The 57,671-nt window shown below is 42.5% G+C and carries 50 protein-coding genes (2 of these 50 running past the window's edge); 32 read left to right on the forward strand and 18 right to left on the reverse strand.

Annotation, left to right across the window (positions count from 1 at the left end):
- Nucleotides 1-1,107, reverse strand: partial view of a YifB family Mg chelatase-like AAA ATPase gene (locus QQK00_RS11630; protein WP_284217749.1) — the 5' portion only. Its footprint begins 429 nt before the window's first position; the window shows 1,107 of its 1,536 coding nt (coding positions 1-1,107); the start codon lies at nt 1,105-1,107; the stop codon falls past the left edge of the window.
- Nucleotides 1,108-1,507: 400 nt separating this feature from the next.
- Between QQK00_RS11630 and ilvD the strand changes: the two genes are divergently transcribed.
- The 3 genes from ilvD to QQK00_RS11645 all read left to right on the forward strand — a co-directional run bounded on the left by ilvD (nt 1,508) and on the right by QQK00_RS11645 (nt 6,307).
- Entirely contained in the window at nt 1,508-3,355 is a 1,848-nt protein-coding gene (gene ilvD, locus QQK00_RS11635; protein WP_284217750.1) for a dihydroxy-acid dehydratase, read from the forward strand.
- Nucleotides 3,355-4,893: a threonine ammonia-lyase, biosynthetic gene (ilvA, locus tag QQK00_RS11640; RefSeq protein WP_284217751.1), complete on the forward strand. Its 1,539-nt coding sequence runs from the start codon at nt 3,355-3,357 to the stop codon at nt 4,891-4,893. The genes ilvD and ilvA overlap by 1 nt, the downstream gene beginning before the upstream one ends.
- 280 nt (nt 4,894-5,173) lie before the next feature.
- Nucleotides 5,174-6,307 (forward strand): hypothetical protein, encoded by a 1,134-nt coding sequence (locus QQK00_RS11645; RefSeq protein WP_284217752.1) that lies wholly within the window; start codon nt 5,174-5,176, stop codon nt 6,305-6,307.
- A gap of 15 nt (nt 6,308-6,322) precedes the next feature.
- On the opposite strand, the gene plsB is transcribed toward QQK00_RS11645, so the two are convergent.
- Nucleotides 6,323-8,761: a glycerol-3-phosphate 1-O-acyltransferase PlsB gene (plsB, locus tag QQK00_RS11650; protein ID WP_284217753.1), complete on the reverse strand. Its 2,439-nt coding sequence runs from the start codon at nt 8,759-8,761 to the stop codon at nt 6,323-6,325.
- Between the two features lie 161 nt (nt 8,762-8,922).
- Between plsB and lexA the strand changes: the two genes are divergently transcribed.
- From lexA to QQK00_RS11675, 5 genes are all read left to right on the forward strand, one after another.
- On the forward strand, nt 8,923-9,543 hold the full coding sequence (gene lexA, locus QQK00_RS11655; RefSeq protein ID WP_284217754.1) for a transcriptional repressor LexA: 621 nt from the start codon (nt 8,923-8,925) through the stop codon (nt 9,541-9,543).
- 281 nt (nt 9,544-9,824) lie between these two features.
- A complete protein-coding gene (gene coxB / locus QQK00_RS11660) occupies nt 9,825-10,961 on the forward strand; it encodes a cytochrome c oxidase subunit II (protein WP_431307738.1) in 1,137 nt (378 codons plus the stop codon).
- Between the two features lie 10 nt (nt 10,962-10,971).
- Nucleotides 10,972-12,615, forward strand: a complete 1,644-nt coding sequence (gene ctaD, locus QQK00_RS11665) for a cytochrome c oxidase subunit I (protein WP_284217756.1) — start codon at nt 10,972-10,974, stop codon at nt 12,613-12,615.
- Nucleotides 12,616-12,651: 36 nt separating this feature from the next.
- Nucleotides 12,652-13,269 (forward strand): cytochrome c oxidase assembly protein, encoded by a 618-nt coding sequence (locus QQK00_RS11670; RefSeq protein WP_284218307.1) that lies wholly within the window; start codon nt 12,652-12,654, stop codon nt 13,267-13,269.
- Nucleotides 13,270-13,271: 2 nt separating this feature from the next.
- Nucleotides 13,272-14,153 (forward strand): cytochrome c oxidase subunit 3, encoded by an 882-nt coding sequence (locus tag QQK00_RS11675; protein ID WP_284217757.1) that lies wholly within the window; start codon nt 13,272-13,274, stop codon nt 14,151-14,153.
- Nucleotides 14,154-14,195: 42 nt separating this feature from the next.
- On the opposite strand, the gene QQK00_RS11680 is transcribed toward QQK00_RS11675, so the two are convergent.
- Nucleotides 14,196-14,405, reverse strand: a complete 210-nt coding sequence (locus tag QQK00_RS11680) for a DUF2909 domain-containing protein (RefSeq protein ID WP_431307735.1) — start codon at nt 14,403-14,405, stop codon at nt 14,196-14,198.
- 26 nt (nt 14,406-14,431) lie between these two features.
- Here QQK00_RS11680 and QQK00_RS11685 point away from each other — a divergent pair, with 26 nt between their 5' ends.
- From QQK00_RS11685 to QQK00_RS11710, 6 genes are read left to right on the forward strand one after another with little or no spacing between them, the layout of a single operon-like run.
- A complete protein-coding gene (locus tag QQK00_RS11685) occupies nt 14,432-15,154 on the forward strand; it encodes an SURF1 family protein (RefSeq protein ID WP_284217758.1) in 723 nt (240 codons plus the stop codon).
- Nucleotides 15,155-15,183: 29 nt separating this feature from the next.
- Nucleotides 15,184-15,741, forward strand: a complete 558-nt coding sequence (locus QQK00_RS11690) for a hypothetical protein (RefSeq protein WP_284217759.1) — start codon at nt 15,184-15,186, stop codon at nt 15,739-15,741.
- Nucleotides 15,742-15,762: 21 nt separating this feature from the next.
- Nucleotides 15,763-16,746, forward strand: a complete 984-nt coding sequence (locus QQK00_RS11695) for a COX15/CtaA family protein (protein WP_284217760.1) — start codon at nt 15,763-15,765, stop codon at nt 16,744-16,746.
- A gap of 56 nt (nt 16,747-16,802) precedes the next feature.
- The gene (gene cyoE / locus QQK00_RS11700; protein WP_284217761.1) at nt 16,803-17,699 is read left to right on the forward strand and encodes a heme o synthase; all 897 of its coding nucleotides are present in this window, start codon (nt 16,803-16,805) and stop codon (nt 17,697-17,699) included.
- Nucleotides 17,700-17,740: 41 nt separating this feature from the next.
- Complete coding sequence (locus QQK00_RS11705) at nt 17,741-18,409, forward strand: SCO family protein (RefSeq protein ID WP_284217762.1); 669 nt, start codon at nt 17,741-17,743, stop codon at nt 18,407-18,409.
- 28 nt (nt 18,410-18,437) lie between these two features.
- Nucleotides 18,438-19,034: a GNAT family N-acetyltransferase gene (locus tag QQK00_RS11710; protein ID WP_284217763.1), complete on the forward strand. Its 597-nt coding sequence runs from the start codon at nt 18,438-18,440 to the stop codon at nt 19,032-19,034.
- A gap of 62 nt (nt 19,035-19,096) precedes the next feature.
- On the opposite strand, the gene QQK00_RS11715 is transcribed toward QQK00_RS11710, so the two are convergent.
- Nucleotides 19,097-20,218 (reverse strand): polysaccharide deacetylase family protein, encoded by a 1,122-nt coding sequence (locus tag QQK00_RS11715; protein ID WP_284217764.1) that lies wholly within the window; start codon nt 20,216-20,218, stop codon nt 19,097-19,099.
- 114 nt (nt 20,219-20,332) lie between these two features.
- On the opposite strand from QQK00_RS11715, the gene QQK00_RS11720 reads away from it, so the two are divergent.
- Nucleotides 20,333-21,571 (forward strand): MATE family efflux transporter, encoded by a 1,239-nt coding sequence (locus tag QQK00_RS11720; RefSeq protein ID WP_431307736.1) that lies wholly within the window; start codon nt 20,333-20,335, stop codon nt 21,569-21,571.
- A 22-nt stretch (nt 21,572-21,593) separates the two neighbouring features.
- Here QQK00_RS11720 and nfuA read toward each other — a convergent pair whose 3' ends face one another.
- Nucleotides 21,594-22,172, reverse strand: coding sequence for a Fe-S biogenesis protein NfuA (gene nfuA / locus QQK00_RS11725; protein WP_284217765.1), 579 nt, complete (start codon nt 22,170-22,172; stop codon nt 21,594-21,596).
- A 225-nt stretch (nt 22,173-22,397) separates the two neighbouring features.
- Here nfuA and QQK00_RS11730 point away from each other — a divergent pair, with 225 nt between their 5' ends.
- Nucleotides 22,398-24,989 (forward strand): M14 metallopeptidase family protein, encoded by a 2,592-nt coding sequence (locus QQK00_RS11730; protein ID WP_284217766.1) that lies wholly within the window; start codon nt 22,398-22,400, stop codon nt 24,987-24,989.
- 25 nt (nt 24,990-25,014) lie between these two features.
- Here the strand turns inward: QQK00_RS11730 and QQK00_RS11735 are convergent, their stop codons facing one another.
- On the reverse strand, nt 25,015-25,731 hold the full coding sequence (locus QQK00_RS11735) for a ComF family protein (RefSeq protein WP_284217767.1): 717 nt from the start codon (nt 25,729-25,731) through the stop codon (nt 25,015-25,017).
- Between the two features lie 162 nt (nt 25,732-25,893).
- Between QQK00_RS11735 and QQK00_RS11740 the strand changes: the two genes are divergently transcribed.
- From QQK00_RS11740 to QQK00_RS11770, 7 genes are all read left to right on the forward strand, one after another.
- Nucleotides 25,894-26,715 (forward strand): alpha/beta fold hydrolase, encoded by an 822-nt coding sequence (locus tag QQK00_RS11740; protein WP_284217768.1) that lies wholly within the window; start codon nt 25,894-25,896, stop codon nt 26,713-26,715.
- 147 nt (nt 26,716-26,862) lie between these two features.
- Nucleotides 26,863-27,519 (forward strand): class I SAM-dependent methyltransferase, encoded by a 657-nt coding sequence (locus QQK00_RS11745; RefSeq protein ID WP_284217769.1) that lies wholly within the window; start codon nt 26,863-26,865, stop codon nt 27,517-27,519.
- A gap of 131 nt (nt 27,520-27,650) precedes the next feature.
- A complete protein-coding gene (locus QQK00_RS11750; protein WP_284217770.1) occupies nt 27,651-28,013 on the forward strand; it encodes a GntR family transcriptional regulator in 363 nt (120 codons plus the stop codon).
- Complete coding sequence (locus tag QQK00_RS11755) at nt 28,010-28,870, forward strand: ABC transporter ATP-binding protein (protein ID WP_284217771.1); 861 nt, start codon at nt 28,010-28,012, stop codon at nt 28,868-28,870. The genes QQK00_RS11750 and QQK00_RS11755 overlap by 4 nt, the downstream gene beginning before the upstream one ends.
- A complete protein-coding gene (locus QQK00_RS11760) occupies nt 28,867-29,787 on the forward strand; it encodes a hypothetical protein (RefSeq protein ID WP_284217772.1) in 921 nt (306 codons plus the stop codon). The genes QQK00_RS11755 and QQK00_RS11760 overlap by 4 nt, the downstream gene beginning before the upstream one ends.
- Before the next feature lie 163 nt (nt 29,788-29,950).
- The gene (locus QQK00_RS11765; protein ID WP_284217774.1) at nt 29,951-30,196 is read left to right on the forward strand and encodes a hypothetical protein; all 246 of its coding nucleotides are present in this window, start codon (nt 29,951-29,953) and stop codon (nt 30,194-30,196) included.
- A 25-nt stretch (nt 30,197-30,221) separates the two neighbouring features.
- Nucleotides 30,222-30,959 (forward strand): putative metalloprotease CJM1_0395 family protein, encoded by a 738-nt coding sequence (locus tag QQK00_RS11770; RefSeq protein WP_284217775.1) that lies wholly within the window; start codon nt 30,222-30,224, stop codon nt 30,957-30,959.
- Here QQK00_RS11770 and QQK00_RS11775 read toward each other — a convergent pair.
- The 7 genes from QQK00_RS11775 to greB all read right to left on the reverse strand — a co-directional run bounded on the left by QQK00_RS11775 (nt 30,934) and on the right by greB (nt 42,178).
- A complete protein-coding gene (locus QQK00_RS11775) occupies nt 30,934-32,073 on the reverse strand; it encodes a DUF418 domain-containing protein (RefSeq protein ID WP_284217776.1) in 1,140 nt (379 codons plus the stop codon). The genes QQK00_RS11770 and QQK00_RS11775 overlap by 26 nt on opposite strands.
- Before the next feature lie 32 nt (nt 32,074-32,105).
- The gene (locus QQK00_RS11780; RefSeq protein ID WP_284217777.1) at nt 32,106-33,587 is read right to left on the reverse strand and encodes a tryptophan halogenase family protein; all 1,482 of its coding nucleotides are present in this window, start codon (nt 33,585-33,587) and stop codon (nt 32,106-32,108) included.
- Between the two features lie 11 nt (nt 33,588-33,598).
- Nucleotides 33,599-34,654 carry a cupin-like domain-containing protein gene (locus QQK00_RS11785; RefSeq protein ID WP_284217778.1) on the reverse strand — a complete coding sequence of 352 codons (1,056 nt, stop codon included), beginning with the start codon at nt 34,652-34,654 and terminating at the stop codon, nt 33,599-33,601.
- Nucleotides 34,655-34,659: 5 nt separating this feature from the next.
- Nucleotides 34,660-35,403: a SapC family protein gene (locus QQK00_RS11790; protein ID WP_284217779.1), complete on the reverse strand. Its 744-nt coding sequence runs from the start codon at nt 35,401-35,403 to the stop codon at nt 34,660-34,662.
- Nucleotides 35,404-35,588: 185 nt separating this feature from the next.
- Nucleotides 35,589-38,690, reverse strand: coding sequence for a TonB-dependent receptor (locus QQK00_RS11795; RefSeq protein ID WP_284217780.1), 3,102 nt, complete (start codon nt 38,688-38,690; stop codon nt 35,589-35,591).
- Between the two features lie 532 nt (nt 38,691-39,222).
- A complete protein-coding gene (locus QQK00_RS11800) occupies nt 39,223-41,547 on the reverse strand; it encodes a Tex family protein (RefSeq protein WP_284217781.1) in 2,325 nt (774 codons plus the stop codon).
- A 148-nt stretch (nt 41,548-41,695) separates the two neighbouring features.
- Nucleotides 41,696-42,178 (reverse strand): transcription elongation factor GreB, encoded by a 483-nt coding sequence (gene greB, locus QQK00_RS11805; RefSeq protein WP_284217782.1) that lies wholly within the window; start codon nt 42,176-42,178, stop codon nt 41,696-41,698.
- 116 nt (nt 42,179-42,294) lie between these two features.
- Here greB and QQK00_RS11810 point away from each other — a divergent pair, with 116 nt between their 5' ends.
- On the forward strand, nt 42,295-42,537 hold the full coding sequence (locus QQK00_RS11810) for a hypothetical protein (protein ID WP_284217783.1): 243 nt from the start codon (nt 42,295-42,297) through the stop codon (nt 42,535-42,537).
- A gap of 66 nt (nt 42,538-42,603) precedes the next feature.
- Here the strand turns inward: QQK00_RS11810 and fkpA are convergent, their stop codons facing one another.
- Nucleotides 42,604-43,368, reverse strand: coding sequence for an FKBP-type peptidyl-prolyl cis-trans isomerase (gene fkpA / locus QQK00_RS11815; protein ID WP_284217784.1), 765 nt, complete (start codon nt 43,366-43,368; stop codon nt 42,604-42,606).
- A gap of 96 nt (nt 43,369-43,464) precedes the next feature.
- On the opposite strand from fkpA, the gene QQK00_RS11820 reads away from it, so the two are divergent.
- Nucleotides 43,465-44,445: a WD40 repeat domain-containing protein gene (locus QQK00_RS11820; RefSeq protein ID WP_284217785.1), complete on the forward strand. Its 981-nt coding sequence runs from the start codon at nt 43,465-43,467 to the stop codon at nt 44,443-44,445.
- Nucleotides 44,442-44,672: a SlyX family protein gene (locus QQK00_RS11825; RefSeq protein WP_284217786.1), complete on the forward strand. Its 231-nt coding sequence runs from the start codon at nt 44,442-44,444 to the stop codon at nt 44,670-44,672. Before QQK00_RS11820 ends, QQK00_RS11825 begins: the two co-directional genes overlap by 4 nt.
- Nucleotides 44,673-44,764: 92 nt before the next feature.
- On the opposite strand, the gene QQK00_RS11830 is transcribed toward QQK00_RS11825, so the two are convergent.
- From QQK00_RS11830 to QQK00_RS11840, 3 genes are all read right to left on the reverse strand, one after another.
- A complete protein-coding gene (locus tag QQK00_RS11830; protein ID WP_284217787.1) occupies nt 44,765-46,186 on the reverse strand; it encodes a 5-methyltetrahydrofolate--homocysteine methyltransferase in 1,422 nt (473 codons plus the stop codon).
- A gap of 22 nt (nt 46,187-46,208) precedes the next feature.
- Complete coding sequence (locus QQK00_RS11835; RefSeq protein ID WP_284217788.1) at nt 46,209-48,722, reverse strand: TonB-dependent receptor; 2,514 nt, start codon at nt 48,720-48,722, stop codon at nt 46,209-46,211.
- A gap of 303 nt (nt 48,723-49,025) precedes the next feature.
- Nucleotides 49,026-50,609, reverse strand: a complete 1,584-nt coding sequence (locus QQK00_RS11840) for an ABC-F family ATPase (protein ID WP_284217789.1) — start codon at nt 50,607-50,609, stop codon at nt 49,026-49,028.
- A gap of 256 nt (nt 50,610-50,865) precedes the next feature.
- Between QQK00_RS11840 and QQK00_RS11845 the strand changes: the two genes are divergently transcribed.
- Nucleotides 50,866-52,206 carry a glycerophosphodiester phosphodiesterase family protein gene (locus QQK00_RS11845; RefSeq protein ID WP_284217790.1) on the forward strand — a complete coding sequence of 447 codons (1,341 nt, stop codon included), beginning with the start codon at nt 50,866-50,868 and terminating at the stop codon, nt 52,204-52,206.
- A 40-nt stretch (nt 52,207-52,246) separates the two neighbouring features.
- On the opposite strand, the gene QQK00_RS11850 is transcribed toward QQK00_RS11845, so the two are convergent.
- Nucleotides 52,247-52,453, reverse strand: coding sequence for a YheV family putative zinc ribbon protein (locus tag QQK00_RS11850; RefSeq protein WP_284217791.1), 207 nt, complete (start codon nt 52,451-52,453; stop codon nt 52,247-52,249).
- Between the two features lie 204 nt (nt 52,454-52,657).
- Between QQK00_RS11850 and abc-f the strand changes: the two genes are divergently transcribed.
- The 5 genes in view from abc-f to QQK00_RS11875 are tightly spaced (at most 12 nt apart) and all read left to right on the forward strand, a layout consistent with a single transcriptional unit that may run on beyond the window.
- Complete coding sequence (abc-f, locus tag QQK00_RS11855) at nt 52,658-54,577, forward strand: ribosomal protection-like ABC-F family protein (protein ID WP_284217792.1); 1,920 nt, start codon at nt 52,658-52,660, stop codon at nt 54,575-54,577.
- A 9-nt stretch (nt 54,578-54,586) separates the two neighbouring features.
- The gene (locus QQK00_RS11860; RefSeq protein ID WP_284217793.1) at nt 54,587-55,054 is read left to right on the forward strand and encodes a TIGR02444 family protein; all 468 of its coding nucleotides are present in this window, start codon (nt 54,587-54,589) and stop codon (nt 55,052-55,054) included.
- Nucleotides 55,054-56,049: a hydrolase gene (locus QQK00_RS11865; RefSeq protein ID WP_284217794.1), complete on the forward strand. Its 996-nt coding sequence runs from the start codon at nt 55,054-55,056 to the stop codon at nt 56,047-56,049. Before QQK00_RS11860 ends, QQK00_RS11865 begins: the two co-directional genes overlap by 1 nt.
- Nucleotides 56,046-56,264 (forward strand): YheU family protein, encoded by a 219-nt coding sequence (locus tag QQK00_RS11870; protein ID WP_284217795.1) that lies wholly within the window; start codon nt 56,046-56,048, stop codon nt 56,262-56,264. Before QQK00_RS11865 ends, QQK00_RS11870 begins: the two co-directional genes overlap by 4 nt.
- A gap of 12 nt (nt 56,265-56,276) precedes the next feature.
- Nucleotides 56,277-57,671, forward strand: the 5' portion of a protein-coding gene (locus QQK00_RS11875; protein ID WP_284217796.1) for a Kelch repeat-containing protein. It continues 1,437 nt past the right edge of the window; 1,395 of the gene's 2,832 nt are visible here — the first part of the coding sequence; its start codon is at nt 56,277-56,279; the stop codon falls past the right edge of the window.

The raw sequence follows: 57,671 nt of genomic DNA on the forward strand, positions 1-57,671 counted from the left end.
GTAGCGAAGCACTTGATCAGCGTTTGCGCGTTTGTCGGTATGGTCACCCGTCGGGCTCGGATTCATTGCGGCAATCAGTTGAAAGTCTGCTGGATAAGTCACCTTATGCTTAGCCCTCGACAGGTGGATTTCCCCTGTTTCTAGCGGCTCTCGCAATACGTCGAGGACGTGGCGTCCAAATTCTGGTAGTTCATCTAAAAATAGCACGCCTTTATGAGCCAAGGTGATTTCGCCAGGCATGGGGTAACTGCCTCCTCCAACAATGGCAGTGGCTGAGCTAGAGTGATGGGGTTGACGAAAATTAGGCTGTAGCCAGTTATTGGCACTAACTTGTTCACCGACCACCGATTTGATACTTGCTACGGTGAGCGCGTCTTCTTCAGGCAGTGTCGGTAATATAGTAACTAAACGACTTGCGAGCATGCTTTTTCCTGTACCGGGAGGACCAAACAATAACATGTTATGCCCGCCCGCTGCCGCAAGTATCAGTGCACGTTTTGCGGCTTGTTGCTCGACAATATCCGCCAAGTCCATGTCTGCATTTTCGTCAGACTGAGCGTCATCGACGCTATTTAGCTGTGCCATTGGTAAGGCTTGCTTGTCGGTTAAATGAAGGTACACATCCCACAAAGACTTTGCTGCGAGCACCTTAGTGTTAGATACGAGCGACGCTTCACTGGCGTTACTTTCCGGTAGAATTAAACAACGCTTGCTCTTTTTTACTGCGCAGGCCATAGGTAAAGCCCCTTGAATACTGCGTAGTGCTCCTGAGAGTGCAAGTTCGCCAACAAACTCAAACTCACTCAAGTCCTTGACCGGAATTTGCTCGCTGGCGGTAAGAATGCCAATCGCAATGGCTAAATCAAACCGCCCACCCCCTTTTGGCAAATCCGCCGGTGCCATATTCACCGTTATACGATGACTTGGGAATTCAAACCCTGAATTAATAATGGCACTGCGCACTCTGTCTCTACTTTCTTTTACCGTTGTTTCAGGAAGACCGACCAAATGAAATCCGGGTAAGCCAGTAGACAGGTGAACTTCAATGGTAACGAGCGGCGCATCGATACCCAAATTTGCGCGGGTACGAACAACAGACAACGACATAAATACTTACTTCCTACAAGCGTCAATGTGACTATTTGAATAAAGGCTAAACTTTATATTGTTAGCCGAATCAAACAACTGAGCATGAGGCCAGTTTGATTCGAACTATCCGAGCGATATAGCTTGAATTTTCAAGTGATTTAAGGCACATTGCGCGTGTGACGACATTTTAATGATTTTTTGAGCATCCTTTACAGGGTCAGTAGAGTAAGCTGGCCGTTGCAGGGTGTTTGTAAGTGAATACAAAACCCTCCAAAATGGAGGGTTTTTTGTCGGTATCTATAGGTCAGATAATTCTATCTCCCATGGTTGCAGCAACCGATTCAAAAATAACTCAACTTACTTGCATATTACTAAGCCGTATTAAACAAATTTAAAGCAGTATACCTAGGAGTTAGCAATGCCAAAATTACGTTCAGCGACGACCACTCACGGTCGAAATATGGCCGGTGCGCGCGCACTATGGCGTGCAACAGGAATGAAAGACAATGACTTTGGCAAGCCAATCATTGCCATCGCCAACTCGTTCACTCAATTTGTCCCGGGCCACGTGCATTTAAAAGACTTGGGTCAACTCGTTGCCAAAAGCATTGAAGAAGCCGGCGCAGTAGCAAAAGAATTCAATACTATTGCGGTAGATGACGGTATTGCCATGGGCCACAGCGGAATGCTATACAGCTTGCCTTCGCGTGAAGTCATTGCCGATGCAGTAGAATACATGGTGAATGCACACTGCGCAGATGCCATCGTGTGTATTTCTAACTGTGACAAAATCACCCCAGGCATGTTAATGGCGGCTATGCGTCTTAATGTACCGGTCATTTTTGTGTCAGGTGGCCCGATGGAAGCGGGTAAAACTACGCTTTCTGACCAAGTCATCAAATTGGATTTAGTTGATGCCATGGTTGCCGCTGCAGATCCAAACGTGAGTGATGAAGATTCTGAGGCAATTGAACGCTCTGCATGCCCTACCTGTGGTTCTTGCTCGGGCATGTTTACTGCAAATTCAATGAACTGTTTAACCGAGGCACTTGGTTTGTCACTGCCGGGCAACGGCTCTACCTTGGCAACCCACACCGAAAGAGAACAACTGTTCATTAATGCCGGCAAGGTCATTGTTGATTTATGTAAGCGCTGGTATGGCGACGACGACGCCACTGCGCTGCCCCGTAACATCGCAAACTTTAAGGCCTTCGAAAATGCGATGAGTCTCGATATCGCTATGGGCGGCTCGACTAATACTATTTTGCATTTACTTGCTGCAGCGATTGAGGGTGAAATTGAGTTTACGATGGACGATATTGACCGTTTATCGCGCAAAGTACCGCATTTATGTAAAGTAGCGCCAGCTACACCGCAATATCACATGGAAGATGTGCATCGTGCGGGTGGCGTGCTTGGTATATTGAACGAATTAAATAAAGCAGGTTTATTACATGGCGACAATAGCCATGTATTAGGCAAGACAGTTGCTGAAGTGATCGCTGATTGGGATGTTACCAATCCAAGCAATGACAAAGCCATCGAATTTTACAAAGCAGGCCCTGCGGGTATACGCACAACTAAAGCGTTTAGTCAAAGCTGCCGCTGGCCAACGGTTGATGACGATCGCAAAGCCGGTTGTATCCGTGACCTAGAAAATGCCTACAGCTTAGAGGGTGGCTTGGCTGTGTTGTTTGGTAATTTGGCTGAAGACGGATGTATCGTGAAAACTGCTGGTGTCGATGAATCTATTCACAAATTTACAGGTCCTGCACGCGTATACGAAAGCCAAGATGATGCAGTTGCAGGCATTCTAAATGACGATGTTAAATCGGGTGAAGTAGTTGTTATTCGTTATGAAGGGCCAAAAGGTGGACCAGGTATGCAAGAAATGTTGTACCCCACCTCTTATCTGAAATCTAAAGGTTTAGGTAAGGCGTGCGCGCTTATCACCGACGGCAGATTTTCGGGTGGCACTAGTGGTTTGTCTATTGGTCACTGTTCTCCAGAGGCGGCGAGTGGTGGTGGTATTGCGTTTGTTGAAAATGGCGACCCTATTGAAATTGATATTCCAAATCGTACATTGAATTTGGCAATTTCTGATGAAGAATTTGCCGCGCGTAAAGCAAAAATGGATGCGAGCGACAAACCTTATCAACCAAAAGACCGAGTGCGTGAAGTATCTACAGCATTGAAAGTATTTGCCATGATGGCAACCAGTGCAGACAAGGGCGCGGTGAGAGATCCTTCTAAGATAAAGTACTAATGACTTATACTAAATCAGATTACCTAGTTAAGATATTGCAGGCGCCTATTTATGAGGCGGCTGTTATGTCTGACCTTGTGAATATGCCGCGTTTATCTGGTGAATTGCAAAATCAGATATTTTTAAAGCGAGAAGACCAGCAACCGGTAAAATCATTTAAGTTGCGCGGCGCTTACAATTGTATCGCTCAATTGAGTGACGTTGAAAAACAAGCGGGTGTTATTACTGCATCTGCCGGCAATCATGCTCAGGGAGTTGCTTATGCCGCAAAATCGCTGGGGATTAACGCAACGATCGTTATGCCAGAAACAACGCCAGATATAAAGGTCGACGCAGTAAGGCGTTTTGGTGGCGAGTTTGCGACAGTAGTGCAATTTGGTACTAGTTTTGACCAAGCAAGTGAGCATGCAAAAACCTTGTGTGAAGAACATCGCTTAACGATGATCCCGCCGTTCGATCACCCCAATGTCATTGCCGGGCAAGGGACGATTGGAAAAGAGATGTTGTCTCAGCAAAGTGATTTAGATGTCTTGTTTATTGCCGTCGGAGGCGGTGGATTGGCCGCGGGCATTGCGGTGTATGTGAAGCAAATCAATCCGAATATCAAAATTGTCGCGGTTGAGTCAGAAGAGTCGGCTTGTCTTCAGGCGGCTATGGCAAATGGGAAACCAGTTACCTTGCCCGAAGTGGGCATTTTTGCTGACGGTGTTGCAGTCAAAACGATTGGTGCTGAGCCGTTCCGATTATGTGAAAAGTACATTGACGAAGTCATGACGGTGACCAATGACGAATTGTGTACTGCCATCAAAGACATTTTTGATGATACACGCGTTATTGCAGAGCCTGCAGGTGCCTTATCGGTCGCCGCTATGCGTAAATACGTGCGAGAAAGCGGCGTGTCTGGACAAAAATTTGGTGGCATCTTATGCGGTGCAAACATTAATTTTCATACGCTACGGTATGTATCAGAACGTTGTGAATTAGGCGAGCAGAAAGAAGCCGTTTTTGCAGTTAAAATTCCTGAAGAAAAAGGGGCATTCAAGGCCTTTTGTGCAGCCCTTGGTGGCATTGTAATCACCGAATTTAACTACCGGTTGGCACATAACAGCAGCGCACATATCTTTGTCGGCGTTAAATTAAAACATGGCCGTGAAGAGTATGTAGAATTACTCGATAAACTAAATAATAGTGGCTATGATTGCTTTGATTTATCTAGCAACGAGCTAGCGAAGTTGCACGTGCGTCACATGGTAGGTGGTAGGCCATCTCAGCGCACAGAGGAAGTCGCGTATTCTTTTTCTTTCCCTGAATATCCAGGGGCTTTAATGCACTTCTTGAACGCCCTCGGACATAAATGGAACATTACACTTTTTCACTACCGAAATCATGGCGCTGCGAGCGGACTTGTGCTTATTGGTTTTGAGGTAGAAGAATATCAAAAATCAGAATTTCAAATGCATATCGATTCGCTTGGCTTTAATGCACAGCCACATACTAACGACCCCGCTTATGAGTTTTTCCTAGCGAGTGGACGCTAAATTCTATATACCGCGGAGATTCTGGCAGTCATCTGGCCGTGAACTTCGCGTCTCTTTTCTTATTACTAATTAACCTGAACTATTTCTTATCCACAGTTCAGGTTAATTAACGTAACGAAAGTACCAATCGACTGTTCGTAATCGTACACGCTGTGTACTCATTTTGTACACTTTCAAGCGGATACGAATCCTTACTTCTCTGTTTTTTCTATGTTTTTTCGTTGGCGTAAGGTTTGCTTGAGTCTTACAAGCAAGTTGCTTGTATTCAAGGGAGCTTAATGTGAAAAAAGAGATACTAAAGTACTTAACCCGCCTACATTTTATAGGTTTATCTGCATATTGCTACGCCGACGTAGTTAATGCTAACGAAAAAATATTTACGTGGCGTATTGTCAACGAACAGGAAAATATAATCAGTACTCCTATAAAAGTCCTCGACAGTTTAGGAATTAAATTGGCTCATGGAGAAAGGGCTGAATGGTTGGGGGATTTGCCAGAAAATTTTCACTTGTCATTGGAAATAAAAGCCAAGGTTATGGCGGGTATCGGATTTTATAGCAAAGGCCGACATGAATTCGAGTACCTATTTTTTAGAACAAGCAATGATAGTCCGAGTAGAGCCATACAATATCTGCCTGTATACAATGGGGCTTTTGCGTGGCATTTGTATTCTGACTATCAATACCCTGCTGCAATAAATTCAAATGATTTTTTTGGCGTGGAATTGACTTGCAGCACAGATGCATGTGAAGTCGTCGTCAACGCAGCAGACCAAGCCAAGTTCAACCTTTCCAGAAACGAATTTAACACTGGCTTATTCTTTAGAGCCTTTCAAGGAGATGCTGTGATCAGGAACGTAGAAGTTTCGCCTACACCAAGGCGAATTGTTAACGAGCCAGTACAAGCGAAGGCCGGGATGATTCAGTATTGGGAATTATCGCAACAGGTGGACCTTCCGTCTAACGTAAATATAGGGAAAATATGGCGTTCTTTGTCAAACGTGAACGACAAGCCATGGAAAAAGGTCCGGCCTGACAAGGCAGGGATAGTCAATATTTCCAAATACTTCGAACACCCTAAAGGCGCCGTATTTGCTAAAACGTGCCTTCAGGCTACTCAGGATGGTAGTGTCACATTGAAATTTGACTACAGCCACGTGTTAACTGTGCTATTAAATGGACAAATAATATTCAGTGGAAGAGAGTTAGATACTCATAACTTTTTTCGGATTTCACATGATGAGGAAAGTATCGAATTGCCTGTAACGAAAGGACAGAATGAATTGTCCTTTTTAATTCATGGTTATGATTTAAGCCATTTACCTCCTATATTTGACAGAACTCAATATGCCAACTGGGGGTATGTTGCGAGGACAGACGGAGCCATTGCCGTAAGTCCATGCAATCAAGGTTGAGAAGATAGATACTATCTATCTCTCAATCTGTTCTAAATGTTGAACAATTTCAGGCCATATTAGCGGCGTAATAGCATTTTTTAACAACAAACTCTTGTCTGAAAACGCCAAGCTACCATCTGGTTGGCTAGTTAATAAATCATTGTCCTTTAGCGCATTTACAAAGGTACTCAGTACGTTTTTGTCATAAAATTCTGGAGAATGGAGACCAAACAACGCGGACAGTCTTTCGGCTACCGTCACGCTTTGACGTTCTAGTTGCGCTCGTCCGATGATTTTTTCGGTTTCAAGAATTTTTAATACTACCGCGTAGCGTTGCCAAGTTTCTTGCATGGTCCGGCTAAGCAACCAGGCTGAATGAAATTTAGGGCTTGTAACCGCGGGTGAGGCGAGCATGTCATTATCTTCATTTAGGTAGCCTTCTTGTATGAAGTATGAGACTAAGTTGTCAGCATGTTCACACGCTTGCTCAATGTTTTGATGCATGAAAAATTCACGCTTTAACAATGGAAACAAGGTTCCTACCAAATCAATAATTTGCTGTTTAGTTTTGTGTTGACCACTAAACACAGCTGCCAGTACTAAACTCGGTATACTGAACATATGGATAATGTTATTGCGATAAAAGGTCAGTAAAACCGCGTTGTCATTCTTAGGCGATACCATCGTACCATATTTATCTTCAGATTGACTAAACCGGTTAAGCGCCAATGTGCGGTCAACTAATTCAGATGCCGTTTCATTAGGTAATGTAGAATCGCTACTATAAGGCACGGATTTGAACATCGTTAAGTAATCGTCAGTGGACTGAACCAACTCTTTCTTGCTCATTACATGTGTTTTTGAGCTAAGTAAACTCAACGCCAACATCGCGGTGCCATTTATTGCCGAGGCGCGGTTTATTCGGGTCATCACTGTGTCAGCCAATTTGTTGACCACTGGCGTTAGCCATTTGGGCTTTTTATCATTTTCAGGCTGTTGGTCGCGCCAATCTGGCGCAGAGTCATCTAAAAACTGATTGACATGAATGGGCTCGCCAAAATTCACAAACCCATGGCCGTAATTTTTCAACTTGCGTATTGCTGAGAAGACTTGCGTTGGTGATTCTTTCTTTTTACTTTTTCCGCGCAATTCCTTCATGTAACTTTTTACTTCCATCACATGCTCATAGCCAATATAAACAGGTACTATTGATACTGGCCGATTGATACCTTTGGCAAGCGCTTGCAGTGTCATTGCCAACATCCCGGTTTTTGGCGGCAGTAAGCGCCCTGTGCGGCTTCTGCCACCTTCAGGAAAATACTTGACCGAATAGCCTTTGTTAAAAAGCAATTCTAAGTATTCTTTAAATACCGCGGTGTATAGTTTGTTTCCGCCAAAACTGCGACGTAGGAAGAATGCCCCTCCACGTCTAAAAATCGGCCCAGCAGGCCAAAAATTTAAATTTATCCCCGCGGCTATATGCGGTGTTACAAGACCTTCATGATAGATAACGTAAGTTAACAACAAATAGTCCATATGGCTGCGGTGACAGGGAACATAGATAATTTCATGGCCGTTTTGTGCTAATTCTCTTACACGTTCTGCATGACTAACGTCAATACCGTCATAGATTTTGTTCCAGATTCGAGTGAGTACTCTATCACCCATACGGATTAGACCTTCACGGTAGTCCGCTGCAATTTCGTCTACGTAGGATATTGCGTTCTTTTTCGCTTTGTTATTGCTAACACCTTTTTGCTTAACTTCTTCAATTAGGGCGGCTTTAACCATGTCAGAGCCTAAAATCGAATTATGCAAAGTTTGTCTTTCTAGTAGTGTAGGTCCGCTAATGGTTTGGCGTTTACGTTGAAAGTGCGTGCGCGCAACACGTACTAATTTTTGAGCAATTTGTTTGTCACTACCATGTAAATCCGCTAATTGACGAGTAGATACTGCAGGTGAGTAGCTGACAAAGTTGTCACGCCCAAAGAACAACACGATTAACGCTTTGCGAAGCCAGTTAGGCGACGCTTTACTGGCAAATAGCTGAGCAAATCCCGATTTTTCTTTGCCGGCGGAGCGTCCCCATGTAATGAACACTGGTACCACTTGGAGGTCAAGCTCAGGGTTTTCGCGATGAATGTGAAACAGTTTTGTAAACACATCTTCAATGGCGGTCTTTTCAACCTTTCGCGTCAAAATGCTTTGGGGACGTTCGAGAAAATAACGTCTTTTTTGTTGAGTCCCCGCGACATTGACCATGTCATGCGGGCTTGGTAAACCAAGCGCCTTAGCGGACTTTTCTAACGCAAGCTGATCGGTGAAAGACTCAGTTTGTAGTAAGAATAGAATGGCTTTGTCAGTATTAATGCCAAGTTCGGCCTCTACATCAGCTGGTACACTTTTTACAGAGACTAACCAAGTAATTGCTTTAGAGAAAATCCATCGGGCTGCTGTTCTGATCGAACTCATTGTTGCGTTTAACCTTAAAATAATTAAGTGCAGACTTCAGTTATGATAGAGGGGAATAATATCATGAACTCAAATACTTACCCTATAAAAACAGATAAAGTTGCGTTTTTTACTACCGTGCGTATACTTCTCGTATAACTGTATAGAAAAACAGGCTGTTTATGCGTCCATTAACACAAAGACAACAGGAAGTCCTCGATCTCATTAAGAACACGATGATCGACACCGGCATGCCGCCAACTAGAGCTGAAATTGCGCGCCAATTAGGTTTCCGTTCTGCAAATGCAGCAGAAGAGCATTTGAAAGCGTTGGCAAAAAAAGGTGTGATTGAAATACTGCCGGGTACCTCACGTGGTATCAAGCTGAATTGCGCATTGGACGATGAAATAGAAGATGGCCTACCGCTGATTGGCAAAGTGGCTGCAGGAGAGCCGATACTTGCGCAGGAGCACGTTGAATCGCACTATAAAGTAGATCCTGCGATGTTTCATCCTGGCGCAGATTTTTTACTTCGTGTGAGCGGCATGAGCATGAAGAAAATTGGCATTATGGATGGTGATTTACTTGCTGTACACAAAACACAAGACGTCCGAAATGGTCAGGTAGTCGTCGCACGCGTCGATGAGGACGTTACTGTAAAACGTCTTGAGCAGCGAGGGGCACAAATTATATTACATGCTGAAAACGACGATTTCGATCCCATCAAAGTAGATTTGGCATCTCAGTTTTTTACCATTGAAGGATTAGCGGTAGGAATTATTCGAGATTCTGTTGATTTCTAGATAGTTTACAAAAACTTAACAAAGGCTGCCCTTAAGGTGGCCTTTTTTGTTTGCATCTGTTTAAAAAACAAACTATTAATAAGTAAATACGATCATAATGTTCATTTTTTATAAAAAATGACTAGACGCCACACAAAAACTGATTAATGATTGCACAGTGATTCACAATTGGATAACAAAAAATACACCTTGATTTTGTTGCTTAGCCGTTAATCTCGGCTTGCCAAAAAATAAAGTGACATGTAATCAGTCAATCTTAAGGGAGAAGTAGTGTGAAGTCGCTGAAATGCTTAGTAAGCACGTTTGTACTATTAGTGTCTTGGTTTAGTTCTGCTCAAAGTGCTGCAGAACGTTCAGATCTTAACTTGCGTACTGGTGTCACCGACATAAGTCAACAAGTCTATAGTCTGCATATGTTGATGTTTTGGATATGCGTGGTTATCGCTGTATTGGTCTTTGGTGCCATGTTTTACGCGATGTTTAAACATAGAAAGTCAGCAGGTCATGAAGCCGCAAACTTCCATGAAAATATAAAGGTAGAGATTGCTTGGACTGTTGTTCCTTTTGTCATTCTCATTGGCATGGCTATCCCTGCTGCTAGCACTCTTGATGACATGGAAGATGCATCGAAGCCTGATATGACGGTGCTTGTCACTGGTTCTCAGTGGAAATGGCACTACAAATACATGGAAAACGAGGTCGAATACTTTTCGGTACTAGCGACGCAACGTGAGCAAATCGAAAATAAATTCAATAAAGGCGAAAATTACTTACTCGAAGTCGACCGCCCATTAGTTATCCCCACAGGTCAAAAAGTTCGTTTCTTAATTACGTCAGACGACGTTATTCATAGCTGGTGGGTACCCGACTTTGCCGTTAAAAAAGATGCGAATCCGGGTTTCATTAATGAAGCTTGGGCACGCGTAAATGAACCCGGCATCTATCGCGGACAATGTGCAGAATTATGCGGAAAAGACCACGGCTTTATGCCAGTGGTCGTCATTGCAAAAGAACCAGCTGAGTATGCGCAATGGATAAATGAGCAAGAGCAAATAGCCGTCGCACGGAAAGAAGAGGAACAGCGCTTACTCGCGATGAATATGAGTATGGATGAGTTAATGAAGCAAGGGCAACAAACCTACAACGCAGTATGTGCTGCATGTCATCAACCAAACGGTGAAGGCTTGCCTGGCGTATTCCCTTCTTTGAAAGGTTCGGCGTTAATATTAAATGATCAGCAGGCGCATATCGATATCGTCGTGAATGGGCGCGCAGGCACAGCCATGCAATCCTTCTCAAAACAATTAACAATGTCAGAAATTGCAGCGGTCGTTACTTACACAAGAAATGCTTGGAACAATAACACCGGTGATTTAGTGCAAGCCAAAGACGTCAACGCTCTGATGCAAGGAGAGTAGGGGAATTACTATGACAACATTAACTGACGACGTAAAAGACCCAGCAACAGATGACGCTTCTCATGATGGCCATGCGCATGATGATCATTCTCATGACGATCACCATCATCATATACCTAAAGGCATCTCTCGCTGGCTGTTAACCACCAACCACAAAGATATCGGTACGCTTTATCTTTGGTTCGCGTTCATCATGTTTTTGGTGGGCGGTGCTATGGCGATGGTAATCCGCGCAGAACTTTTTCAACCTGGGCTACAAATTGTTGAGCCAAATTTCTTCAATCAAATGACGACGGTGCATGGTCTAATTATGGTGTTTGGTGCGGTCATGCCTGCATTCACAGGACTAGCTAACTGGCTGGTACCGATGATGATTGGCGCGCCTGATATGGCACTGCCAAGAATGAATAATTGGTCTTTTTGGATCTTGCCTTTTGCTTTCTTAATTCTATTGTCTTCCTTGTTCATGGAAGGTGGTGGTCCCTCATTTGGGTGGACGTTTTATGCGCCACTTTCCACAACGTATAGCGGTGACAGTACGGCGTTGTTTGTGTTCTCGGTGCATATAATGGGTATTAGCTCAATCATGGGGGCAATAAACGTGATTGTGACTATTTTCAACATGCGAGCGCCAGGCATGACCTTAATGAAAATGCCAATGTTTGTATGGACATGGTTGATTACTGCATTTCTACTAATAGCCGTAATGCCAGTGTTAGCTGGCGTGGTAACGATGGTCCTTACCGATAAATATTTTGGGACTAGCTTCTTTGATGCGGCGGGTGGTGGTGACCCGGTATTGTTTCAGCACATATTCTGGTTCTTTGGTCATCCAGAAGTGTATATTATGATTTTGCCTGCGTTTGGCATCATCTCTCAAATTGTCCCGACCTTCTCTCGTAAAAAACTCTTTGGTTATGCTTCTATGGTGTATGCCACAGCTTCTATCGCACTGCTGTCTTTTGTGGTTTGGGCGCACCATATGTTTACCACAGGTATGCCAGTGGAATGGGAGAAGTTCTTTATGTTTGCAACCATGCTGATATCGGTGCCGACAGGTGTAAAAGTATTTAACTGGGTCGCGACTATGTGGCGAGGTTCTCTTACTTTTGAAATCCCAATGCTATTTGCAATCGCGTTTATCGTATTATTTACGATTGGTGGTTTGTCTGGCTTAATGTTGGCAATAACGCCTGTGGATTTTCAATATCATGATACCTACTTTGTAGTGGCACATTTCCACTATGTGCTTGTCACCGGCGCGGTCTTCTCAATTATGGCTGCCGTTTATTATTGGTTACCTAAATGGACCGGCCGCATGTTTGATATAACGCTGGCCAAATGGCATTTTTGGTGCTCATTAATTTCTGTGAACGTGCTGTTCTTCCCCATGCATTTTGTTGGTTTGGCCGGTATGCCTCGTAGGATCCCTGACTATGCGCTTCAATTTGCTGACTTTAACAAATGGATTAGCGTTGGCGGTTTTGCTTTCGGTTTATCGCAACTCATATTTTTAGCTTTACTAGTCAAAGCCTGTAGAAAGCGTGGTGAACCAGTCTCTGACCAAGTATGGGATGGTGCAGAAGGTTTAGAGTGGGAAATACCATCACCAGCACCGTATCATACCTTTGATACACCGCCGCAAATTAAATAACTGAACGGCAGCATTGATACAGTGAAAAATCATGGTATGGAGCAAAACGTTAAGCCAAAAACGTCAATAGATGAGGGGTCTTTGCGAGCTGCGCCAAATAATGCAAAGACGGTGACAAAGCTTGTCTTTGTCGTTATTGGTATGTTTGGTTTTGGTTTTGCACTAGTGCCTTTGTACGATGTGTTCTGTGATATTGCTGGTATCAATGGCAAAACAGCGACTACGGCAGCAGTGTACGAACCTACATTAATTGATGAGTCTCGCAGTATTACTGTCGACTTTATTACACGCACAAATACCGGTATGCCTTGGGAGTTTTCAGTACAAACTAAAAGTATTGATGTGCATCCTGGTAAATTGGCGAAAGTAGATTTTTATGTCAGGAATCCCGCCTCTAGAGACATTATTGCACAGGCGATACCGTCGATTTCACCTGGCAAGGCGGCGTTGTACATGAACAAGACTGAGTGTTTCTGCTTTAATCATCAACCGCTAAAAGCAGGTGAAGAAGCGATAATGCCAATGACATTTTTTATTGACCCGCAGCTACCTGATGAGATTACCTACTTTACGCTGCAATACACTCTTTACGATATTACCGAGCGCGTTGATGAGCCTGTCAGCGTTGCTATGAACAAAAGCCAAGGGAGATAACAATGGCCCAGCAAGAATATCAAAAGTATTACGTCCCCGATCAAAGTATTTGGCCCATTGTCGGTGCGGTTGCCTTGTTCCTAATCGCTGTGGGCGCGGGTAATTATGTGGTTGAAGTCTCGAAAGGGAAAGAAGGCATTGGCGGTTATATATTAGTTCTCGGCTTGATTACTTTGTTAGTCATGGTGACTGGTTGGTTCAAAAATCAGATAGATGAGTCTATGAGTGGTTTGTATAGTGCTCAGTTAGGACGTTCTTATCGGCAAGGAATGGCTTGGTTTATATTTTCCGAAGTCATGTTTTTTGCTGCATTTTTTGGTGCTCTTTTTTATGCCAGAATGATTGCGGTGCCTTGGTTGGGCGGCGCGTCGAATAATGCGATGACAAATGAAGTATTGTGGCCAACGTTTGAAGCGATGTGGCCGTTAACTGGCACGCCTGATGGCACACAAACGACGGCAATGGCAGCTACGGGGCTACCATTGATTAACACCGCGATTTTATTAGTATCCTCTGTAACGTTGCATTATGCCCATGTTGGCTTAGAGCAGAACAAACGTAAGCAGTTGACGGCTTTATTGGGTGTGACAATTCTTTTGGGCGCGGTGTTTTTAGTGTTACAGGTGTGGGAGTACATTCACGCATATAGAGATTTGGGCTTAACGCTCCAGTCTGGCGTCTATGGGAATACCTTCTTTATGCTCACAGGGTTTCACGGTTTGCATGTCACGCTCGGTACGATAATTTTGATTGTATTATTTTTTAGAGTGATAAAAGGTCACTTTACACCAAAAGAACATTTTGCTTTTCAGGCGGGTAGTTGGTATTGGCATTTTGTAGACGTTGTTTGGGTAATGTTGTTTTTCTTTGTTTACGTGTTGTAGCTAGTGCTTCAACTACATTAAAAGAGTATTACATAACCGTACTTAGTAGGGCCGTGGGTTTGGAGTAATAATGCCGGTGGCAATCGCTAGTAAAAGTAAAATTACAATGGCCGCAGACGCTAAGACTCGGCGGCCAATATATTTACTCATTGGTTCTTCAGACTCGCCTTTTAACATAACAATCATGGCTTTAAATAAATTGAAAATCATGAAGATGAGCAATGCGCCAACTGTGATTTTTACCGCCAACATATTCAATGCTCCTTTGGTGATAGATCATGCTTTTGCATAAAGCTGGTTTTTTATCGTCTTTGGTTACCATAGTCGCAATTATCTGCATTGTCATTATGTTCTTGCTTGGTTTTTGGCAGCTAGACCGAAAACAACAAAAAGAAGTGCGTTTGGCACAAATTGAGAAAGGCAGTCAGGTTTCTCCGGTTGAATTGATTGATGTAGCCAATACGCCAGAAAAATACATAGATTACAAAGCTGAAGTATTGGGCATCGCGACGCCTTCACTATTTTATGTTGATAACAAGATCCATGAAGGCAAGGCGGGATATCACGTGCTGCAAGCTGTGAATACTGATTTAGGCTACGTTATTGTAAACCTCGGCTGGGTAAATGGTGTGAGTGAGCAAAGAGCATTACCTGTGGTAGCACCTTTGACAGGGAATGTTGTGCTAACAGGTATGATTGCAGTGCCGCAATTGAATGTATTTATCTCTGAAACTAATGACCGTTTTGGTGAATTTCCGGCCCGCATACAACAGCTTGACTTAGCAATTATTTCGCAGCATTTAAGAGAACCTGTGTTGCCTTTTGTATTGCTAGCGGATACAAAAAGTCAATCGTCGTTTATTCGAGAGTGGCAGCCTGTTGTGATGTCACCAGACAAACATTTAGGCTATGCCATACAGTGGTTTGGTTTGGGAGTAGCTGGACTGACAGTCTTTTTAGTTTCCGCGATTAAGCAAAAAAACAAACCCATGGTTGAATAGACCTTATTTATACTCAAGGAATTAAGGCAATGAAAATTAAGAAGCATAAATTAAGTATTATCATGTTGGTGGTTGTTTTTGTGTTGCCCGTTGTATTGGCTAAAGTCGCACTGGATAACAGTTGGTTTAATGAGGCTTCGACAAATAGGGGGCGGCTGCTACAACCAACTATCGACGCAGCGCCTATTTTAAAAGATACAGAAAAGAAGTGGCACTTTGTGTATGTGTTGCCCGAAAGTTGTGAGCAAGACTGTGAAAACGCCATTTATGCTATTGGACAAGTAAAAGCAGCCGTTGGGCGTGAAGGAGAGCGGGTGGATGCAGTATTTTTGGCAACTGAATCCAGCGATCCTAACACTGTTGCCTTACTAAATAGCAGCTCGCAACTGGAGTTGTTGCATAAAGATATCTCAACCGTTAATAAAGTGTTTAAAGATGTTGACGTTAATGCTATTTTCATTGCTGATACTTTAAACAATATTGTGCTTTCCTATCCAAGTAGAAGCGATAAAGAGCAGGCGATCATGGATAGTCGAGATATGTTGGCAGATTTACGTAAGCTGTTAAAACTATCTCGCATTGGTTAGTGCACTAAGGGCAAAACAGTAATGAGAAAACTCGCGTTGTTCAGTATTTTTTTAGCACTTGTCGTGATTGTGCTAGGTGCATATACGCGTTTAACGGATGCGGGTTTAGGCTGCCCTGACTGGCCTGGGTGTTATGGTGAATTACTAGTGCCACAAGCTGCTGCCAGTATCGATGCAGCGAATGCCGCTTTTCCCGAAAGACCCCTAGAGGCCGAAAAAGCATGGAATGAAATGATTCATCGTTACTTTGCTGCAGCACTGGGTTTTTTCATTTTACTGATTTTTGTGGGTGCACTTATTAAGCGTTTACGAGGAAAGCCTGCGCCTTTTTTCTTGCCCTTCTTATTATTGATAATGGTATGTTTTCAAGGTCTATTGGGAATGTGGACAGTGACCTTAAATTTGTTGCCAGTTGTGGTGATGGGACATTTACTAGGCGGCTTTACTGTCTTAACGTTGCTGTTCTTACTATATATCCGTCTAACGCCATTTCGTATTCCTGGTGGCGACTCACAAATACGTTATCTAGCAAAATTTGGTTCTCTTGGTATTTTGTTATTGGTAATACAGATTGGGCTTGGCGGTTGGACCTCGGCAAATTACGCATCGTTGGCTTGTACCGAGTTACCGATATGTGAGGGTAACTGGATGAGCAAACTAGATTTTGCTGGCGCTTTTAGCGTACCAGAGGCAGAAAACTACGAATACGGCGTGCACCCTTACGAAGATAGAATGACTATGCATGTGATGCATCGCTTTGGCGCGATTATTGTGTTTATTTATCTTTGCTGGTTGGCTGTCACATTGTGGCGTAAGGCGGATTCCGGCTTAGTTAAGCGATTGTGTAATCTTTTGGTGATTGTACTCGGTGTTCAAATTGTGTTGGGTGTAAGTAATGTTGTGTATTCCTTGCCGCTCACCGTGGCCGTGATGCACAACGCCGTAGCGGCATGTCTATTGTTGGTATTGGTACTCATTACTTACACAATGTACCGAAAATATTGACGTATTTACGATGAAATTATGAAGGTATTCTTAAATCGGAACCTTAGGAGCAAGTGATGGCAAAGCAAGCCTTGTTAAGCAAAAACATTTCGCAGTCTGCCAGTTGGCGAGATTACTATGAGTTGACGAAACCACGAGTCGTAATGTTGCTTTTGCTTACTGCGTTAGTGGGGATGTGTTTGGCAACGCCTACTTGGGTTGAGCCGACAATTTTAGTCGCAGGTATGTTGGGTATTGGGATGTTATCGTCTGCTGCGGCTGTGATTAATCATGTGGTTGATCACAAAATTGATAGCGTGATGGCACGTACATTCAATCGGCCTGTCGCCAGGGGTAAAGTATCTCCGCAACGCGCATTAATATTCGCTTTTGTATTAGCAACACTTGGTTTTGTGCTATTAGTTGCCTATGTCAATATGCTGACCGCTTGGTTAACCTTGGCAAGCCTTGTAGGTTATGCATTTATTTATACCATGTATCTAAAACGTGCTACGCCACAAAATATCGTCATTGGTGGTTTAGCTGGCGCCGCGCCTCCATTATTAGGCTGGACGGCCGTTACCGGTGAAATTCATGCATATGGTTTACTCCTTGTTTTGATTATTTTTACTTGGACACCACCACATTTTTGGGCATTGGCGATTCATCGCGAAAAAGACTATGCGAAGGCCGAGATCCCAATGCTACCTAATACACATGGTATTGAATTTACTAAAACATGTATCTTGTTGTATACCGTATTGCTTTGCTTAGTATGTGCGCTGCCATATTTAATTGGTATGACAGGGATGATTTACCTTATTGGTTCAACAGTGCTTAATGCGTGGTTCATGTATATGGCGTGGAAGCTAAAATTTAAGCCGCAGCCGTCGACTGCGATGGATACGTTCAAATTTTCTATTTTGCATTTAATGCTTCTCTTTGTTGTGCTTTTACTTGATCATTACGTATAGTATTTGGTTGGTGAGAAGCTCATCCTTGAGAAGGAATTTACATGCAAAATAAGTGGTTAGTCCCTGTTGGTGTCTTGGCGTTAGTTATCGGTGTTTACTTAGCCTCAACCCTTGGGCAAGGCGGCAGTTTAGAGGGCAATAATTCTTCTTCATTGCAGTCCCAAACTAAATTTCTGCATTGGTATCCAGAACCACGCAAGCTTGCTGATTTTGAAATTACTCAACATAACCAAATGCCAATGAACAATCAGACATTGGCAGGCAAGTGGACCTTAGCTTTTGTTGGTTACACATTTTGTCCGGATATTTGCCCGGTTACCTTGGCAGAAATCAATAAAGTCTATCCTGACTTAAAACAAGTAGCGGCTGAAAGCCCTTTGCAAGTTTGGTTTCTTTCTGTTGATCCAAAGCGAGACACACTTGAAAGACTAAATGAATACGTGAGTTATTTTAATCCAGAATTTATTGCTAGCACGGGTGAACATGCGCAATTATTTCCTTTGGTAAGAAGCATGGGGATGATGTATTCAATTGCAGGCGCGACAGACGATCCAAATTACCTTGTTGATCACAGTGCATCGATCGTGGTTATCAACCCTAACGGTCACGTGATTGGTCGCTTTAAGCCGGTGCATAAGCCGGGTCAACTAGCCACTAGCGACATGCAACAATTGTTACATGACTTGCCTTTATTGCTAACATCAAGTTAAGTCTTTACTTATAAAAAGGCGTAATCTTATGCTAGAAATTAAGCAAGGTACTATACAATACACGGACGGTATTGTGCCTCTCATTCTTGCCTCAGCCCCTGAACTACTTGCCTATATTTTTGGTTCGACGGAAAAAGCTGCGTCATTTTTAGCGCATGCGGTTAAGCAAAATGATGGTCAATTTAGCGCTGTTCGTCATAAAATCGCCATCATGGACAATAAACTTGTAGGGTGTGTGAGCATTTGGCATACCGATATGCCCCCAAACTTTCATGATGCTACACTAAAGAGTATTGCCACCTTTTTAAGTCCTGAACAGATGGCGCATGTAATTGCTATCAACCCGCTACTAGTTACTTTGTTTCCGCCGCCAACATTGGATGAATTGTGTTTTGGCCATTTGTCGGTTAGACCTGATTATCAGGGAGTCGGTGTGGCAAGTAAGCTATTGAGCTATATTGTTAGACAAGCTAAATATTTGAAAAAAAATACGATTGTTTTAGATGTAGACGAGTGCAACCAAGATGCTTTAGCCTTTTACGAAAAGTGGCAATTTAAAACAATTGAGCGGGCATTGTTTGAGCCTACGCGACAACATTTTTTGCGTCTCAACTTGAAGGTTTAGCAATTAACGTTGCCCATGTGCAATCAACGGCCATTTTACGTTTTTACGCTTAATTTGACTCCTTATTCTAAAAACTTCCCTTTTTCGGTGGGTACAAAGAAAGGTTGGCTATACCAATAATAACGTCCCTTTAAACTTTTACTTGGTGCCGTGCAGTTGACCCGAATACGCCCAGGCCCAAACGTATGGGCAAGGGTAACGTTCATCTCTATATCCGTTGTATTATTTTGCGTCACCACTGGAATGGATTCTCCTTTAAAGTAACACGCAATACTATCAAATTTCATATCAGATGCGGAAAGGTTAGCGCTCCAATGCTTCAGTGGCAGTGTTTTTACTGTAAAGCTGTGCAAGGCTTCGCCAACAGACATCACAGGGTCGTGTATTGACGTTTCGGCAATGGGCATAGGTAAACTTTTCATTTTTACTTTAAGGGTATCGAGGTTTGCGTAGATACCCGCCGCTGGAAAGCGTGGCAGCGCACCAAAATCTGAATCAATATTCACTGCGCCCGAATGTTGCGCAAAACCTACGTAACCTAATTTTAGTAGCGCATTTTTTAGCTGGGCATTAAACTCGCCATAAGGGTATGCAAGCCACTTTTTACTGTATCCAAGTTGGGATTCTATTTTTTTCTCAGCAGATTGAATGTTTTGAATGATGCGCGTTAGCCACATTTCGTCAGTTTCATTCGCGATTTTTTCAACCAAATGAATGTGATCTAAGGTGTGATTTGCAAAGGTGGCTAAAGGCTTCATTTCCTTTATTTGTTGCCAATTTAATTGTAGGTGACTTCTGCCAATTTCGTCTGGGTTAATAAATACGGTGTAGGGCATATTGTATTTTTTTAACAGTGTATGCGCGTTTTCAAAAATACTGAGATAACCATCATCAAATGTAATTACCACAGAATTAGATGGCATTGGAAAATCATTTTTTACAGCATCAAGTGCATTTTCAAGTGTAATGACTTTATGCTTTTCATTGATGTACTTAAGATGTTCTTCAAATATTTCCGGTAAGGTTGACGTAATACTCGGCGTTCTATCGCTGATATGGTGGTATTGCAAGATAGTAAAAGATGAATGAGGTTTTAACTGACCCATCATGTTCTTTACTTGGGCGTCGGAAAATAAACTGTGTCCGAACAGTACGATGAGGATAAGAGCTTGGTATAATTTCATTTCAACTGTCCCTGACTGGAAAAACATATTAACACGGTAGAACGACATAAACGGCTTTTAAGCATAGCCTTTCCCCTTATAGTAGCAAATATTACGACGCCATTGTTGGGTCTTGTGGATACAGCAATTTTAGGACGAATGGGTGGGCTTCATTATTTAGCGGGTGCTGCAATAGGGAGCTTGATTATCACACAGCTCTATTGGGTTTGTGGCTTTCTAAAAATGTCGATCACGGGCCTGAGCGCCCAAGCCGATCGGTCTTCAGGGCAGGCAAGAGCAGATGTTTTGGTACAAGGTGCAGTAGCCAGTATATTAATAGCATTCATCATCATACTGGTCAGTCCGCTTATTTTGGATGCTGGGCTTTGGTTTGTTGGCGACCAACAACAAACCAATCAAAGTACGGTTGACTATTTTGAGATACGAATATGGGGAGCACCCGCGGCGCTGCTTAACTTGGTATGCATAGGGTGGTTAGTTGGCCAACAGCGTACTACCTTAGTTTTGGCAATCCAAGTGGTGACTAACATCATCAATATTGTCGCAAGTTTGATATTCGTTTATGAATTGGATTTTGGTGTACAGGGCGTCGCTGCAGGTACCTTAGTGGCGGAATATTCAAGTACAGGGATGTGTTTGCTGCTGGTAGTAAGGGTCCTTGCCAGTCAAGATTATTTTTTAGGAATGCCAAAGCTTAGCGCGTTAGTGTCGTTGGCAAATTTAAATGCAAATATTTTCGTTCGTAATTTGGCGTTGCAATTTACACTTGCGTTTATTACGTTGATTGGGGTGACTTTTGGGACTGAGGCCGCGGCAATCAATGCGATTTTAATGCAGTTTTTCTCACTCATTGCGTTAGGCCTAGACGGTATTGCTAATGCGGTGGAGTCCCTTGTTGGCCGAGCCAAAGGCGAGAAAGCGTTTTCATCTCTCAAACGTGAGGTTAATGCGGGCTTATTTTGGTCAAGTATAATTGCACTTGTATATGCAATGCTATTTTGGATATTTGGGCAAAATATTTTGACTTTGTTGTCTGACAATCTGGCCTTACATAAGGTTTTTGATGAATATCATTGGGTGGTAGTTACATTGCCGTTAGTGAGCCACTGGTGCTTTTTATTCGATGGTGTTTACGTTGGGTTGACTGCGGGAAGGACGATGAGAAATACAATGTTAGCGAGTACCCTGTTTGTATTCTTACCCACATTCTACGTAGTTGATAAATTTACTCATCACGGGAATATGGCATTGTGGATAGCCATGTTGGCTTTTTTAGGCAGCAGAGGTGTTTTGTTGTGGGGGGATTATCTCAAACATGTAGGCCGCCACCCAAAGACAGCATTATTTGGATAGCGGTGTGAGGAGTTACCATCACTTAGTAATATGAGTGTTCACCTGCTTGATGCTCTGTTTCGTCTTTAACAGACGTAATTTCACCGGCAAATTGCTCTAGCATTTGTTTTTCGATGCCTTCTTTAAGCGTAACGTCGACCATCGAACAGCCATTACAACCACCGCCAAATTGTAGTACTGCTGCACCCTCTTTCGTTACTTCTACTAACATTACTTGCCCACCATGATTGGCAAGTTGAGGGTTGATTTCTGTTTCAATCATGTAGTTGATTCGATCAATTAAGGGGGCATCATCTGCAATTTTTCGCGCTTTTGCGTTCGGCGCTTTCAGTGTAAGTTGCGATCCCATTTGGTCGGTAACGAAGTCGATTTCGGCATCTTCTAAATAAGGCGCGCTTTCTTCATCAACAACTGCATCAAAACCATTGAAAGGTAAGCGTATATCTGTCTCTTCAACAGCCTCAGGAGGGCAATATGACACGCCACACTCTGCTTTTGCTGTACCGGGATTAACTACAAACACACGAATATTTGTACCGTCTTGTTGTTGTGAAAGCAACTTTCCAAAATGGGCTTGTGCTTGTTCTGAAATATTAACCATAGCAACCTCATATATCTAATTGGGGCGAGTATATCAAAATTACTTGAGTAAAACACTCAAGTACTAACTAGTTTTGTTCAATTCAGGAAAAATTGCGTATTATACGTTTCAGCATTCGTATTGCTCATAAAACAATTCATATATTTCATTGAAAGTCACTTTGTGACTATATGAATTAGTTTATTGAGGGAAGAGATAAAAATAAAAACGAGAAGGACAGAATTTATGCTGCGTTTTATAAGCAGTTTTGCCATGATATTTTTTATATCAACCAGCTTGCAAGCCGCAAGTGTTTTATCAAACAGCCATTCGCACACCAATATAAAAAAAGCGGATATCGAATATTTACCTGCTGGTGAATATGATCCAAATATACCAACACCTGCAGAAGTCTTAGGTTACACGGTGGGTACTTGGCATGTTCGTCATGACCAACTAGTCAACTACATGACGGTACTCGCAGAGCGGTCTGATCGCGTTTCCTTTGACGTTATTGGATATACACACGAACAACGACCATTAATGTTGCTTACGATTACCAATGACGAAAACCGAGGTAACTTAGACAAGATTAGAGCTGAGCATATACAACGTTTGTCTGATGGAGCGGCGGCAAATGAAGACGATCCACTAATTTTTTACATGGGGTATTCGGTCCACGGTAATGAACCGTCTGGCAGCAATGCCGCGCTATTGGTCGCATATTATTTAGCTGCTTCGCAAAGCGAAGAGGTAAAGGCATTATTGGCTGAGTCTGTAGTATTACTCGATCCCTCAATGAACCCAGATGGATTGTCTCGTTTTGCGCAATGGGCAAATATGCATAAGGGCTATAATTTGGTTTCGGACAAACAGCACCGGGAACACCGAGAACATTGGCCGTCTGGCAGAACCAACCACTATTGGTTTGATTTGAATCGAGATTGGTTGCTGTTAACGCATCCGGAATCTCAAGCAAGGATAACGCAATTTCATAAGTGGCGGCCGCATATATTAACTGACTTCCATGAAATGGGCACTGATAGTACCTACTTCTTCCAACCCGGCGTCCCCAGCCGCAAAAATCCGCTAACACCGGATACTAATGTCACCTTGACGACAGCGTTAGCTAAGTATCATGCAAACGCATTGGACAACGATAAGCAACCCTATTTTTCTCAAGAAAGATTTGATGATTTTTACTATGGTAAGGGGTCTACATATCCAGATGCCCACGGCAGTATTGGTATTTTGTTTGAGCAAGCTAGTAGCCGCGGGCACAAACAAGCATCTATTAATGGTGACGTAGATTTTCCAAGAACCATTCAAAATCAAGTTACGACGTCGTTGTCGACGTTTAAAGGTTCATTGGCTAATAAAAAAGCGATACTGGCGTACCAGCAACAATTTTACCGCGATACACAAAAGTTAATAAAAGACGATGATGTGCATGGTTACCTTGTGCAACAAGGCAAAGATAACACGCGTTTTAAGCGCATGTTATCTATCCTTGAAGCGCACAGAATATCTTGGCGCGGGATTTCAAAAGATATCTCGTTTGATGAATTAGAATTTGATAGTGCACAGAGTATTTATGTGCCGCTTAACCAGCCGCAATATCGTTTGATTCGTTCTTTATTTAGTGAGCGAACACAGTTTCCAGATAATACATTTTATGATGTGTCCAATTGGAATATTGCGCTAGCCTTCAATTTGCAATACGCCGCGATAAAAGGGTCGGACAAACGCAAGGTGAAAGTCAGTGAGTATGCTGGTCGCAGTGAAAACATGCTATCTCATTTGAGTCAGGACGCGGTTGCCTTTGCGTACAATTGGTATGACTATAATGCGCCTAAGCTCACACAATATTTATTAGAGGCAGGTATCAAGTTACGCGTGTCTGGTAAGCCTTTTTCATCTAAAGAAAAGAATGCCACACTTCATTTTTCCGCCGGTGCAATAACGGTCCCGGCAGCCGACAATGACCTGATATCTGTGATTGACCTTCTTCAAGCATTCAAGAATGTTAACGGCATGATACCCATTCAAAATATAAGTAGCGGCTTTACCGTCGACGGCATAGATATGGGCAGTCCCTCTATCTTACCTTTGAAAGCACCATCAGTATTGCTGGTGGGAGGTAAAGGCACTTCTCAATATGAAATAGGAGAAATTTGGCATTATTTGGATACTCGTGTTGGGTTAGCCGCCAGTCTAATTGACTTAAGTGACTTAGCTAATGTGGATATTGCTGAGTATTCTCACCTTGTCTTCGCTTCTGGAAACTACGCGTCAGTCTCTAGCACCACTAAGGATAAGCTACAAAAGTGGATTAGTAATGGCGGGGTGCTTATTGGTCAGCGTACAGCAGTCAAATGGTTTGCTAAAAATACTTGGCTTAAAAACAAAGTGTTGTCGGATGACACAATAGACAGTGCGTTTGATACGTCCAAGCTTGCCTTTGAAGATAAAGCCGCCCTGCAAGCAAATAAGTTAGTTGCTGGCGCTGTTTTTGAAACGATAATTGATCGTAGTCATCCGTTGTTTTTCGGCATTGAACGTGACAAATTGCCTGTATTTAAAACCAATAATTTTATCTTGGATGTTAACGATGACCCATTTACTGATATCGGTATATATACCGAATCACCGTTAATGGGTGGTTTTGCGGCGCCACAAATGCAAGATTTAATTGAAAAAAGTGTGTCTATGAACGTCACGCCGAGAGGTCGAGGTGTCGTGATTAGCTTTGTCGACAACATTCATTTTAGAGGCTATTGGGATGGCACAAATAAGCTCATGGCAAATGCTATTTATATGTCAGAGTTAATGAAGTAGGTTTGTGTGGTAATTAACTTGGCTACTAGTCAACGCTTGCTACCGCCATGCACCATACAGAAATTTTTATGTTTGGTGCATGGTCTAAAATACATTCACAAAGGTTATTTAGGGTCGCGCCGGTCGTTACTACATCTTCAACAATACAGATGTGTTTATATTGAATATCTTTCACCAACTTAAAGGCATTCATCGTATTCGCTAATCGTGCGTGCCTATCTAAACGACTTTGTTGTTTGGTATGTCGATGACGAATAATCGCATGTTCGATTGGAATACCATACTTTTGATTGATAGCCTTTGCGAGCAGCCATGTTTGGTTATATTGACGCTGTGTAAAACGTAAACGAGAAATTGGCATCGGGATTAATGCATCTGGTAAGGTTTCAAGTTGCGACAGGCGCGCCAATACATAGGTGTTAAAAAATTCTATCAATATTGGCGCTACGATTGATTTGTTACTGAACTTAAGTTGATTTATTAGGGCCGCAATAATGCCATCGTGATGACATATCGCCCTCAAATTATCATACCTTGGCGTAAGTAGGTGCTTGCTTATGCTCTCGAGTTCTAGTAAGTCTATTCCCGGTACTGGAAAATGAGATATGGGCGTACTTTTAAGGCAATATTCGCACACCAACTCTCTAGAATATTGATCGCATATATAGCATTGACGATTACCGATAGCGCTTTTCACATCTAAATTGAATTGTTGGTAAATGTGCTTGAGTTTATTTACCATACGCGGGTTTTTAATCGGTGGAATAGCAATGACCTTATGTTTGAATACCGAAACTCTTAATGTGGGATAAGCATAGAATGCAGCGTTTGAAAATACCGCTGGACAATGGTACAGAATTTTTGAATGTTGTCCGAATTTTAGAATATAGGCCTTTTAAAATATATGTCGCAGCAACCTTGTAACGATTCGCAAACATACACCTTAGTCTTTGTGCATGGGTGGGGCATGAACAGGGGAGTATGGGAAGCGATTGAACCCTCATTGTTTACCCTTGTCGACTCGCTTGAAGGTGCAGATATTCAATGTAAGCTTAAGTTTGTTGATTTGCTTGGTTATGGTGAACGAGCAACAAAAGAAAGCGATATCGATAGCCAAAACCTTAAGTACGATCTCGCCACGTTAGCTGATGACTTAAATGCGCAAATACCCAAAAACAGTGTACTCATCGCATGGTCTTTGGGGGGCCTAGTGGCAAGTATTGTGGCCGAACGGCGCTTAGATATTAAAGGTCTAATTACTGTGGCGTCATCACCAAAATTTGCTGGATCTAATGAGTGGTCAGGGATTGATGTTGATGTATTGATGAAATTTAAACAACAATTAATCGAGCAACAGCAGGCAACAATTAAGCGTTTCATCGCCATTCAGAACATGGGGGTAGATAATCAGCGTTATCAAAACAAGCTGATTCAGGAAAGTATTTTTCAATATCCCTTGGCATCAACACAAGCACTTTCAGACGGTCTAGATATTTTACTTAACGATGATATACGACTTGTTTTGCGTGATATTACTTGCCCTCACTTAGCAATGTTTGGGCGTTTGGATAGCTTGGTGCCCTATGCCGTCATTCCCCAAATCTTAGAATATTCGCCTAATACTCAAGTTAAAATTTTTCAAAATGCCGCACATGCGCCCTTTTTGTCTCACACTGATGACTTTATTAGTACGCTAGAGAACTACCTTAAACTTGCGTTAGCATAAGTATTTTTGAATTGTTGCGTGTATCTTGTGAAACATATATGCTTAATTATTGTACACTTTGATTCAAATAACCTGACCTGCTGGTTGTTTGACTCGGGTGGCAACTAGTCGAGTGCCTGAACGGAGTCTAGAGGAGTCAAAGTCACTATGCAGGATATGAATTTAAATGAATCATATATTGGTGACCGGCCAGATATACTTAAATTGGTGTCTGGTGATCCTAACACTGTGCTTGATGTTGGTTGCAGTGTAGGCAGTCTAAGTCGGTCTTTAAAAAATAAAACGAATGCGTGTGTTACTGGTATCGAGCTTTCATCCGAGATGGCGGGAGAAGCCGAAAAATATTTAGATAAAGTTTATACAGGGGATGCAGCCGAAATTATTCAGAGTGGCGCCCTAGAAGGCCAGCGCTATGACCTCATTATTTTTGCTGACTTACTTGAACATCTAATTGATCCTTGGTCAGTATTGAAGGCGTCTACACGATTGTTAAATAAAGACGGCTATGTGATTACTTCTATTCCGAATATTCGACATTTAAGCACGATTTACTCATTGGTAGTAAAAGGTGACTGGCCGCATCGCGATCGCGGTATTCATGATCGGACTCATTTAAGGTTTTTTACTAAAAAGACAATATTTGAGTTGTTCGAACAAGCAGGGTTATCTATCGAAATTGTTCACACAAACTATCGTATTTTTGAACGGCCGTGCGGTATCAATTCTTTTGCTAAGTTGCTTGGTATTCCACTACTGAAAAACTATTTTGCATTTCAGTACTTAATAAAAGCGAAAACGAAATAAAGTATACCGAGTACAATAATAGTTAATGCTAGTTCTTTAGCACAATCTAATGTTGAATAGAGAGTTTATTTGCAATGAGTGTGTTGGTGGTGTATAACACTACATAATGTGAACGCATAGGAGCATTTAAGGTGAAACATTGGCAAACAGATACGCCAATTTATATTCAGCTCTATCAACAAGTAATACAACGGATTTTGGATGGCCACGTAAAGGAAGGCGAGGCCTTACCATCGGTTAGGCGAGTTGCTGCAGAATATGAAGTAAACCCAATTACAATTTCGAAGGCTTACCAAATGTTACAAGATGAAATGATTGTGGAGAAACAACGAGGCAAAGGATTGTTTGTACTGCCCGGTGTGCAAGAAAAAATCTTAGTAAGAGAGAGGCAAATGTTTTTAGCCGACGAATGGCCTAGCATTGTCCAAAAAATTACGCGTTTAGGTTTATCTAAAGACGATTTATTGTTGGCATTAGCTCAGGAGGGTCTATGACATCATTAGTCTATGTGGAAGGCGTAAGTAAATCTTATCGTAAAAAGCCAATACTGAATGACGTGTCCCTAGCGGTGGAGCCAGGGCAAATTCTTGGTTTAGTGGGGCCAAATGGCGCTGGCAAGACAACATGCTTGCAAGCTATCTTAGGATTGACCGCTTATGAAGGTAACATTCATGTGTTAGGGCATGAACCCAAAAATGGTCGTCATAAAATGTTGAATGATGTTGCATATGTGTCAGATGTTGCGGTACTTCCTAAGTGGCTAAAAGTGTCACAAGCCTTATCGTATATGCAAGATGTTCATCCAAAATTTGATGACAGAAAAGCCCGAGAATTTTTAGCGAAGACTAAAATTCCACCGCATGCAAAGGTGAAGCACTTATCTAAAGGTATGGTAACGCAGCTGCATCTAGCGTTGATCTTGGCGATTGACGCAAAAGTACTTATTTTGGATGAGCCGACGCTGGGACTAGATATTGTATCGCGCCGACAGTTTTACAAACACTTACTTGAAGACTTCTATTCTGAAGAGAAAGCCATCATCGTAACAACTCACCAGATTGAAGAAATTGAAAACATCCTTACCCATATCGCGTTTATTAACAACGGTGAAATACTGTTAAGTGAAAGTGCGGACTACATAAGAGATAAGTATAAATTAGTGTCAGTAACGAATGACAAATTTGAGTTGGCTAAAACACGAAAGCCACTATTTACTGCCAGTATGATGGGTATGCACTCTATGTTGTTTGATAGCGCTGAGAGCCATAATCTTTCTGAGCTGGGTAATATTGTAACACCGACATTGGCGGATGTGTTTGTTGGCCTTGTTGGTCAGGAGGCAGGGGCATGAACAGTACGATGATTTACGCAAATATTAAACGCGAGATTTGGGAGTATAAAAAGACGCTTATATGGGTGCCAACGACGATTACATTGCTCATTTTAGCATTTTCTTTACTCGCCGTATTTAAAATGGATGCATATCAACTTGAGCGTATTGAGGAAGTGCTATTGCATGCAAACTCCGCAAATTATAAAGGCTTTGAGCAGATGACTCTCGTGTTTCTGTTGCCACTCTATATGCCATTTATCGTTATACTTTTTTTCGTCCAATTTAGTTATTTTACTAGTTGTTTATTTGACGAAAGAAGAGATTTATCTGTGTTGTTTTGGCGCTCGCTGCCGGTATCTGATGCAGTTGCAATTGGCAATAAACTCTTTGTCGGAGCCATTGTTCTGCCCTTAATTTTTTTGCTGTCTGCAAGTGTATTAGTACTAGTGTGTAGTTTACTTGCAGGTGTGGGTACAGCGCTATTTTTACACTCAGATATTCCAGTATTAGAGGTGTTCATGTCTGCTAATATCCTCACCAATTTGGGTTTTATTTGCTTGCATTTGATACCCATTACCTTGTGGTTATTTCCACTTTATGCATGGCTAATGTTGGTGTCTATGTTTGCTAAAAAAGCGCCTCTATTATGGGCATTCTTGCCAGTAGTTCTCATTTTAACGCTTGAGTATTTAGCAGAGGGTTTCTTGCATATAGAGATGTCATTCTTATCAAATATGCTATTTGAATATTTTCAATTACTTGATATTAAAGGCATGAAAAATATTTCTCTAAACATGTCTGAGGATGCGAGCTCCTCCGGAGCTTATGTTGTCTTCACAACTATCTTTGAAAAGGTTGGTGTTGTGCCTATGCTGATTGGGTGCGCGTTTATGTATTGTACATATTGGCTGCGAGTAAATCGGAGTCATATTTAGTTCGATGCAGGTAGCTCAACACCGTTAGCCCAACATATTGTTGGCTTAATGTGCCCAGGTTGTTTTTGACAACTTGGGCTTTTCTATTTAGTTTTAATATAAATTAAAGTTTTTATTGTGGTTGCCGATACACAGACGAAGTTTCAATTTTTTTGGTATCGATATGATTGATAATTTGCAAACGAACCATTTATCTAGCGCATTTCAGTCTGGTATTGATGGATATCAGCGTGGCGGCACATTAGTTCGAGACGCTAGTGCAAATTTAGCTCAATCGAATAAGCATGCTGTGGATATTAATCGTGCGGTAATTGATATTACTGCTGGCAGCATTCAAGCCGAGGCATCTGCAAGCGTGATAAAACGCGCAGACGGTATGATTGGCACAATCATCGATACTTTCGCATAGCTACTTTACGAGGATAATTGCTGCTATGAATGTTTTGTCGTCTGCACCCCTGAGCCACAACAATCGCGCACAAGCCGTGTTGTTGGTCGCTGGTGCCGAAGGAAAAACTGAGCAGGCGCCTGCACAAAAACAAACCTCCAGTATTTCTTCAGAAGACAAGGTCAGTATTTCTGTTGAGGGCACGCAAAAAGCGGCATCTAGCCCAAAAACAACACACGGTATTAATGATAAAAAAGATGACCCTAATGCCTTAACGGAAGAAGAACAAAAGCAGGTCAAAGAACTAAAGCTGCGTGACGCAGAGGTACGTACTCATGAGCAAGCGCACGCTGCTGTCGGCGGGCAATATGCAGGTGCACCCAGTTATGAGTTTCAGCGAGGCCCTGACGGTAACCGATACGCAGTGGGCGGTGAAGTTCAAATTGATGTAGGGGAAGAAAAAGATCCTGAGTCTACCATTCAAAAAATGCAAGTTGTCCGTCGGGCAGCACTAGCGCCAGCAGAACCGTCGTCGCAAGATTATAAAGTCGCCGCCGAAGCGTCACAAAAAGAGTTAGCAGCAAGAGCTGAACTTGGCAAAGAACAAACAGCCGAGCGAAATGCCGCTAGCACTGACGATGCTGCGAATAAACGCAATGAATCATCTAACAATGAACGTTCAAACCGATCAATCCATGAGCGTCAAATTCAGCAATATACCGCTATTCAAAACGCGCCTACTCAAGGTGTTACCAGCGCTAATTCGTTGTTGATTTCTGCCTAAATCTAGCCAAATATAGTTTTCGCCATAATGCTTCGAGCGGTCCTTGTGTAAAATAGCGAAGGTATATATTGGCTAATATTAACTGAATGCCTGTGAATACCGCTGCAATTAAGAAATAATCTAATTGGGTTGCGGTCATATTGAAATCAGGTATTAGCCAGCGTAGAAGTATTGCCATTGCAATGGATTGAAGTATGTACAGGCTGAACGCTATCTTTCCAGTAGCGGCAAATACATGAAATAACTGAGGTGTCTTTTTAACAATGCGTATTATTAAGTGAGCATACAGTAAGGACATGAATATGGCAGATATGCTTGCCAATAACATGAGCGATTCACTCGTGATATCTTCGAAAAAAGCATAAGGTAAGAGGCTGATTACGCTAAAGGTTAGTGCTAATGCAAGTAATTTAAAGACGGTATGTTGCTTAAAACCTTGGCTAAAAAACTTTGCACGGTATAAATAGATACCCAAGTACATTAAGCCTAAGACTTGCCACAAAATGCTGATGAACGAAAACAGTATGACGGCAAGCGCGACGCCACCTTGAACCAAAACCTGATAAGGGTAATTGCCATACCACATTTCGTATTGTGTTAGGAACGCTTCGGAGCTTCTATATATCGGCGCTTCAAGGCCTTCAGCAAATAAAATACCGATGCCAAATACTAAGCACAATATGCAACCAATGGATATTAGCCTTATTGCTTTTTTCAGTAATGCGTCTTGGTTGCTATCAAGTGACTTAATCACCTGAAATGCGGCCAAGCTATATAGCATCAATATATCACCTCCAAAAATAAATAGGGCATGCACACCGCCAAAAATTGCAAGCCAGAACAAGCGTGACTTCAGGAAAATCATATGGTCTATACCTTTGCGCTGGCAAGACTGATATTGAATGGCTAGCCCGACACCAAATAAGAGACAAAAGAGAGTTCTAAAACGGCCATCAGAAAAAATGGCATTGAAAACGGTAACCCATTTATCTGAATTCGGTGGGTTTTCAAAGGGCACATAATTGAGCTCTATGTTTGCATGGTAGGTGATGTTCATAAACAGTATCCCCAATATGGCGATACCACGTAATATGTCTATAGAATCAATACGCACTTAGGCTGTCCTTTATTGTCGAGGGTCGTTTTTCATGCCCTACAATAGCGTTGAATGAAGCTATTGTGTGTTGGTAATTTGTCTATAGTTTGTTTGATATTGTGTCTAAATTTGTCCAAGAATGATGAAAGCTCAGCGTCACTCATCGCATGGACGATAGGATGGTAGTGTTCTGGCATAACCCCTTGGCCAAACAAGACCTGTGTCCATGAATCTACTCTAAATATTTCACCATCAACTTGCATCGCCTGCGCATGTGTTTTAAACAAATTGATTCGGTGCGCTAAGGTATCTGGAATTTCCATATGTTTGCAATGCCGCCAAAATTCAGAATCTTCGCGCGCAGTGACGTGATAGTGGAGAATAATAAAATCACGGAGTTGCTCTATTTCTAGTTTAGTTTGTTGATTGTATTGTTCTCGCGAGAATTGCATATCTGTATTTTGCGGGAACATTCGAATAAAGCGGATAATATTACTCATGATGAGGTGTATGCTGGTGGATTCTAAGGGTTCGATAAAGCCACTCGATAAGCCCAATGAAAGGCAGTTTTTATGCCATGCTTTTAAACGCCGACCGGTTTTGAATTTGAGTAATCTTGGATCGGTGATTGGTGTACCATCAATAGTATCTAACAGTCGCTGCTTGGCATCTTTGTCAGATAAATAGTGGTTACAGTACACTAAACCATTGCCAATTCTGTGTTGTAATGGAATGCGCCAACGCCAACCAGCATCATGGGCAATAGCACGCGTATAAGGCATTGGGTTGTCGTTTGATTCGGTTTGCACAACACAGGCGCTATCACAAGGCAGCCAGTGTGACCAATCTTCATATCCTGTGTGTAATGCTTGCTCAATGAGCAGGGCTTTAAACCCGGTGCAATCAATGAATATGTCACCGTCTACGCGGACACCAGACGTCAGTTCCAGAGACTGAATATCGCCTGACTTCATATGTTTGTGCACCTTGGCTATTTTGCCTTCAATGCGTTTTATACCTCGGGATTCACTGTACTCTCGTAGAAATTTTGCGTAAGCGGTGGCATCTAAATGAAAGGCATAGTTAAGGCTGAGTTGGTCAGATTTAATAAATTTTCCGGCTTTGGCCGCTTGAAGCTCTAGACTGTATTCGGAAAAACCTGCACTGTGGCCTTCTTTTAAGCCTCTCAACCAAAAATGATGGAAGTCAGCAAAAAAGCTCTCTTGCCCCGTTTTACCGAAAGAGTGAATATAGCTTTCGTCAACATTGCCCCAATTTTCAAATTCTATGCCCAATTTAAATGTCGCCGACGTGGCGCGCATAAATGCTTGTTCATCGATGCCTAAGAGTTGATTGAAAACACGAATAGGTGGAATGGTTGCTTCACCCACTGCAATAGTGCCAATTTCTTCAGATTCCACTAAGGTAATATCTAGCACTTTACCGAGTTGTTTAGCAATTGCAGCTGCCGCCATCCAACCGGCGGTGCCGCCGCCAGCAATGACAATTTTTTGGATATTGCGTATTTCCACAAGTGCCTCGTTTATCGATTGAGTTTGTTTAATATGTTTGCTTTTAATTGCCTAACGCGTAAATCGCTTGACTCACCTAAAATACCCCATGCGTGCTCAGGCAAGTGCTCCCTTGCTAAGTCTGGGCTGGCAAAAATGTAATAGTCAAAGATATGTTTCCATGCGGATTTTTCTATACTGGGCTGATCGCGTAGGCTAAGTAAGGCATGCATTAATACTGTGTTGGCTTGTCCCATCATTGGCGGTGCGGGTGTCCACCAGTAATTTACTAGGGTGTTAAATTTGTCGAAGCCTTCCACTTGATGCCACCACATCGTGGGTAAAAATAGCGCATCTCCTGGTGATAAGTCTGCAATCATGCCATGCGCTAGCGCGGTACGGAATTTGGGGTATTTAGCGAAGTCAGGGTCTTTAAAATCTACCATGCTGACAACTTGCCCGCCAGGTGTTGGATGAAACGGTCCTGGATATAAGTTCTCAATTTGATCCGGTGGAAATAGTGTAAATCTGCGGTGGCCAATAGCACAACACGCCATATTTGAAAGTACGTCGTAATGACAAGACACTAGCGTTTTGTTGCCAATCCAAATGCTGGCTCTAGGCTCGACATTTCCAAATACTGTCTTGTCGAAATGTAGGTTATTTGAGGTCAACAATGACGGAAAATGTTGATTGATGTCATTCGAAGCAATGTAAAAGCTGGGTGGTTTGGTATCATCCAAGTGCTTTATAATGTTGTCTAAAAACTCGTTCAACTGCGTTTTTTTGATAGAGAAATTGCAGTCACTTAAGTCTTCGTTATAAAAGTACCGCCCTGCAATATCTGGCGACCCGAAATATGCGCCAGAAGGTTTGCCATTGTAATGAGATTTTAAATATTCAACGGCGGTATTTGGATTCTCCAATCCTTTTTTGACTAAGGTCCATTCGCGTATTAATCCTTTGAGTATTATCGGTGTTTCAGACGAAAATACAGATGGCGGTATATTTTGGGGGGTAATACCTTCGAGCGTTTTTACGCTCGGCATTGAAGACACAGGAAATACATTGGTAGAATCTGACATCATAGCAATTAGGAGGCGTCACTCTGTTGCTGCATTTTTTGGTTTTGCCAATTTACCAACTTTTGTACATTGCTCATAGATGCCCTTGCCAAGTAGGCACATTGCAAAAATCCAGCTTTGTGCAGTTTTTGCAAGTCATTTGGTGAGAGCGCATCAAGCTTCGTTTCACTGATTGTATAATTCCCGTGTAAGCGGTGCTGTTGATTGCCGTGCAGCGTTACTTCTAACTCTACTGCTTCAAACAAATCAAGCGTGTTGAATGCATTTATCATGGCTTCACCCATTGCCATGCCATCCATCATATGGGTAAAGATATTGCTAATATGTTCTAGATATGGACTATTGCCACCATGTTCTAAGAACACCGAATGTCCTTTGTCTTTGTTTACCCTTGGGTGATCAACGTCAATATGGATAACCGGTGCTTTTTCTGCTCCCCCTTCGGCAGTTTGGTCTTGAAAACCGATAGCAAAGGGGCCTCTAGTAATTGCTGCTGGTATGTAGCTCGCGAGCCACTGATTATTTTGCAGAAAAAGATTGTCATCTTGAAACAAACCTAGCATAGCAACTGCTTGAAACGTTTCAGTCTCTGGATGCTTTCTAAAAAATATTGGGTATTCTTTTTGTATATCACCAAATTCAGTCGGAAAGGTCATCACTGTACCGATGTTGTCACCATAATCACTTGCGTAGTCGGTCATTATTTTTATGTTGTGATGGGTAACATTGTTAAGCAGTTGATGATTTGGCATTTATTACGTCTACTTTTTATTGGTTTTGATTTATTTAAACACAATCAGAATAAAAATCTATGTGTGTATTGCACTGGTCAAAAATATGAAAGCCGCGACCAAATAAATAGCTATTCGATAGCGGCTTCGTTTTCATGCTAGTAGTTTACTGCATTACAAAATAGTCTGGTCAGTCATGCTTTTCATTAGAATGCATATCTTGCAGACAGTTGGTAACGTGCACCAAGGTCAATTATATTCCAGACTTGTCTTACAGAGCGGCTATGCGTTCTTTGATCTTCGTCAGTAATATTAATTCCTTCGAATGATACCGTGGCATTTTCATTAATGTTGTAACTAACACTGAAATCCCATTGAGAATAGTCCTCAGTGTATCTTGGTGTGCGACCTGCTTGTGTTAAGAAGGTGTCGCGCCAGTTATAAGCTAAACGGGCCTGAATACCATGATTTTCATACATCGCTACGACGTTTGCGCTATCACTCAATCCCGTTAACGCAAACTGAGAAATGTTAGGCGCAGCAGAATTATCGTACTTCACATCGCCATTCACCAAGGTGTAGTTTGCTGACAAGCCAAAACCAGTATCGCCAAAGAAGTGCTGCGCAGCGAATTCTGCACCGTACAAGTTGGCATCTCTGTTATTAATTGGACGAGAGGTTAGGAATTGGTACTGGGGGTCGTCGCTGTTTGGCGTAATGTCGTACGCCGTGGCAATGTTTTCAGAGAATGCTAATTGACTTTCCGCTTGAGCAACGCCTGTTAGGTAATCGGCAGCCCCGTTTGGAAAATCTTGAGGATTGTCCAGTATTGCTGTCATTACAAATAACGAGGTTTCCTCAACGGTTACACCAATTGAGTTTAATGCGTCCCAAGCAGCTTGTGCACGAGGGCCTGCGGTAGCATCGCGTAAATCAAACTGTGGTAGCTCAACTTGCTCGTTACCGATAAAGTTGCTTACTCGCTTATCAAAGTAACCAATAGAAACATAGCTAGTATCTGCAAAATAGTATTCGAACGACAGGTCAAAGTTATTTGATAGTAAAGGAACTAAGCCTGGGTTTGATGCAGTTGCTCGGGGTGTTGAGCCAATGAGTGTCGGTGCATCTGTACCAATGCCTGAGACTGATGCACGAAGCTGATTGTAGTTAGCTCTCGCAATGGTTTGACCAAAAGACATCCGCGCTTTGATTTTGTCTGTCAGTGAAATATCGATATCTAAACTCGGTAGCACGTGATTGTAATTGTGCTCTTCTGTAACACTATTTGTATCTGTGCTATTTACGACAGTAAAGTCATTGTTATCGGTCCACAATATACGCAGTGGTATAGCTTGTATTGATGTCGATGTTACATCAGTACTCTCATACCTCACTCCTGCGAGTACATTGGTTGGCATACCGCCTACTTCTGCTTCAACAGAATACTGTAAATAGGCTGAAAATGTGTCTTCTTCCACAGTATGATCGTGGTCCCTTACACCTGTCGTTTGAAACTCTGTTTCGAAGGGATAGCCATAATCTGCCAAGCCCCAACGCATGATATCGACAGCATTCCCTCTGAATGCCGTTATGCCGGTGTTACTTGTGTCGTAATCCTCAAATTGACCAAGAATATCAAACTCTTCAATTAAGCCCGCAGGCAGTTCACCTGGGTTTGCAATTCCCCAGTCACCTTGTTTCAGGGTTGAGTTCGATTGCAGTTGACGCATTTCCATCGCACGTGTTTCGATGCCAAAATCAAATTGACCGTCGTCAAGCACGTAACTTCCCTCAAATTTGATCTGAGAAATGTCTGTTTTCTGAGCAGACGAGCGCACTCTGGCATAGTTTGTCCCTACATCGGTCGTATCCCAAACGCCATTACATGCAGGTAAGTCTTGCTTGTCGGTGGTTCTTGATTTTACGCAGTCATCGGTTGTTACCTGTATCAATGGGAACTCGCCAGTAAAATCATAGCTTTGCGATAAGCCAACCGGTGAGGCTAAACCTGCTTGCAATTGACCGATATTACTGCCGCCTAAATCATCTGGTAGGCTTTCCATGCTTGAATCATGAAAATCGAAATTGAAGATTAAGTCATCATTTAGTGCATATTCTAAATTTAAACCAATCGATTTAAGCTCATTCGCCTGTGCAGTATAAATCTGTGTTGCAGTATTATCTTTTGTACCACCAGGGTTTTCAGTAATAAGTACACCGGTCGCAACGGGCTGGTCGGTATCAAAGGTAATGGTGTCGTGGCTACGCGTTAACCAAAAACCCGCTTGCGCTTCTTGCTGCAAAAGCTCATTTTTAGCGTAGGTATAATCCATCGTTGCGACAAAATCGTCTGTGGGTGCAAATTGGAAGGTTACCTGAGCATTTGTGCGGTCACGTTCAAAATCTGAATGATAAAAGCGCAAATCATTTGGTACACCAAATAATTGCCCTTCCGCTGGCGCATTTATTATTCTACTGCTTGTATATGCAGCATTTTGTTCGCCATTTGGACCATCTGCAATACCAAAACCGTCATATTGGAAAGTATCAGATTCGGCATTGTATTCAGGAGACCATTCTTGAAAACGCCATCCGCCAACACCTGCGCGAGAAGAGCCACTGTGTCTTGTTTGATGGCTTAATGTTAAGCCGACTCCCCAAGTCGAATCGTCATTCGCGAAGCTGAAGATACCTGACAACTCAGGTGTAAAATCGTCGCCACTCACAACGGTCGTATCATGAACTATTTTGGCGCCTACGCTTGCTTGAAATCCTTCACTGTCTAATGGTTTTGCTGTCTTAATATTTATTGTTGCGCCAATGCCACCCGTAGCAATGCTGGCTTTGCCTGTTTTGTATACCTCTACCGCGCGTACACTTTCCGACGCTAAGTTACCAAAATCAAATGCTCTTGATGTTCCGCCACCACTACCATAGGCTGAAGCGGCTGGCATCATGCGGCCATTGAGTGTCACCATATTCTTGTCCGCGCCAAAACCACGGACAGTCACATTTTGGCCTTCGCCATTATTTCGGTTAATAGAAACACCTGAAATACGTTGAAGTGACTCGGCTAAATTTGTGTCCGGGAACTTACCAATGTCTTCAGCGGAAATAGCGTCTACCACGCCTTTCGAATCCCGTTTGATGCTCATTGATTCTTGTAAGCTACCTCTAATACCTCTTACTTTAATTACTTCAGGAGCGTCATCTTCTTGAGCAACAACAGGCGCAATGGCAGTGGTACTAAGCACTAGCGCTATACTTTTAGCTAATAACGATGGTGCGAAATGTCTTGAAGATCTCATCGAAATATACCTTAAATTATTTTAGTTGAGTGAATGTATCGTTGTGTGTTCTTCTTGAAATCGATTTCAACGTTAAGTACATGATGCGTAAATGTCAATAAGATGTTAATGATTTTAGTTTGTGTGTAATTTACTATACTTAATGTATTACTTGTTTGTGTTAAAGATTATTAGTTGTTAAATCAACAGCTTAAATGTCATTAATCTTCGTCGCATATGTGTTCTAACGAAATTTAATTGCGGTGTTATTATTTTTTATCTTAGATGGTTTCTTGCAACATCTTATGAAAAATATAGTTGATGAAGGTTATTTTTGGTAATTAATGTAGAAGGAGTAGACGTAGAATTAACAGCGTAGACTTGGCGCTGTAGATCTCAATGATTGTTGTTGAAATCTACAGTAACCTGAACTCTGGATAAGAAATAGTGCAAGTATTTGTTTTTAAAGATAGATAATCCAGTAATTCGCGTTTTTAGTGTTGCTGGGCGCTGTTGCTTATCTAGAGTCCAGGTTACAGTTCCTTTGTTGTTATTATTTTTTTGCTTTGGCAAACGCTTCAGCAAAGGCGTTACCCATTGCTGCGTTAGATTGCGCAGGTTTCGGTTTTTGCCTGTTTGTTTGTGATTTGTGATGCGATTTGTGCGGAGAATCACGCGTTGACTTAATTGGCGCTTTAGCCTGATTCGCAGAAGTGTCATCGTCGAGGCGCATGGTCAGTGATATGCGCTTGCGAGCAGGGTCTACGTCGGTCACTTTTACTTTGACGACATCGCCTGTTTTCACAATTTCGCGAGGGTCTTTAATGAATTTATTTGTCATTGACGAAATATGCACCAAGCCATCTTGATGCACGCCGATATCCACAAAGGCGCCAAAATTGGCTACATTGCTTACTACGCCTTCCAACTGCATGCCAATCTTTAAGTCACTGATTTCTGAAACGCCGTCTTTAAAACTCGCCGTTTTAAACTCGGGGCGGGGATCTCGTCCAGGTTTTTCGAGCTCTTTTACAATGTCTTTTAAAGTCAGTAACCCAAATTCGTCATTGGCAACGTCTTGAAGGTTAACTTTGGCTAGTGCTTGCGTGTTCCCGATGATATCACTCAATGCAATCTCAGCTTTCGCGGCAATGTTGTCAACGACCGTATACGCTTCTGGGTGAACGGCACTCGCATCTAAGGGATTGTTACCATTCATCACACGTAAAAAACCAGCGGCTTGTTCGAATGCTTTAGGGCCTAATCGCTCTACCTTTTTTAGTGTTTTTCTATCGGCAAATGAACCGTTTTTGTTTCTAAAAGCGACAATGTTATTCGCTAAAGTTTTATTAAGACCGGACACGTGTGCCAACAAGGAAGGAGAGGCAGTATTAAGATCAACACCAACGGCATTTACACAGTCTTCTATTACATTGTCCAACGAGCTAGCTAGCTGACTTTGATTCACATCGTGTTGGTACTGCCCTACACCAATGGCTTTGGGTTCAATTTTAACAAGTTCCGCAAGTGGATCTTGTAAACGTCTTGCAATAGAAACCGCCCCCCTGAGTGAAACATCGAGCTCAGGTAATTCATTTGAAGCCAATTCTGAGGCAGAATAAACGGATGCTCCTGCTTCGCTTATGACTATTCTTTGTAAGGCCAACTCTGCTTCGGACTTCATCATTTCAGCCACTAGTTTGTCTGTTTCGCGTGACCCTGTGCCGTTACCAATACTAATAATGTTGACTTTATGTTGTTTGCATAGCGTCGCTAGGGTACGTTTAGACTTATCCCACTGATTTTGAGGGGCATGTGGGAATATGGTCGTCGTAGCCAATACCTTACCAGTACTGTCTACAATGGCGGTTTTTACGCCGGTACGAATACCAGGATCAAGCCCCATTGTCACGCGCGGTCCAGCAGGCGCAGCCATTAAGAGGTCTTTCAAATTTTTCGCAAAAACATTGATTGCTTCGGTTTCCGCTGCTTCTCGCAATTTAGCGAAAAGTTCTGTTTCCATGTGCAACGAAATTTTGATTTTCCACGTCCACTGAACAACAGTATTTAGCCAGCGATCACGCGCCGAATCAGCCAACTTAAGTCCAAGCGCTTGTTTAATCAGAGATTCGCAAACAATCGTTTTTTGTTCTGTTTGCGCTGGGTTTGGATCAATTGCAATATGCAATATACCTTCATTGCGGCCTCGGAAAATTGCCAATGCCCGATGACTAGGCACTGTACTATATTTTTCCGAATACTCGAAGTAATCTGCGTATTTCTCACCTTGCTTCTGCATGCCGTCAACCACGGCACTGGTGACATGTCCTTGCTGGGTGATGTGACGACGAAGTAATTGTAGGACATCTGCGTTTTCCGCAAATTGCTCCATCAGGATAAACTTCGCACCATCTAACGCTGCCTTGGTATCAGCAATGCCTTTTTCCGCATCTACATAGTTGGCCGCTTGGCCGTCAGGGTCGGCACTTGTATCATTAAGTAAGGTTTCTGCAAGCGGCAGTAATCCGGCTTCAATGGCTATTTGCCCTTTTGTACGGCGCCTTGGTTTGTACGGTAAATACAAGTCTTCTAAGCTGGTTTTGTTTTCGGAATCAATTATCTTCTGTTTTAAGGTATTGTCTAGTTTACCTTGTTCATCAATTGATTTTAGAATCACCTTTTTACGATCTTCTAGCTCTCTTAAATAAGCTAATCGTTGCTCTAAGTTTCTTAACTGGGTATCGTCGAGGCCTTGCGTGACTTCTTTTCGGTAACGGGCAATAAATGGCACCGTTGCGCCTTCATCAAGTAAAGAAATTGCTGCACTTACTTGTTGTTCGCTGGCATTTAACTCATTTGCAATAATGGATTGAATCATAGATTAATATCTTGGCGTAATATGGACGGTTGTGATGGAGTAAAGGCTAAAATTATACCCTTGGTATGCGGTAATGGATATGTATTTTCGTGTTTATACTGCGCGAACATGGCAAATGTACCCGCGTAAATCTCTCTAATGGCTTCTTTCATATGCTCTCTTTTGTGTATGAAACATTATTGATAAACCAAACAAAAACGCCTGCTTCTGTGCGCACTTCAATTTCGTCGCCAACTTCTTTCTTAATCAATGCTCGAGCCATTGGCGAATCAACAGAAATTACATCTTTCCGTTTAAATATTTCGTCATAACCTACAATTTGAAAGTGTTTTATGTCGCCAGCTTCGTTTTCAATTTCAACATGGGCACCAAAAAAAACTTTTCCTTCTTGGCTTGGGTTATACGGAATAACTTTCAGTCTTTCTAGGGCTTTTCGAATATACCGAACGCGCCTATCAATTTCGCGGAGCCTGCGTTTGTTGTATTGATAGTCAGCGTTTTCACTTCTGTCACCTAGGCTTGCAGCCCATGTGACTTTCTTAGTTATTTCAGGTCGTTCTTCTCGCCAAAGGTAATCAAGTTCTTGCTTAAGTGTGCGGTAGCCGCGAGGAGTAATTAAAGGAGTAGGCATGAGTATTAACTTAAATTATGATTTATTTTTGAACCAAAACACAGGCGTAGACTCTACCTATTACATAGAAATCGTATTGAGCAGTAAACGATTACCTTCATTAACTGGAGACTCTTATGTTTTTTTCAAGATCAAAAATGCTGCTTACGTTGTTTGGTTCGGCTTTTCCGGTACTAAAAAGCTTTATTTCCATCAATACATTTATATTGGGTGCGTTGGGTGTAATGCTATGCATTATGGCACTTATTACTAGTAGTCATGAGCCGTGGTTACCTTATGTATTGATGTTAAGTGTTACTTTACTTATTGCAGGTTGGTTTTTAGTCAGATTTTCTCATAAAACAAAACAAGCGCATTAGCGCTTGTTAGATTTTTATTAACTGAGAAAACAAAACGGCCACCATCATGGAAAGTGGCCGTCTGGCTTATTCGCCTTTTTTAACGATTTCTAGCAATTCAACTTCGAATATAAGGGTTGAATTAGGTGTAATTTTTCCCGTTGCGCGTTCACCATATGCCAGCTCAGGCGGGATAAAAAATTTGAATTTTTCGCCTACTTTCATTAACTGCACACCTTCAGTCCAACCTGAAATGACTTGATTTAGTGGGAATTCAGCTGGCGTTCCTCGGCTGTAAGATGAGTCGAATTCAGAGCCATCAAGTAAGGTGCCTTTGTAGTGCACTTTTACCACATCTGTGGCCGCTGGGCTTTCACCTTCACTAGACGTAAGCACCGTATATTGCAAGCCAGATTCAGTGGTTATTACGCCTTCTTTTGTCGCATTTTCTGCTAAAAACGTTTTACCAACAGCCACATTTTCTTCTGCTGCTTTTGCATCTCGTGCTTGTTGTGCCGCGCGCAAAGCAGTATCAGCTGCTTGAGTAATTTCTTGCAATTCCGCTTGTGTAAATTTAGCGTTGTCCGCAAGCGCGTCTTTAACACCTTTTACTAAGGCATCTTCACTTACGTCCATGCCTAGTTTCTTTTGTTCTTCAAAACGGTTTTTAACATATAAACCCATACTTGCACCAAGTGCGTATGATTGTTTCTGGGCTTCGGTCATCGACTCTGTTGTTGCGCTCGCTTCTGTTTGAACGGGTGCATCAGTGCTTTCTTCTTTTTTTGCTCCACCGCATGCAGTCATTGTTAGTGCAGCAAGTAGCGTAGTGGCTAAATAAGCCTTTTTCATAGAATTACTCCGGTTAAGGTTGGTACAACCTTTAGTTGATCAGATATACTTGGTGATACATGGTAAACACCTGAGCTAAAAAGTAAAACCTCTTTCATGAAAAGCTATTCAAAAAATATTCTTTGCATTGTTAGTCTTATTAGTACAGTAGCGTGTTCAGTACCTGATTCGACACCAATTGAACGAAAAGTTCTATCAGAATCTGGCGTTTATGCAGCCGATATCAGCAATGATGCTTCAGTGGCTGTCGTTTCATCTGTAAATGGCGCGGTGGATGTGTGGGATCTTGAAGCAAAAGAAAAACGTTTTACTTGGCGCCACCAAGGTGAAGGCCTTAACCTTGTCGACAACGTTAGGTTATCCCCAGACAACACTGTAGCCGTGACATCTGATGACGAGGCATTTGCATTATGGGATATGACCTCTGGTGAGCCACTTGGTTTTTGGCGAATTGATGAAAGTACTATTCGTGATGTTGCGGTAAGTAACAACGGCAACGCTATTATTGTTGGGCGTTCAAATGGCAAGGTGCTATTTTTTGAACCGTACACTGGACGCCGCTTAGAATTTTTGGGGCACGAAGAGAAAATAAACTCTGTCGATATTTCTGCGAATGGACGTTTTGCACTTACTGGCGGTAATGATTATCGTGCGTACTTGTGGGACACCGATAGTGGTCAAATTATCCATGCTTTTACGCATCCACATCGTGTAACTAAAGTGGTGCTAGATCAACTGTCACGCTATGTATTTACTGCAGATAGTCAAGACGACTCGCAAATATGGGATGTGCAAAGCGGCGAGCCGATTAGCCAATTGCGATTCATTGAGCGTCAGATTATATTTACTGCAGCAGAATTTTCAGAAGATGGTAAGTACTTATTAACGGGTTCTCCAGCGAAGCGCTTGATCTTATGGGATGTGAAATCTGGTGAATCCATTTCTGAATGGCGGGTGACACCGAACACTGGGCCGGCACCACAATCTGCCGTAGTATATGCGGTTGGCTTTGATGAGCTTCAGCCAATTTCAATATCGAGTAACGGCAATTTAGCACACTGGAAACTAAGTCAATGAACCAAATCTTATTACAAGAGGCATTAATGGAACGTCTCGATTACCTAGAAGTAAAAGTAGCGTATCAAGAAGATACGATTGAAAAGTTGAATCAAATACTCATTGAGCAACAACAATCGTTAGAACTAATGGAGCGTAAAATGTCTATTGTCTCTGATAAGTTAAAAACACTACAAACGTCAGACTTACCTAGTGCTGATCAGATAGAAATTCCGCCGCATTATTAGTAGTGCAAATAGATAGTAGTGCAAATAGAGGGTAAAAAAACTACTATCGCTCTCTACTAAATAAGGGCACTATTTTGTTAAATTAAGACGACTTAATCATGATCGTCACTATTGTGGTCGCTCGTTTTAGCGATACCGAGCCAAACCAGTCGTGAGGGGATTATATCTAGTTCGATATCATCCTCTATGCTCATTTCTGTTAAATCGATTTGCAGAATATGTTGGGCTATAGGATCAGCGATATACAAGTGTTCATCATTCTGTGACATGGTCATGCTGAAGTTATGACCTTCAGGCATTGCGCTTATATCCTCGTTAGAAACCCCAATTGCTGATTCAAACTCGAATTCTAGTTCACCGTTATGTTCATGCAGCACATACTTAGCAACAAAACCGAGGTTGTCCAGAATTACAAAGGTATCGCCATCGCCAGAAAAGCTGTATGCAACCGGGTCCGCGCCCGCCTCTGAACGCCATTCTACTATTTTCATCGTGTTGTTTTCTGGATTAATACTTACCATTGCGCGTTCGTCGGTGGCTCTAGAACTGGCAATCCCAAAAAAGAGAGCACTGTTCTCATGACCATAAATTGTACCTACTCGGAGACCATCGATTTCAGCAATGTTGTCGATTTTTACGGATTCAAATTCATCATCATGCTGGTGGGTAACCAATACGCTATCACCACAACCGAACGCAATGTAATCTTCATTTTCTGCGGCACCGTGCAGATCAGGGCAGGGTGTTGCTAATACTTGTTCAAGTTGGTATTCACCATCGTGCCAATGATAAATGCCTACTTGGTCAGGCAATATTTTTGCATTTGATGTACTTTCGCTATCTTCGCGACGCACGGTTGATACAAGGATATCACCACGAGATTTTGCAACGCCATGCATGTTCATCGTAAATTCAAGTGTAGGGAGAGTGTCAGACTCGGCTGCAATATTTTCGTCTGTAAGTACTTTTACACCAGCTGGTACGCCAGCTTCAGCATCTCCATCATAAAATATAGTCATTTGGCCATCGTAGGTGCCAATATGCGTTGGGCGGCTTCCGTTGACGCTGAAGTCACTCATTTGAGGGGCTTGTTTGTAGTCGTGCAAATGGTCAGTGTGATCTTCGCGCCATAAGCCACCATCGATAAAATCAGTCGTGTCCATTGAGCGCATTGAAATTACGGCATATCGATTGTCAGGTGACGCGTAAAGGGCTGCGCTACTATCGCTTAATGAAAATTCATCCAACATAGCACCATCGTCTATATCCATTATTGCCAGTGCACTTGCCTCTGACGACAACACAGCGATACGACCCAAACTTTCGATTGTTATATCACCTCCACCACCGGGTTCACCTGAATGGTCGTGGCCGTCGTCATGGTCGTCTTCAACGATAGGTTCGCGTTCAATGATAATTGTTTCTGCATCTCCGCTACAGCCGCTAAGTAATGCACCTAAAATTGCGAGAGTTATCAAGCTCAAAGGCTTTTTGTTCTGAATAAATGCGTTCATGTAAGTTTCCTTGTTCTTAAATTTAGAAGTAGCCTTTGATGCCAACAGTAAAATTTCGGCCGGGTCGTGGTGCAAGATCCTTCAAAAAGGAAGTATGCACGCGGGCCTCGGTATCACTTAAGTTTTCGCCTTTAAAATACACAGCCATGGACTCGTTGAAATAAGGTAATGTGTAGTCAGCGTGCAGATCGACTAGGGTATATCCGTCAGTTTCGGTTTCGAACGCAGAGATCCGTTCTTGTGCTTGATAACGAGTAATATCTAAATGCGCACTTATCGTTTCAGTTTCATAAGAGAGCTGAGTACCAAAGCGAAATGGTGGTGTTCGTGGCAAATTGCCGCCGTTTTTAAGACGCGCTCTAACGAAATCAGAAAATACCGTTGTGTTAAAGGTGTCATTCACTTGCCAGGCAATTTGTGCCTCAAATCCATTTAGAATCACATCGTCAGTCTGAAAGATAAAGACAGGTAATTCTCCGCCGTGTTCATCTTCGTGGCCTTCTTCGTCGCCATGATTATGACCATCGTCAGCAAATAATCCTGTATCAATTTGATAATAGTAGTTGTCTACTTGATTATAAAATACGTTAAAAATAAACCCGATATGGCCTTGGGTTTTTCTAAAGCTCAGATCGATATTGCTGGCGGTTTCTAAATCAATGATTTCATCAGTTAAGCCTATTTCATCGATGCCATCGTGTTGCTCGAGTGCAAACAGAGCACCTACTTCATAAGTACGAGTACCAATATGTGGACCAAATGAAAGAAGCTCAGATGCCGAAGGCGCTCTTTGTGAACGAGAAATTGACAAACCCAAGTTATAACCAGGTGTAAAGTCCCACAAGGCACCCAATGATACACTGACAGGCGTAAATTCGTGCTCAGCATAAAACGTACGGATTATTGAAGCATCGCCGCCGTGCACGTCTTCATGTTCATGGTCATGCCCATCTTCGTGATCATGTCCATCTTCATCCATATGTCTATCGTCATGCTCATGAGCGTCGAGTGAAGGAAGTAAGACCCTATCAGCGGTTAATGTAACGCGCTCTGTTCTCGCGCCAAATTGTAGAAGTACATCACCGATGTGACGCTCTTCCATTAGTGCGACTGCAAACATTTCTGTTTCAGATGGCGGCGTAAACGCTTCACTTCCCTGCGCTTCGACATCACTTTTTTTGTAATGAAAACTTACGCCACCATTAAATCCCCAGAAGCTTTGATGAATAACTTCAACGCGGGCTTCAAAGGTTTCGTTCTTAAAATTAGTGCCGACTTCACTATTTTCTACTTCTGCATGTTCATAATCAGTATAACCAATACGTGTATTGAAACCGCTAATAATAGAGTCTCTAACGCTCAGTTTGCTGAGGAATTGGATTTTAGTTTGTTCTAGGTCAGCAAAGACTTCTTCGTCGCTATGCCCTTCTTCTCCGTGTTCATGCCCCTCTTCATCTCCATGACCCTCTTCATCTTCATGACTATGTCCAGGGATGCCATACTCACGATTGTACTGCTCAACAGATACGCCAACATAGCCGTTATCAAGCAGATAACTCGTGCCTACTGTAAATCCAGAGGATTTCTCACTGCTATTGGCGACTTTAAAATTTTTCCCGTGTTTTTTGTCTTCACCTTCACCTTCACCTTCATGGCCGTGGTCATCGTCTTCAAGCTCTAACTCTGGTGCAACTGGCACGTTGTAATCATCGGAATCACGAAAGAAACCGTCAGCATAAAAAGCAAAATCGCCAGCGCCAATTGTGGCATTGAACGAACCAAGTTTTTGTTTATCCACCGAGCTAGTTTCGAGTAACCATTCGCCTTTGGTGTCATTACTAGTGGGCACTCGTTGGTCAACTACATTAACCACGCCGCCAATTGCGCCACTGCCGTAAAATAATGTTGCAGGGCCTCTGAGTACTTCAATTTGTTGCGCAGTAGAGGCTTCTGAAGTAACCGCGTGATCGGGCCCAACTCTAGAAACATCACTCACATCCAAACCATTCTGGGCAATCAAGACTCTTGGCCCGCTTAGACCTCGAATAATTGGGGTACTAGCGACTTTGGCATGAAAACTTGTATGTACACCTGGTAATTGCTCTAGGCTGTCACCTAATGTAGCTGCTTGGTCGCGGCGCAGTGCTTCTCCACCCAACACATGCACAGGTATTGCCGACTCCATTGAAGAAAGATGAATAGGAGATGCAATAACGTCTATCACTTCTATCGGGCTTTTAGAAAGGGTAAATGTAATTTTACTCGGGGTTGAGGATAGAACATCCACATCTTCGTGAAGATGTGTAAAACCCTGTGCACTAACATGAATCTCGTTCTTTCCTTCTTTTACATCTTCAAAAAGGAAATTCCCCTTAGCGTCTGTCAGTACTTGCAAACCTAATCCTTCAAGCTCAACTTTGGCACCTACAATTGGTTTTCCCTGTGATGTGGCGACAGTACCTTCGATAGTTTGCGCCACCGCTGGCATAGACAATGCGGCACAAACCAGAGCAGCAACTTTCGACAGTTTCCTCATACTGAACTCTCTTTATGTAATGTTATATTGTATCAAATTCAAATTAATGAAATGTTATACTATAACAATAAATGCAACAAGCACTTATTTTGAGGTGGGCGGCGACTAGATGTGCTTCAACTATAGAGGGTTAAGTAATGTTATAGAGAGTTAAGTATGGTGCAACAGGAGAGGGAGAGTTCGTATACAAAAAACGTCGACACCTATTGAAGTGCCGACGCTTTGATAAAATCTATATGTTTTTGACTAAGCCAGGTGTTTGTGCATTGATTGGACTATTGGCAAATTGTCTTAATTTTAGATTTAGGACTTAGATAAATATTCGTCGTAAGTCCCTTGAAAATAGACCATTTCCTGCTGTTTAATTTCAATTACACTGGTCGCAATGCTAGAGACAAATTCACGGTCATGACTGACAAAAATCAATGTGCCGTCAAAACCTTGCAATGCATTGTTTAGGGCTTCAATGGCTTCCATATCCATATGGTTTGTTGGTTCATCCATTATGATAACATTGAGTTCTTGCATCATGAGCTTGCCGAACATTAATCGGTTTTTTTCGCCCCCAGAGCATACGGTTACAGATTTTTCGATATCATTAGATGAGAATAACAAACGGCCCAAGATAGCGCGCACGGCTAAATCATCATGAACTGGCCTGCGCCATTGCGACATCCAATCAAACAAGTTCATGTCGACGGCAAAATCAGCACTTGTATCTTGCGGACAGTATCCGATTTGTGCATTCTCGGCCCACTTGATACGGCCTGAGTTTGCTTCTAATTCACGCATAAGTAATTTTAAGAAAGTCGTTTTACCCGCACCATTTTCACCAATAACGGCGAGTTTCGAACCAGCTTCTAGTAAAATATCGCCACTTGTAAACAGCGCTTCTTCATCAAAGCCGTGGCTCAATTCAGATAACTCAAGGGCTAAACGGTGTAACTTTTTATGCTGTTTATAGACGATGTAAGGCGATTGACGGCTCGATGGAACGACATCCGTTAGCTCAATTTTTTCAAGTCGACGCGCTCTGGAGGTGGCTTGTTTTGCTTTTGACGCATTTGCTGAGAAACGCGCAACGAAGCCCTTTAGTTCTTCAATTTCAGTCGATTTTTTAGCGTTTTCTAAGTGTATTTGTTCTTGAACGAGAGCAGCGGCTTCTGCATATTGTTCATAATTGCCGGGGTAAATACGGAGTTCACCGTAGTCGATATCAGCCATATGCGTGCAGACCGAATTTAAGAAATGACGGTCATGCGAAATAATAATCATGGTGCACTTGCGTTGCTGTAAAACATCGGCGAGCCAATTGATAGTGTATATATCAAGGTTATTGGTCGGTTCGTCCAACAACAAAATATCAGGGTCTGCGAACAATGCTTGAGCGAGCAATACGCGTAGCTTAAGGCCCGGCGCAACTTCAGACATTAAACCAAAGTGAAACTCTTCACCTATACCAGCTTCAACCAGCAATTCGATGGCGCGCGTTTCGGCCGTATAGCCATCCATTTCAGCAAATTCAGTTTCAAGGTCGGCTACTTTCATACCATCTTCTTCTGACATTTCTGGCAGGCTATAGATGCGATCACGTTCCTTTTTAACTTCCCATAGCTTGGCGTCACCTTGAATGACTGCATCTACTACCGAGTACTCTTCAAAGGCAAACTGGTCTTGACCCAATATACCTAGGCGTTCACCCGGTGTAATTGATACGTTGCCAGAGGTAGGCGCAAGTTCGCCACTTAATATTTTCATTAAGGTAGATTTACCACAACCATTGGCACCGATAAGGCCGTAGCGGTTACCGTTGCCAAACTTGGCGGATATGTTTTCAAATAATGGCTTCGCGCCAAACTGCATTGTGATATTAGCTGTAGTAATCAAGAGAATTCCAAGAGAAAGATAGAAGTGGTTAAAAAGCGCGCGGAGTGTACACTATTTTGCGCATTGGTGAAACGTATACCGCGTACATTAACCAAAAGATGTTGTTCATTCGTGCATACGAGTAGGGTCTTGTCTACGTCGAATGGCTGCATTGAATCTGTCAGAAAAACATCATCAATTGGTCATATTATATCCTCAAATATGTCATATCCGATCGCTACTTTATCTGCTCTTTCACCACAACGGGAGCAGAAACATGATAAAAAAAATAGCAATGATAGGATTGATAGGGGCAGTGACGCTGATCAGCGGGTGTGACGACGATAGTATTGAGATAGTTGAAGTAGAGAAACAGGTAATTGTTGAAAATACTGTGACACAGATTGAAACAGTAGAAGTCCCGGTGATTGTGCAAGTCCCTGCGGGTGGTACCAACAACATTCAGTTAGGGTCACGTCCATATTTTTTGGTCGAAGATATGGATGAGGGTGAGCTGAAAACTGCCCTTCAAGCATGTGCTGAAGGTCCATTTTATAAAACTGATTTTTCAATTGGGCACCGTGGTGCACCTATGCAATATCCCGAGCATACAAAAGAATCATATGAGGCTGCTGCCCGCATGGGTGCAGGTATCCTTGAATGTGATGTGACGTTTACCGCAGATCAAGAATTAGTATGTCGACATTCCCAGTGTGATTTGCATACAACCACTGACATTTTAGCAACAGAATTGGCGTCAAAATGTTCTATACCTTTTTCGCCGGCTGACCCTGTAAATGGTATCGCTGCTCAAGCACGTTGCTGTACGAGTGATGTTACGCTTGCTGAGTTTAAAACGCTGACTGGAAAAATGGATGCAGCAAACCCAAATGGCACGACTGTAGAGGAATATATGGATGGCACTGCGCCATGGCGAACCGATTTGTACGCAAGTAAGGGAACGCTGTTAACCCATGCAGAAAGTATTGAGTTATTTAAATCACTCGGTGTAAAAATGACACCTGAGCTTAAGTCAGCAAGTGTTGAAATGCCATTTAACGGTTTTTCGCAAGAAGACTATGCACAAAAAATGCTCGATGAATATAAGTTAGCAGGTGTGCCAGCGAGTGACGTATGGGCGCAATCATTTAATTACGATGACGTATTGTATTGGATAGCTAACGCACCGGAGTTTGCTCAACAGGCAGTATATCTTGATGGGCGATATAGCGAGCCTGTGTTTGACGTGACCAATAGTGAAACATGGTCGCCGAGTATGGATGAATTAGTCGCCCAAGGTGTAAAGATCATTGCCCCTCCGACATGGATGCTAGTGACTGAGAGTGATGAGGGTACAATCGTTCCATCTGACTATGCGATAGCGGCCAAAAAAGCAGGGTTAGATATTATTACGTGGACACTTGAGCGCTCTGGTACACTTGAGTCTGGCGGCGGTTGGTACTATCAAACCATTGCGAACATTACCGACAATGATGGTGATCAAATGATGTTACTTGATGTGCTAGCGAAAGATGTCGGCGTTATTGGTGTATTTTCAGATTGGGCGGGCACAACCAGCTACTATGCAAGCTGTATGGGCATGCCTGCAAGTATTTAGCAAAGATCAACATGACTAGTCAATTTGTTCCGGTAAATGCTTAGTCAGGTTTAAAGACGCCGATAACACCGGCGTCATTTTTACTTGCTTTTGCGGTATCTCTGTCAGTCTGGCTTTCTGAATAATCACATTTTACGCATGCGAGTTGTTCAATGTTATTTTCAAAAAACAGCATAAGAGTATCGACTGACTTACATTTGGGGCAGGTAGCACCTGCAATGAATCGTTTTCTTTTTTTGGTAGGCATGTACTTTCTTAATCACGTGAATATCATTTACTGAATCCTATATGCATGGGATAACAGCATTTGAATTTAAATTATTGGCAGTATGAGTACTGCAAGGTTTAAACATTACATACGTTTTAGCTTCATTATACCCTTGAACAAAAGCGAATGATCAAAAATCGCAAATTTGCTATTCTTGCAATATTACGATCTAGGTTAAAAATAATGATAAAACTGCAACAGGTCAGTTTACAGCGTGGCCCAAAAGTACTCCTCGAAAAAACCAATTTAGATATTTACCCACAGCACAAAATAGCCATTATTGGACCCAATGGTTGCGGTAAATCGAGCTTGTTTGCCTTGTTTCAGGGACAGCTTCAAACAGATGACGGGAGCTTAACTCTGCCAAAGACATGGCAAGTGGTGTCGGTGGCACAGCAAATTGACAACATGCAGCGCCCTGCCATTGAATATGTGATTGATGGTGATACACAACTTCGTGCTATTGAGAAAGAAATTGCTCAAACTCCCGACGACAGTGGTCAACGCTTAGCTGAATTGCATGATGCACTTGAGCAAGCCGGTGCCTATGATGTGCAATCACGCGCAGCTAGCATCCTCAACGGTTTAGGTTTTACTGAAGACAAGCATTATTCGCCCGTTAGTGATTTTTCTGGCGGTTGGCAAATGCGTTTAAACTTAGCGCGTGCGCTGCTGTGTCCATCTGACTTACTTTTATTAGACGAGCCAACAAACCATTTGGACTTGGATGCGGTTATTTGGTTGGAAAACTGGTTGCAGCAATATAAGGGCACGCTAGTACTTATTTCACACGATCAGGCGTTTATCGATAGTACTGTGTCGCAAATTGTGAGTTTCGAGCACCAACAATTGGTGTCTTACACTGGTGATTATTCATCATATGAAAAACAAAAAGCAATGCGTTTGTCGCTTGCTGCAAGTGAGTACGACAAACAACAAAAGAAACGCCAACATTTAGAAAGTTTTATTACACGCTTTAAAGCTAAGGCAAGTAAAGCGAAGCAAGCGCAATCAAGAGTAAAGCAACTCGAGAAAATGCAAGAACTGATGCCAGTGCATCAAGCGAGCGAATTTAGTTTTGAATTTCCGCCTCCAGACAAATTGCCTAACCCGCTCATTGGTATGGAAAACACTCAAGTAGGTTATGGTGAAACCGTTATATTGAAAGACATTGCACTTAATTTAGTACCAGGTAGTCGTATTGGTTTACTGGGACGTAACGGCGCGGGAAAATCGACGCTTGTAAAGTTGTTAGCGGGTGAACTGTCGCCATTATCGGGTGAGTATCATTTGTCTGCCGGTTTAGATGTCGGGTATTTTGCTCAGCATCAGGTGGACAGTTTAGATATGCAAGCAACGGCCCTTTTGCACATACAGCGTTTAGACAATAAGGTCACTGAGCAATCGATTCGCGACTTTTTGGGTGGTTTTGGTTTTCATGGTGACAGAGCTGTAGAACCTGTAGCGCCAATGTCTGGTGGTGAAAAAGCGCGTTTAGTTTTGGCAATGCTAGTCTATCAAAAACCCAACTTACTATTACTGGATGAGCCAACTAACCACCTAGATATTGAGGTGCGTCAAGCGCTAAATTATGCGCTACAAACTTATCAGGGCGCAATTGTATTAGTATCGCATGATCGCTTTTTATTAGAGGCTGTGTGTGACGATTTTTATTTAGTGGATGACGGCAAGGTAGAGCCTTTTGGCGGAGATTTGCAGGATTATCGCAAATGGATGTTGCAAGGTAGTAAACAAACGAAATCATCTCAAGTGGTCAACGAAGATAAGGCACAAAATTCACAACTTGATCGCAAGGCGCAAAAGCGTTTAGAGGCCGAGTTTAGACAGTCAATTAAGCCACTTAAGAATCAGCTACAAAGCGCTGAAAAACAAATGCAAACACTGAATGAAAAACTTGCGGAATGTGAAACCGCATTAGCTGAGCCAGATATTTACGCTGCTGAAAACAAAGCTAAATTAACTCAGGTACTTAAACAACAAGCCGAGAGTAAATCCGCATTAGAAATTGTTGAAATGGATTGGATGCAAGCGGCAGAAGATATTGAAGCCGCGGAACAAACATTTAAACAACAATTGGCCTGATAGTTGACAATGATTCCAGTAGATGAATTTTGGCAGTATTCCATCAATACATACAGGAAAAAAGACGTAAAGCGTGCGTGTTTAATCTTACAGGATGAGTTAAATGCCAACGTAAATGTACTGTTGTTTTGTATGTATCTTGCAGACAAAAAAACGGCAATTTCTGCCGAGGCTTTACAATATCTTCAGCACCTTATTCAAGCATCTGATGATCAAATTAAAGCACATCGTGAAAAACGTAAAGCGTTGAAAACAATGGGTGGCGATCTCTACAAAAAAGCACTGGACGAAGAGCTAAAAATGGAACGCGCAATACAAGATATTTTGTTGGAAGCGTTCTCCTCTGCTGAATTGCCTATGAGAAATACGGATTCTTTTTCGCAGGCTATAAAAGGCTATTTATTGTCGTTTGACAAGACATTGGTATTCGAGAGTACTCATATTCATGCTATTAACACCTTAGCGGCAAATATCTGATGGTAACGCGTTACGGTAGGTTGTCAGCTTCCACATTTACCGCTCCCTTCTGGGCGAAGAATCCGCATGTTCAAACAATTTGGCCGAAATTTTTTGCACCATCACCAAATATTCAGATCATTCCCGAGCGGGTGGCTACGCCAGATGGTGATTTTGTTGATTTAGCGTGGTACTTACCCAAACAACCAAAAGCTATCGCGCTTGTGTTTCATGGGTTAGAAGGATCGATTAACTCGCATTACGTAAGGCAGTTGTTTGCATATTTGTATCAGCACAATATTGGTGCTGTGCTGATGCACTTTCGTGGGTGTAGTGGTGAAATGAATTTGACGCACAGAGCTTATCATTCTGGCGATACTGGGGACGCCGGATACATTATTAAGCGCATAAAACAGCGGTATCCAACAAGATCATTGTTTTGTGTTGGCTATTCACTTGGTGGCAATGTATTGCTGAAGTTGTTGGCAGAACAGCACAACGAGAACCAAGCATATGTCAACGCGGCTATTGCAGTATCTGCACCGATCGATCTTCATGCCTCGGCAGAGGCAATTAATTTTGGCTTTTCGAAGTATTATCAGGCACATTTACTCCGTAGTATGAAGGCAAACATACTCAATAAGATCAAACATATCGATATGACACGATTCATTGACGTGTCGGCAAAAGACATTGCGACGTTTTCGTCTTTTCGCGAATTTGATGAACATATTACGGCCAAATTGCATGGTTTCAAGGGGGCTGATGATTATTATACCCAATGCAGTGCAATAACGACCTTGCGTGACATAAATACGCCAACACTTATACTGCATGCGCGTGATGACCCGTTTATGGATGCGCGGGTGATACCTCAAGCTGAAGAACTTTCGCCAAGTGTCGCCTATGAAATAAGCGAGTTTGGTGGGCATGTGGGCTTTATTCAAGGAAACCCCGTAAAACCCAACTTATGGTTACCCAATAGAATTACGAAATTTATTAGCGAACATTTATGATTATTCCTTACAAAGACCTCGAAAAAACCACACTAATAAATTTAATCGAAAGCTTTGTCCTCCGTGAGGGCACGGATTACGGGGATATAGAAAAAACGCTGAATGAAAAAGTAGATGACGTATATAAGCAACTGGAAGTTGGCGAGGTATTTATACAGTATTCAGAAGAGTTTGATTCCGTTAACATAGTATTTAAGGATCATTTACAAAAATAATCGGAATACTCAATGAAATACCGCAAGCTTGTGCCGAGTAAAAAAAGTAACAGTGTAAAGCCAAGTTCGTTTTTTTATGTACTTGTTTTTTTTCTGCTTGTTGCCTGCCAGCATTCATCTGAAACGACTACCGTCATGCAAAAAAAACAGCCGTTGATTAGCGCTCAGTGGGAGCAGGTTGCACAACTTAGCGATCCTGTGCCTCGCCATGAAGCGAGTTTGGTTGCTCACGACAATAAACTTTATTTACTTGGTGGGCGCAGAGTAAACCCTACGGACGTGTTTGATCCCAATACTAATCGCTGGGAATCGAGAGCAAAACCGCCCCTAGAGATCCATCATTTCCAAGCGGCTGCTTATGGGGATGATATATACATTTTGGGTGCTTTTACCGGGGGATTTCCAAACGAACAGCCCATCGACCGTGTGATCAAATATACACCAGAAACTGATACCTTTCATGACGCACATGTTATTCCAGAAGACCGTCGACGTGGCGGCGCAGCGACGGCGGTTTACCAAGGAAAAATTTATGTTATTGGTGGTATTACCGAAGGCCATATGCGAGGCACAAATGCTTGGTTTGATTCATATGATCCTAAAACGGGAGAATGGCAACGCTTAGCCGATGCGCCACATGGAAGAGACCATACTCAGGCCGCAGTATATGATCACAAATTGTATTTATTGGGTGGCAGAAAATCCTCATTCGCGACAAAGCAGGTGTTTGAGTTAACAACGCCATATGTCGATGTGTATGATTTTAGAACGCAGCAATGGAGCACATTACCAAAAGGTCTGAATATTCCTCTGCAAAGCGCAGGCAATATGGCTATTGCGACATCGCAAGGCGTACTCGTTGGCGGCGGGGAGAGCGGTATACAAGGGATTGCGCACAATGAGGTGTACCTCTTTGTACCCGAGACTCAAGTCTGGCAGAAAGTGTCTTCCTTGAACTTAGGGCGGCATGGTTCGGGCTTTGCCATGCTCAATCATGATGGTGTTGATTATGTTTACACTGTCTCTGGGAGTGGTAATCGTGGTGGTGGGCCAGAGTTGGTCTCTACTGAAAGACTTGCCTTGCCTAAACAAAACATAGAAGCAAGTGCATTCGTGACAGGGGTTTACGAGCCGATCACCTTGGATTTCATTGGCCAAGACACCAGTGAAATGGACAACAATAACCCTTTTATAAACAACCACTTATCGGTTATTTTTACGCATCTTGAAAGTGGTAAAAAACATAGAATAAAGGGGTATTTTGCTGCGGACGGAGATGCCGCAAATACGTCCGCTAGCAAAGGGCATGTTTGGCGAGCACATTTTACGCCTGACCAACTCGGTAGTTGGTCCTATGACGCCAAACTACATTATGGTGAGCATGTTGCACTTGATATATCGAAATCA

The sequence above is a fragment of the Agaribacter marinus genome (genome assembly GCF_030160655.1).
Classification (GTDB): domain Bacteria; phylum Pseudomonadota; class Gammaproteobacteria; order Enterobacterales; family Alteromonadaceae; genus Glaciecola; species Glaciecola marina.

Excerpts from the sequence above, each read along its gene's own strand:
- QQK00_RS11825 (WP_284217786.1), top strand. The coding sequence starts at position 44,442 with ATGAACCAAATCTTATTACAAGAGGCATTAATGGAACGTCTCGATTAC.
- QQK00_RS11820 (WP_284217785.1), top strand. The coding sequence starts at position 43,465 with ATGAAAAGCTATTCAAAAAATATTCTTTGCATTGTTAGTCTTATTAGT.
- QQK00_RS11785 (WP_284217778.1), bottom strand. The coding sequence starts at position 34,654 with ATGATGTCAGATTCTACCAATGTATTTCCTGTGTCTTCAATGCCGAGC.
- ilvD (WP_284217750.1), top strand. The coding sequence starts at position 1,508 with ATGCCAAAATTACGTTCAGCGACGACCACTCACGGTCGAAATATGGCC.
- QQK00_RS11810 (WP_284217783.1), top strand. The coding sequence starts at position 42,295 with ATGTTTTTTTCAAGATCAAAAATGCTGCTTACGTTGTTTGGTTCGGCT.
- QQK00_RS11715 (WP_284217764.1), bottom strand. The coding sequence starts at position 20,218 with ATGAAATTATACCAAGCTCTTATCCTCATCGTACTGTTCGGACACAGT.
- QQK00_RS11690 (WP_284217759.1), top strand. The coding sequence starts at position 15,184 with ATGAAAATTAAGAAGCATAAATTAAGTATTATCATGTTGGTGGTTGTT.
- QQK00_RS11745 (WP_284217769.1), top strand. The coding sequence starts at position 26,863 with ATGCAGGATATGAATTTAAATGAATCATATATTGGTGACCGGCCAGAT.
- greB (WP_284217782.1), bottom strand. The coding sequence starts at position 42,178 with ATGCCTACTCCTTTAATTACTCCTCGCGGCTACCGCACACTTAAGCAA.
- QQK00_RS11860 (WP_284217793.1), top strand. The coding sequence starts at position 54,587 with ATGATTCCAGTAGATGAATTTTGGCAGTATTCCATCAATACATACAGG.
- QQK00_RS11790 (WP_284217779.1), bottom strand. The coding sequence starts at position 35,403 with ATGCCAAATCATCAACTGCTTAACAATGTTACCCATCACAACATAAAA.
- fkpA (WP_284217784.1), bottom strand. The coding sequence starts at position 43,368 with ATGAAAAAGGCTTATTTAGCCACTACGCTACTTGCTGCACTAACAATG.
- QQK00_RS11755 (WP_284217771.1), top strand. The coding sequence starts at position 28,010 with ATGACATCATTAGTCTATGTGGAAGGCGTAAGTAAATCTTATCGTAAA.
- ilvA (WP_284217751.1), top strand. The coding sequence starts at position 3,355 with ATGACTTATACTAAATCAGATTACCTAGTTAAGATATTGCAGGCGCCT.
- QQK00_RS11695 (WP_284217760.1), top strand. The coding sequence starts at position 15,763 with ATGAGAAAACTCGCGTTGTTCAGTATTTTTTTAGCACTTGTCGTGATT.
- QQK00_RS11770 (WP_284217775.1), top strand. The coding sequence starts at position 30,222 with ATGAATGTTTTGTCGTCTGCACCCCTGAGCCACAACAATCGCGCACAA.
- QQK00_RS11740 (WP_284217768.1), top strand. The coding sequence starts at position 25,894 with ATGTCGCAGCAACCTTGTAACGATTCGCAAACATACACCTTAGTCTTT.
- QQK00_RS11850 (WP_284217791.1), bottom strand. The coding sequence starts at position 52,453 with ATGCCTACCAAAAAAAGAAAACGATTCATTGCAGGTGCTACCTGCCCC.
- QQK00_RS11730 (WP_284217766.1), top strand. The coding sequence starts at position 22,398 with ATGCTGCGTTTTATAAGCAGTTTTGCCATGATATTTTTTATATCAACC.
- lexA (WP_284217754.1), top strand. The coding sequence starts at position 8,923 with ATGCGTCCATTAACACAAAGACAACAGGAAGTCCTCGATCTCATTAAG.
- QQK00_RS11710 (WP_284217763.1), top strand. The coding sequence starts at position 18,438 with ATGCTAGAAATTAAGCAAGGTACTATACAATACACGGACGGTATTGTG.
- QQK00_RS11675 (WP_284217757.1), top strand. The coding sequence starts at position 13,272 with ATGGCCCAGCAAGAATATCAAAAGTATTACGTCCCCGATCAAAGTATT.
- QQK00_RS11870 (WP_284217795.1), top strand. The coding sequence starts at position 56,046 with ATGATTATTCCTTACAAAGACCTCGAAAAAACCACACTAATAAATTTA.
- QQK00_RS11830 (WP_284217787.1), bottom strand. The coding sequence starts at position 46,186 with ATGAACGCATTTATTCAGAACAAAAAGCCTTTGAGCTTGATAACTCTC.
- QQK00_RS11705 (WP_284217762.1), top strand. The coding sequence starts at position 17,741 with ATGCAAAATAAGTGGTTAGTCCCTGTTGGTGTCTTGGCGTTAGTTATC.
- QQK00_RS11795 (WP_284217780.1), bottom strand. The coding sequence starts at position 38,690 with ATGAGATCTTCAAGACATTTCGCACCATCGTTATTAGCTAAAAGTATA.
- QQK00_RS11760 (WP_284217772.1), top strand. The coding sequence starts at position 28,867 with ATGAACAGTACGATGATTTACGCAAATATTAAACGCGAGATTTGGGAG.
- QQK00_RS11735 (WP_284217767.1), bottom strand. The coding sequence starts at position 25,731 with ATGGTAAATAAACTCAAGCACATTTACCAACAATTCAATTTAGATGTG.
- QQK00_RS11865 (WP_284217794.1), top strand. The coding sequence starts at position 55,054 with ATGGTAACGCGTTACGGTAGGTTGTCAGCTTCCACATTTACCGCTCCC.
- QQK00_RS11835 (WP_284217788.1), bottom strand. The coding sequence starts at position 48,722 with ATGAGGAAACTGTCGAAAGTTGCTGCTCTGGTTTGTGCCGCATTGTCT.
- QQK00_RS11765 (WP_284217774.1), top strand. The coding sequence starts at position 29,951 with ATGATTGATAATTTGCAAACGAACCATTTATCTAGCGCATTTCAGTCT.
- QQK00_RS11680 (WP_431307735.1), bottom strand. The coding sequence starts at position 14,405 with ATGTTGGCGGTAAAAATCACAGTTGGCGCATTGCTCATCTTCATGATT.
- abc-f (WP_284217792.1), top strand. The coding sequence starts at position 52,658 with ATGATAAAACTGCAACAGGTCAGTTTACAGCGTGGCCCAAAAGTACTC.
- QQK00_RS11845 (WP_284217790.1), top strand. The coding sequence starts at position 50,866 with ATGATAAAAAAAATAGCAATGATAGGATTGATAGGGGCAGTGACGCTG.
- ctaD (WP_284217756.1), top strand. The coding sequence starts at position 10,972 with ATGACAACATTAACTGACGACGTAAAAGACCCAGCAACAGATGACGCT.
- plsB (WP_284217753.1), bottom strand. The coding sequence starts at position 8,761 with ATGAGTTCGATCAGAACAGCAGCCCGATGGATTTTCTCTAAAGCAATT.
- QQK00_RS11670 (WP_284218307.1), top strand. The coding sequence starts at position 12,652 with ATGGAGCAAAACGTTAAGCCAAAAACGTCAATAGATGAGGGGTCTTTG.
- nfuA (WP_284217765.1), bottom strand. The coding sequence starts at position 22,172 with ATGGTTAATATTTCAGAACAAGCACAAGCCCATTTTGGAAAGTTGCTT.
- QQK00_RS11685 (WP_284217758.1), top strand. The coding sequence starts at position 14,432 with ATGCTTTTGCATAAAGCTGGTTTTTTATCGTCTTTGGTTACCATAGTC.
- QQK00_RS11800 (WP_284217781.1), bottom strand. The coding sequence starts at position 41,547 with ATGATTCAATCCATTATTGCAAATGAGTTAAATGCCAGCGAACAACAA.
- cyoE (WP_284217761.1), top strand. The coding sequence starts at position 16,803 with ATGGCAAAGCAAGCCTTGTTAAGCAAAAACATTTCGCAGTCTGCCAGT.